General features: G+C 68.5%; 54 protein-coding genes (1 of these 54 cut by a window edge). 18 read left to right on the top strand and 36 right to left on the bottom strand.

Features of this window, described 5'->3' with window-relative positions; genetic code table 11:
• Positions 1-17 precede the first annotated feature (17 nt).
• Positions 18-938 carry a serine hydrolase gene (locus ACJH6I_RS17995; protein ID WP_318985980.1) on the top strand — a complete coding sequence of 307 codons (921 nt, stop codon included), beginning with the start codon at positions 18-20 and terminating at the stop codon, positions 936-938.
• A 6-nt stretch (positions 939-944) separates the two neighbouring features.
• On the opposite strand, the gene trmD is transcribed toward ACJH6I_RS17995, so the two are convergent.
• From trmD to ACJH6I_RS17970, 5 genes are all read right to left on the bottom strand, one after another.
• The gene (trmD, locus tag ACJH6I_RS17990) at positions 945-1,634 is read right to left on the bottom strand and encodes a tRNA (guanosine(37)-N1)-methyltransferase TrmD (RefSeq protein WP_212811891.1); all 690 of its coding nucleotides are present in this window, start codon (positions 1,632-1,634) and stop codon (positions 945-947) included.
• A 5-nt stretch (positions 1,635-1,639) separates the two neighbouring features.
• Positions 1,640-2,170, bottom strand: coding sequence for a ribosome maturation factor RimM (rimM, locus tag ACJH6I_RS17985; RefSeq protein ID WP_318985979.1), 531 nt, complete (start codon positions 2,168-2,170; stop codon positions 1,640-1,642).
• A 2-nt stretch (positions 2,171-2,172) separates the two neighbouring features.
• A complete protein-coding gene (locus tag ACJH6I_RS17980; protein ID WP_003881089.1) occupies positions 2,173-2,415 on the bottom strand; it encodes an RNA-binding protein in 243 nt (80 codons plus the stop codon).
• Entirely contained in the window at positions 2,412-2,882 is a 471-nt protein-coding gene (gene rpsP, locus ACJH6I_RS17975) for a 30S ribosomal protein S16 (protein WP_029105754.1), read from the bottom strand. Before rpsP ends, ACJH6I_RS17980 begins: the two co-directional genes overlap by 4 nt.
• 176 nt (positions 2,883-3,058) lie before the next feature.
• Positions 3,059-3,490 (bottom strand): nuclear transport factor 2 family protein, encoded by a 432-nt coding sequence (locus ACJH6I_RS17970; RefSeq protein WP_064979066.1) that lies wholly within the window; start codon positions 3,488-3,490, stop codon positions 3,059-3,061.
• Between the two features lie 36 nt (positions 3,491-3,526).
• On the opposite strand from ACJH6I_RS17970, the gene ACJH6I_RS17965 reads away from it, so the two are divergent.
• Together ACJH6I_RS17965 and ACJH6I_RS17960 are read left to right on the top strand one after the other, a co-directional pair.
• A complete protein-coding gene (locus ACJH6I_RS17965) occupies positions 3,527-4,405 on the top strand; it encodes a D-alanyl-D-alanine carboxypeptidase family protein (RefSeq protein WP_406784353.1) in 879 nt (292 codons plus the stop codon).
• A 74-nt stretch (positions 4,406-4,479) separates the two neighbouring features.
• Positions 4,480-5,313, top strand: a complete 834-nt coding sequence (locus tag ACJH6I_RS17960; RefSeq protein ID WP_406784352.1) for a D-alanyl-D-alanine carboxypeptidase family protein — start codon at positions 4,480-4,482, stop codon at positions 5,311-5,313.
• A 1-nt stretch (position 5,314) separates the two neighbouring features.
• On the opposite strand, the gene ACJH6I_RS17955 is transcribed toward ACJH6I_RS17960, so the two are convergent.
• Both ACJH6I_RS17955 and ffh read right to left on the bottom strand, forming a co-directional pair.
• The gene (locus tag ACJH6I_RS17955; RefSeq protein ID WP_318985978.1) at positions 5,315-6,382 is read right to left on the bottom strand and encodes an amidohydrolase family protein; all 1,068 of its coding nucleotides are present in this window, start codon (positions 6,380-6,382) and stop codon (positions 5,315-5,317) included.
• Between the two features lie 5 nt (positions 6,383-6,387).
• Positions 6,388-7,965: a signal recognition particle protein gene (gene ffh / locus ACJH6I_RS17950; RefSeq protein ID WP_318985977.1), complete on the bottom strand. Its 1,578-nt coding sequence runs from the start codon at positions 7,963-7,965 to the stop codon at positions 6,388-6,390.
• Between the two features lie 133 nt (positions 7,966-8,098).
• On the opposite strand from ffh, the gene ACJH6I_RS17945 reads away from it, so the two are divergent.
• Positions 8,099-9,544, top strand: a complete 1,446-nt coding sequence (locus ACJH6I_RS17945; protein ID WP_318985976.1) for an FAD-dependent monooxygenase — start codon at positions 8,099-8,101, stop codon at positions 9,542-9,544.
• Here ACJH6I_RS17945 and ACJH6I_RS17940 read toward each other — a convergent pair.
• The 8 genes from ACJH6I_RS17940 to ACJH6I_RS17905 form a co-directional block, all read right to left on the bottom strand.
• Positions 9,525-12,017, bottom strand: a complete 2,493-nt coding sequence (locus tag ACJH6I_RS17940; RefSeq protein WP_406784351.1) for a [protein-PII] uridylyltransferase — start codon at positions 12,015-12,017, stop codon at positions 9,525-9,527. The genes ACJH6I_RS17945 and ACJH6I_RS17940 overlap by 20 nt on opposite strands.
• 23 nt (positions 12,018-12,040) lie before the next feature.
• Positions 12,041-12,379, bottom strand: coding sequence for a P-II family nitrogen regulator (locus ACJH6I_RS17935; protein WP_020103781.1), 339 nt, complete (start codon positions 12,377-12,379; stop codon positions 12,041-12,043).
• Positions 12,380-12,439: 60 nt separating this feature from the next.
• A complete protein-coding gene (locus ACJH6I_RS17930) occupies positions 12,440-13,759 on the bottom strand; it encodes an ammonium transporter (RefSeq protein ID WP_318985974.1) in 1,320 nt (439 codons plus the stop codon).
• Between the two features lie 254 nt (positions 13,760-14,013).
• Positions 14,014-15,423 (bottom strand): signal recognition particle-docking protein FtsY, encoded by a 1,410-nt coding sequence (gene ftsY, locus ACJH6I_RS17925; protein ID WP_318985973.1) that lies wholly within the window; start codon positions 15,421-15,423, stop codon positions 14,014-14,016.
• Between the two features lie 113 nt (positions 15,424-15,536).
• Positions 15,537-17,438, bottom strand: a complete 1,902-nt coding sequence (locus ACJH6I_RS17920; RefSeq protein ID WP_318985972.1) for a DUF222 domain-containing protein — start codon at positions 17,436-17,438, stop codon at positions 15,537-15,539.
• Between the two features lie 61 nt (positions 17,439-17,499).
• Complete coding sequence (gene smc, locus ACJH6I_RS17915; RefSeq protein WP_318985971.1) at positions 17,500-21,087, bottom strand: chromosome segregation protein SMC; 3,588 nt, start codon at positions 21,085-21,087, stop codon at positions 17,500-17,502.
• Positions 21,088-21,138: 51 nt separating this feature from the next.
• Positions 21,139-21,417, bottom strand: coding sequence for an acylphosphatase (locus ACJH6I_RS17910; protein WP_318985970.1), 279 nt, complete (start codon positions 21,415-21,417; stop codon positions 21,139-21,141).
• The gene (locus ACJH6I_RS17905; protein ID WP_318985969.1) at positions 21,414-21,821 is read right to left on the bottom strand and encodes an OsmC family protein; all 408 of its coding nucleotides are present in this window, start codon (positions 21,819-21,821) and stop codon (positions 21,414-21,416) included. The genes ACJH6I_RS17910 and ACJH6I_RS17905 overlap by 4 nt, the downstream gene beginning before the upstream one ends.
• 100 nt (positions 21,822-21,921) lie before the next feature.
• On the opposite strand from ACJH6I_RS17905, the gene ACJH6I_RS17900 reads away from it, so the two are divergent.
• From ACJH6I_RS17900 to ACJH6I_RS17885, 4 genes are all read left to right on the top strand, one after another.
• Positions 21,922-22,617: a hypothetical protein gene (locus ACJH6I_RS17900; RefSeq protein ID WP_406784350.1), complete on the top strand. Its 696-nt coding sequence runs from the start codon at positions 21,922-21,924 to the stop codon at positions 22,615-22,617.
• Between the two features lie 84 nt (positions 22,618-22,701).
• Positions 22,702-23,376 carry a hypothetical protein gene (locus tag ACJH6I_RS17895; RefSeq protein ID WP_318985967.1) on the top strand — a complete coding sequence of 225 codons (675 nt, stop codon included), beginning with the start codon at positions 22,702-22,704 and terminating at the stop codon, positions 23,374-23,376.
• Positions 23,377-23,464: 88 nt separating this feature from the next.
• Positions 23,465-24,157 carry a hypothetical protein gene (locus ACJH6I_RS17890; protein ID WP_318985966.1) on the top strand — a complete coding sequence of 231 codons (693 nt, stop codon included), beginning with the start codon at positions 23,465-23,467 and terminating at the stop codon, positions 24,155-24,157.
• Positions 24,158-24,252: 95 nt separating this feature from the next.
• Positions 24,253-25,017: a hypothetical protein gene (locus tag ACJH6I_RS17885; RefSeq protein ID WP_318985965.1), complete on the top strand. Its 765-nt coding sequence runs from the start codon at positions 24,253-24,255 to the stop codon at positions 25,015-25,017.
• A gap of 9 nt (positions 25,018-25,026) precedes the next feature.
• Here ACJH6I_RS17885 and mutM read toward each other — a convergent pair whose 3' ends face one another.
• The 10 genes from mutM to ACJH6I_RS17835 all read right to left on the bottom strand — a co-directional run bounded on the left by mutM (position 25,027) and on the right by ACJH6I_RS17835 (position 35,189).
• Entirely contained in the window at positions 25,027-25,887 is an 861-nt protein-coding gene (gene mutM, locus ACJH6I_RS17880) for a bifunctional DNA-formamidopyrimidine glycosylase/DNA-(apurinic or apyrimidinic site) lyase (protein ID WP_318985964.1), read from the bottom strand.
• A complete protein-coding gene (gene rnc / locus ACJH6I_RS17875) occupies positions 25,880-26,611 on the bottom strand; it encodes a ribonuclease III (protein ID WP_212811911.1) in 732 nt (243 codons plus the stop codon). The genes mutM and rnc overlap by 8 nt, the downstream gene beginning before the upstream one ends.
• Entirely contained in the window at positions 26,608-27,180 is a 573-nt protein-coding gene (locus ACJH6I_RS17870; RefSeq protein WP_318985963.1) for a DUF177 domain-containing protein, read from the bottom strand. The genes rnc and ACJH6I_RS17870 overlap by 4 nt, the downstream gene beginning before the upstream one ends.
• 56 nt (positions 27,181-27,236) lie before the next feature.
• Positions 27,237-27,974: a cell division protein SepIVA gene (sepIVA, locus tag ACJH6I_RS17865; protein ID WP_020103794.1), complete on the bottom strand. Its 738-nt coding sequence runs from the start codon at positions 27,972-27,974 to the stop codon at positions 27,237-27,239.
• A gap of 87 nt (positions 27,975-28,061) precedes the next feature.
• The gene (gene coaD / locus ACJH6I_RS17860) at positions 28,062-28,538 is read right to left on the bottom strand and encodes a pantetheine-phosphate adenylyltransferase (RefSeq protein ID WP_212811913.1); all 477 of its coding nucleotides are present in this window, start codon (positions 28,536-28,538) and stop codon (positions 28,062-28,064) included.
• A gap of 43 nt (positions 28,539-28,581) precedes the next feature.
• Positions 28,582-29,139, bottom strand: a complete 558-nt coding sequence (gene rsmD, locus ACJH6I_RS17855) for a 16S rRNA (guanine(966)-N(2))-methyltransferase RsmD (protein ID WP_212814854.1) — start codon at positions 29,137-29,139, stop codon at positions 28,582-28,584.
• Positions 29,136-32,519 (bottom strand): pyruvate carboxylase, encoded by a 3,384-nt coding sequence (locus tag ACJH6I_RS17850; RefSeq protein WP_318985962.1) that lies wholly within the window; start codon positions 32,517-32,519, stop codon positions 29,136-29,138. The genes rsmD and ACJH6I_RS17850 overlap by 4 nt, the downstream gene beginning before the upstream one ends.
• Positions 32,520-32,553: 34 nt before the next feature.
• Entirely contained in the window at positions 32,554-33,162 is a 609-nt protein-coding gene (locus ACJH6I_RS17845) for a vitamin K epoxide reductase family protein (RefSeq protein ID WP_318985961.1), read from the bottom strand.
• Complete coding sequence (locus ACJH6I_RS17840; protein WP_212811916.1) at positions 33,159-33,992, bottom strand: thioredoxin domain-containing protein; 834 nt, start codon at positions 33,990-33,992, stop codon at positions 33,159-33,161. The genes ACJH6I_RS17845 and ACJH6I_RS17840 overlap by 4 nt, the downstream gene beginning before the upstream one ends.
• 48 nt (positions 33,993-34,040) lie before the next feature.
• Entirely contained in the window at positions 34,041-35,189 is a 1,149-nt protein-coding gene (locus ACJH6I_RS17835; RefSeq protein ID WP_318985960.1) for an alpha/beta hydrolase, read from the bottom strand.
• Between ACJH6I_RS17835 and ACJH6I_RS17830 the strand changes: the two genes are divergently transcribed.
• The 3 genes from ACJH6I_RS17830 (at position 35,188) to ACJH6I_RS17820 (ending at position 37,640) form a co-directional block, all read left to right on the top strand.
• Positions 35,188-36,036 (top strand): aldo/keto reductase, encoded by an 849-nt coding sequence (locus tag ACJH6I_RS17830; RefSeq protein ID WP_318985959.1) that lies wholly within the window; start codon positions 35,188-35,190, stop codon positions 36,034-36,036. The genes ACJH6I_RS17835 and ACJH6I_RS17830 overlap by 2 nt on opposite strands.
• A gap of 5 nt (positions 36,037-36,041) precedes the next feature.
• Entirely contained in the window at positions 36,042-36,878 is an 837-nt protein-coding gene (locus ACJH6I_RS17825; RefSeq protein WP_318985958.1) for an aldo/keto reductase, read from the top strand.
• 381 nt (positions 36,879-37,259) lie between these two features.
• Positions 37,260-37,640: a hypothetical protein gene (locus ACJH6I_RS17820; protein WP_318985957.1), complete on the top strand. Its 381-nt coding sequence runs from the start codon at positions 37,260-37,262 to the stop codon at positions 37,638-37,640.
• A 323-nt stretch (positions 37,641-37,963) separates the two neighbouring features.
• On the opposite strand, the gene ACJH6I_RS17815 is transcribed toward ACJH6I_RS17820, so the two are convergent.
• The 3 genes from ACJH6I_RS17815 to ACJH6I_RS17805 are packed head-to-tail and all read right to left on the bottom strand — an operon-like array spanning position 37,964 to position 42,584.
• A complete protein-coding gene (locus tag ACJH6I_RS17815; RefSeq protein WP_318985956.1) occupies positions 37,964-38,671 on the bottom strand; it encodes an HNH endonuclease family protein in 708 nt (235 codons plus the stop codon).
• Complete coding sequence (gene recG / locus ACJH6I_RS17810; RefSeq protein WP_318985955.1) at positions 38,668-40,890, bottom strand: ATP-dependent DNA helicase RecG; 2,223 nt, start codon at positions 40,888-40,890, stop codon at positions 38,668-38,670. The genes ACJH6I_RS17815 and recG overlap by 4 nt, the downstream gene beginning before the upstream one ends.
• A gap of 2 nt (positions 40,891-40,892) precedes the next feature.
• On the bottom strand, positions 40,893-42,584 hold the full coding sequence (locus tag ACJH6I_RS17805; RefSeq protein WP_318985954.1) for a DAK2 domain-containing protein: 1,692 nt from the start codon (positions 42,582-42,584) through the stop codon (positions 40,893-40,895).
• 251 nt (positions 42,585-42,835) lie between these two features.
• Between ACJH6I_RS17805 and rpmB the strand changes: the two genes are divergently transcribed.
• Positions 42,836-43,030 carry a 50S ribosomal protein L28 gene (rpmB, locus tag ACJH6I_RS17800; RefSeq protein ID WP_029105766.1) on the top strand — a complete coding sequence of 65 codons (195 nt, stop codon included), beginning with the start codon at positions 42,836-42,838 and terminating at the stop codon, positions 43,028-43,030.
• A 193-nt stretch (positions 43,031-43,223) separates the two neighbouring features.
• Here rpmB and ACJH6I_RS17795 read toward each other — a convergent pair whose 3' ends face one another.
• Positions 43,224-43,907, bottom strand: coding sequence for a uracil-DNA glycosylase (locus tag ACJH6I_RS17795; protein WP_212811924.1), 684 nt, complete (start codon positions 43,905-43,907; stop codon positions 43,224-43,226).
• A 9-nt stretch (positions 43,908-43,916) separates the two neighbouring features.
• Positions 43,917-44,879: a thiamine-phosphate kinase gene (locus tag ACJH6I_RS17790; RefSeq protein WP_318985953.1), complete on the bottom strand. Its 963-nt coding sequence runs from the start codon at positions 44,877-44,879 to the stop codon at positions 43,917-43,919.
• 69 nt (positions 44,880-44,948) lie between these two features.
• Here ACJH6I_RS17790 and ACJH6I_RS17785 point away from each other — a divergent pair, with 69 nt between their 5' ends.
• Positions 44,949-45,503, top strand: coding sequence for a DUF3515 domain-containing protein (locus tag ACJH6I_RS17785; RefSeq protein ID WP_212811926.1), 555 nt, complete (start codon positions 44,949-44,951; stop codon positions 45,501-45,503).
• Here the strand turns inward: ACJH6I_RS17785 and ACJH6I_RS17780 are convergent.
• The 3 genes from ACJH6I_RS17780 to ACJH6I_RS17770 are packed head-to-tail and all read right to left on the bottom strand — an operon-like array spanning position 45,500 to position 48,735.
• Positions 45,500-46,609, bottom strand: coding sequence for a D-alanine--D-alanine ligase family protein (locus ACJH6I_RS17780; protein ID WP_318985952.1), 1,110 nt, complete (start codon positions 46,607-46,609; stop codon positions 45,500-45,502). The two genes, ACJH6I_RS17785 and ACJH6I_RS17780, sit on opposite strands and share 4 nt — an antisense overlap.
• A gap of 19 nt (positions 46,610-46,628) precedes the next feature.
• On the bottom strand, positions 46,629-47,732 hold the full coding sequence (locus tag ACJH6I_RS17775) for a cystathionine gamma-lyase (protein ID WP_318985951.1): 1,104 nt from the start codon (positions 47,730-47,732) through the stop codon (positions 46,629-46,631).
• Positions 47,733-47,736: 4 nt separating this feature from the next.
• A complete protein-coding gene (locus ACJH6I_RS17770; RefSeq protein ID WP_406784349.1) occupies positions 47,737-48,735 on the bottom strand; it encodes an NAD(P)H-dependent glycerol-3-phosphate dehydrogenase in 999 nt (332 codons plus the stop codon).
• Positions 48,736-48,778: 43 nt separating this feature from the next.
• Between ACJH6I_RS17770 and cofC the strand changes: the two genes are divergently transcribed.
• The 3 genes from cofC to ACJH6I_RS17755 all read left to right on the top strand — a co-directional run bounded on the left by cofC (position 48,779) and on the right by ACJH6I_RS17755 (position 52,650).
• Positions 48,779-49,435 carry a 2-phospho-L-lactate guanylyltransferase gene (cofC, locus tag ACJH6I_RS17765; protein ID WP_374704297.1) on the top strand — a complete coding sequence of 219 codons (657 nt, stop codon included), beginning with the start codon at positions 48,779-48,781 and terminating at the stop codon, positions 49,433-49,435.
• Between the two features lie 58 nt (positions 49,436-49,493).
• Positions 49,494-51,659, top strand: a complete 2,166-nt coding sequence (locus tag ACJH6I_RS17760) for an RNA degradosome polyphosphate kinase (RefSeq protein ID WP_406784348.1) — start codon at positions 49,494-49,496, stop codon at positions 51,657-51,659.
• Positions 51,660-51,720: 61 nt separating this feature from the next.
• A complete protein-coding gene (locus tag ACJH6I_RS17755) occupies positions 51,721-52,650 on the top strand; it encodes an NUDIX hydrolase (protein WP_318985948.1) in 930 nt (309 codons plus the stop codon).
• Between the two features lie 71 nt (positions 52,651-52,721).
• Here ACJH6I_RS17755 and ACJH6I_RS17750 read toward each other — a convergent pair whose 3' ends face one another.
• The 3 genes from ACJH6I_RS17750 to leuC form a co-directional block, all read right to left on the bottom strand.
• Positions 52,722-53,375 (bottom strand): HU family DNA-binding protein, encoded by a 654-nt coding sequence (locus ACJH6I_RS17750; protein WP_267325664.1) that lies wholly within the window; start codon positions 53,373-53,375, stop codon positions 52,722-52,724.
• A 248-nt stretch (positions 53,376-53,623) separates the two neighbouring features.
• Positions 53,624-54,217 (bottom strand): 3-isopropylmalate dehydratase small subunit, encoded by a 594-nt coding sequence (gene leuD, locus ACJH6I_RS17745; protein ID WP_212811933.1) that lies wholly within the window; start codon positions 54,215-54,217, stop codon positions 53,624-53,626.
• Positions 54,218-54,229: 12 nt separating this feature from the next.
• Positions 54,230-55,654: a 3-isopropylmalate dehydratase large subunit gene (gene leuC, locus ACJH6I_RS17740; RefSeq protein WP_212811934.1), complete on the bottom strand. Its 1,425-nt coding sequence runs from the start codon at positions 55,652-55,654 to the stop codon at positions 54,230-54,232.
• 75 nt (positions 55,655-55,729) lie between these two features.
• Between leuC and ACJH6I_RS17735 the strand changes: the two genes are divergently transcribed.
• Both ACJH6I_RS17735 and ACJH6I_RS17730 read left to right on the top strand, forming a co-directional pair.
• Positions 55,730-56,431, top strand: a complete 702-nt coding sequence (locus ACJH6I_RS17735) for an IclR family transcriptional regulator (RefSeq protein WP_029105769.1) — start codon at positions 55,730-55,732, stop codon at positions 56,429-56,431.
• A 123-nt stretch (positions 56,432-56,554) separates the two neighbouring features.
• Positions 56,555-57,368, top strand: the 5' portion of a protein-coding gene (locus ACJH6I_RS17730; protein ID WP_318985947.1) for a DUF1800 domain-containing protein. 500 nt of this gene lie beyond the right edge of the window; only the first 814 of its 1,314 coding nucleotides appear in the window; its start codon is at positions 56,555-56,557; its stop codon lies beyond the right edge, outside the window.

Here is a 57,368-nt window from a genome sequence, read left to right as displayed (position 1 = left end):
GTGATCTGAGGAGACCCATGCGCCCGCAGCACGCGAAGCTGCTGACCATCACCGCTGCCGCGGCAACGGTGATGCTCACAGCTGGTTGCGAGGCCAAGGTCTACGGGGCGCCGCCGCCGAACCGGATCGCGCTGACCGTCGTCCCGGTCGTCACCGCCCTGGAGATGCCGGAGGCCCCGGCCACCGAGCCCGCCGCTGCCCTGGCGGGCCTCGATGCCCGCGAACGGACCGCCACCAGTGATGCGGCGGCGGCCGGCGCGTCGATGAGCGCCGCGGTTCTCGATCGCAACACCGGCCAGCTGATCGCCGCCGGCAACAAGTCCGCCATGCCCATCGCGTCGGTGGCCAAGTTGTTCATCGCCGACGATCTGCTGCTGCAGGAGGCGAAGGGCCAGATCGAGCTCACCGCGGCCGACCGTCAGTCGCTGGACACCATGCTGCGCTCGTCGGACGACTCCGCGGCGGAGGTGTTCTGGAATCGCAGCGGCGGCAACAGCGTCGTCAGCCGCGTCGCGGCCCGCTACGGGCTGACCGGGACCTCGGTGCCCTACGACGGCAAGTGGTGGAACACCATGAGCACCACCACCGACCTGGTGCACTACTACGACCAGTTGCTGAACGGCTCCGGCGGGCTCCCGCCCGAGCGGGCCAGCATCATCCTGGCCAACCTGGCCGCATCCACGCCCACCGGCGCCGACGGCTACCCGCAGCGCTTCGGCATCCCGGACGGTCTGTACGGCGAACCGGTCGCGGTGAAGCAGGGCTGGATGCCGGATTGGGGCGGCAACAACTGGATGCACATGTCCACCGGCGTGATCGGCGCCGACCGGCGCTACGTCATGGCGATCGGCTCACTGCAGCCCACCGACGACGCCACGGCACGCGCGACCATCACCAACGCCGTGAAGACGATGTTCCCGGGCGGGCGGATCAACTAGCCGGGGCTAGTCGGGCAACAGGTCCGGCCGGCGCTCGCGCGTCCGCTGCAGACCCTGCTCGCGGCGCCAGGCCGCGACCTTGGCGTGGTCGCCCGACAACAGCACCGGGGGCACCTCGAGGTCACGCCAGACCGGCGGCCGCGTGTAACTCGGCCCCTCCAGCACTCCCCCGACGTGCGCCGAATGCGAATCATCCTGGTGTGACGCCGGATTGCCCAGGACGTCGGGCAGCAATCGCACCACGGCCTCGATCATGACCAGCGCCGCGGACTCACCACCGGGCAGCACGTAGTCACCGATCGACACCTCTTCGACCCGCATACGCCGGGCAGCGTCGTCGGCGACCCGCTGGTCGATGCCCTCGTAGCGGCCGCACGCGAACACCAGGTGCTTCTCGCCGGTCCAGCGGTGCGCGTGTTCCTGCGTGAACAGCCGGCCCGCCGGCGTCGGGACCACCAAAACCGTTTCCGGCGTGCAGATTTCGTCGAGGGCGGCACCCCACACCGGCGCCTTCATCACCATGCCGGGCCCGCCGCCGTACGGCGAATCGTCGACCGACTTGTGGACGTCATGCGTCCAGTTCCGCAGGTCGTGCACACCGAGTTGGACAGTGCCGTTGGCGATCGCCTTGCCCGGCAGGGACTGCTGCAGCGCGTCGAGATACGCCGGGAAAATGGTGACGACGTCAATCCGCATGGGTATCAATCCAACTCGAGCAGGCCGTCGGGCGGATCGATCTCCACCAGACCGTCGGCCAGCGACACCGTCGGCACCATCGCGGTGACGAACGGCACCAGCACCTCGGCACCAGATTCCGTTCGGATGGACAGCAATTCGCCGCCCGGGGTGTGCAGCACCTCGGTCACCACACCCACGTCGACACCGTCGACGGTGCGGACCTTGAGGCCCTCGAGCTGGTGATCGTAGAACTCGTCGGGCTCATCGATGGGCGGCAGGCTGGCGGAGTCCACCAGGAACAGCGTGCCGCGCAACGCATCTGCCGCATTGCGATCGTTCACACCGGCCAGCCGCACCAGCAGCCGCCCGCCGTGCTCACGAACGGCGTCGATCACATAGGTACGTTCGGCGCGCTCGGTGCTGCGCGCACCGGGCTTGCCACGCAGTGATGATCCCGGCGAGAAACGCTCGCCGGGATCATCGGTACGTACTTCGACGACAACCTCGCCGCTGATGCCGTGCGCCTTGACGACGCGGCCGACCACGAGGTCCATATTTACTGGTCGGTGTCCACCACGTCGACGCGGATGCCCCGGCCGCCGATGCCGGCGACCAGTGTCCGCAGCGCAGTGGCCGTGCGGCCGCCGCGCCCGATGACCTTGCCCAGGTCATCGGGGTGCACGTGCACCTCGACGGTACGACCGCGGCGGCTGGTCACCATGTCGACCCGGACATCGTCGGGGTTGTCGACGATCCCGCGGACCAGGTGCTCTACGGCGTCGACGACGACGCTGCTCATTCGGCGGGCGCTTCGGCCTCGGCCTCAGTGGCCTCGGCAGCCTCGGTCTCGGCGGCAGCCTCAGCCGCTTCTTCCTTCTTGTCCTTGCGCTTCTTCAGCGTGACGGCCTCGCCACCGGGAGCGGCGTCGGCGTTCGCCAGCGCGGCGTTGAACAGGTCCAGCTTGGACGGCTTGGGCTCCTTGACCTTCAGGGTGCCCTCGGCGCCCGGCAGGCCCTTGAACTTCTGCCAGTCACCCGTGATCTTCAGCAGGGCGGCGACCGGCTCGGTCGGCTGTGCGCCGACGCCCAGCCAGTACTGCGCGCGCTCCGAATCGATCTCGATCAGGCTCGGCTCTTCCTTCGGGTGGTACCGGCCGATGACCTCGATGGCGCGGCCGTCGCGGCGGGTGCGCGCGTCGGCGACGATGATGCGGTACTGGGGGTTGCGGATCTTGCCAAGCCGGGTGAGCTTGATCTTGACAGCCATGTTCTGCACTTCTCCTGATGATTGCCACGCTGCAATTCAGCGACTCGGGCGGATTGCCCGGTCCGGTCTTGCCTCACGTGTGTGACCGCCGCGCGGCGCATTGAACGGGTCGCGGACAGACAGCCGACCATTCTGCCAGAGCAGCCGCGACCGGCCCAAATCCCGTGAACGGCGACTCAGACCACCCGGTCGAAACACTTCGTCTCGACGCGGCGCGTCATACGCCAGCCCTCGGCGGTACGGACGAACTCGTCCTCGTACCAGAGGCCGCAGAACAGCACCTGGGGCTGTGCGTCGGCGTCCGCCGCGGGCAGCACCATCGGGTTGAAACAGATGGTGCGTGACTTCGCGGTGTCGCCGGTGATGGTGACGTCGAAGTTGCCGAGCATGTGCGCATAGGCCGGGAAATTCGGCAGCACCTGCGCCAGCCATTCCTTGACCTCGGGGAAATGCCCGTCGATGCCGCCCATCGCGCGGTAGTCGATGTAGGCATCCGGCGTGAAAACCTTTGCCAGATCATCGAATTGGCGGGTATCGATGGCCGTCGAGTACGCGATCAACAGCTGTTGGATTTCCAGACGGTCCGAGATCTCTTCCAGACTCAGCATGAACCGATTGAACACCACCAGTAGGCTGCTGGCTCCATGGGAAGGTTCGCAACCGCCGTCATGGCGACCCTGACGCTCGTGTTCCTCGCCGCGCCGCCGGTTGCGGCCGCTGACCCCGACATCCAGCCGGTCGGCACCGTACAGATCCCGGCAGGGCCGGCCCCGGCGTGGATCGTCGCCGACATGGACTCGGGCCAGATCCTCGCCGGACAGGACATCGACCTGCGGCATCCGCCCGCCAGCACCATCAAGACGCTGCTGGCACTGACCGCGCTCGGTGAACTGCCGAACCTGGACGCGACCGTGGCCGGCACCGTCGCCGACACCCAGGTGGAGTGCAACTGCGCCGGCATCGTCCCCGGCCACGTGTACACCGCGCGCCAACTGCTGGACGCGGTGCTCCTCGCCTCGGGCAACGACGCCGCCAACGCCCTGGCCGACATGATCGGCGGCTACGACGTCGCCGTCGCGAAGATGAACGCCAAGGCCGCCGCCATCGGCGCCGTCGACACCCACGCCGCCACCCCGTCGGGCCTCGACGGCGCGGGCGGTTCGGGCTGGACCACTCCCCGCGACCTGGCCATCATCTTCCGGGCCGCGATGGCCAATCCGTACTTCGCGCAGATCACCGCGCAGCCCGCCGCGACGTTCCCCGGCAAGAACGGCAACGAGCAGATCGTCAACGAGAACCAGCTGCTGCAGCGGTATCCGGGCGCCATCGGCGGCAAGACCGGGTTCACCAACGCCGCCAAGAAGACCTACGTGGGCGCCGCCGACCGCGGCGGCCGCCGCCTGGTCATCGCGATGATGTACGGCATGGTGCGCGAAGGCGGGCCGACCTACTGGGATCAGGCCTCGCAGTTGCTCGATTGGGGTTTCGCGCAGGACCGCTCGGTCAGCGTCGGCTCGCTGTAGACCGAACCAACCGAGACCCGACCGGAATCTCCGCGCGAGCTGATCGCAGCCTGGGTTCCGTAGCGTCGGCGCTCGTGCGCAAACTGTTCACGGCGACCGCGCTGGCCCTCGGCGCACTACTGGTGACGCCGATCGCCACACCGTCCGCGACGGCCGAACCCGCCGGGCAACCCACGGGCGCACAGGCATTCGCCAACGGCCCGGCCAAAGCCTGGCTGGTCGCCGACCTCGATACCGGCCAGGTGCTGGCGTCGCAGGATCCGGGCGGCTCATACGCGCCGGCCAGCACCATCAAACCGCTGTTGGCCATGGTCGTCCTGGACAACCTGCGTCCGGACGCGCTGGGACGGGCCAACGAGTCGCACACCAAAGTCGAGTGCTCGTGCGTCGGGCTCAAACCCGGCCAGGTGTACTCGGTCCGCCAGCTCCTCGATGCCCTGCTCATGGTGTCGGGCAACGACGCCGCGAACATGCTGGCCGACATGCTCGGCGGCCAGCGCGTCACGGTGGCGGCCATGAATCGCAAGGCCGCGGCGCTCGGCGCCCGCAGCACCCGCGCCGGCTCACCGTCCGGACTCGACGGTCCCGGCTGGGAATCGCTGACCACGCCGCGCGACCTCGGGGTGATCTACCGGGCGGCGCTGACCTACCCGGTGATCGCCGAGATTTTCCGGCAGACGTCGGCGCAGTTTCCCGGCAAGACCCTGACCAGTCAGAACGAGCTGTTGACGGGGTACCCCGGCGATTTCGCCGGCAAGACGGGCTACACGGACCGGGCCCGCAAGACGTACGTCGGCGCCGCGCAGCGCGGGAACCACCGGCTGGTCGTGGTGCAGATGTACGGCACCGGCGATCTCTACCCGCAGGCGAGACAGTTGTTCGACTGGGGCTTCAGCCAGTACACGTGAGTCAGTAGACCCGGCCGCGCAGGATCACCAGGTCGGGATGGTCGAGGACGCCCGGGAGTCGCGGATCGTCGGCGTAGCAGACGAGATCGGCCGAGGCGCCGTGCTCCAAGCCCGGACGCCGCAACCACTTTCGTGCGTTCCAGCTTGCCGCGCCCAACGCGTCCGTCGGGCTCAGGCCCACCCGGCCGAGGGCGGCGACCTCGTCGGCGATGCGGCCATGGGCGATCATGCCGCCGGCGTCGGTGCCCGCGTAGATGGGCACGCCGGCCTCGTGCGCGGCGCCGACGCGCTGCGGGCACGTCGCGTAGAGATCGCGCATGTGCTTGGCGTATGCCGGGAACTTGGTCGCCTTCTCCGCGATCCCGGGGAAGTTCTCGATGTTGATCAGGGTCGGCACCAGCGCCGTGCCGTGGGCCAGCATCAGCTCGATGATGTCGTCGGTGATCCCGGTGCCGTGCTCGATGCAGTCGATCCCGGCGTTGATCAGCCCCGGCAACGCATCCTCGCCGAACACATGCGCCGTGACGCGCGCACCGTTGGCGTGGGCGGCGTCGATGGCTTCTTTGAGGACGTCGTCGGACCACAGCGGCGCCAGGTCACCCACTCCCCGGTCGATCCAGTCGCCGACCAGCTTCACCCAGCCGTCACCGCGCCGGGCCTGCTCGGCGACGTACTGCGGCAGCTGCGATTCGTCCTCGATGTCGATCGGCAACCCGGGCATGTAACGCTTGGGCCGGGCCAGGTGCCGTCCCGCGCGGATGATCCGCGGCAGGTCGTCACGGTCGTCGAAGTCACGGGTGTCGACGGGCGATCCGGCATCGCGCAGCAGCAGCGCACCGGCCTGCCGCTCGGTCTCGGCCTGGCGCTCGGCCTCGTCGAGTTCGACGGGGCCACCCGGACCGATGCCGACGTGGCAGTGCGCGTCGACCAGACCGGGGATGACCCAGCCACCGTCGAAGATCGTCTCGGCGTTCGCGATCGGCTCGGCCGAGAGCACACCCTGATGTATCCACCACTGCACCTCGTCGCCGTCGGGCAGTCCCCGACCGCGAATGTGCAGCGCCCGCACAGCGGCTACTTCTTCGGGAACTTCAGCTGTGACAGATCGAAGTCGGCGAGGCCCGGCGGCAACTCGTTGAGCCCCTGCGGCATGTTCGACAGGTCCGGGAAACCGCCCGGCAGCGCGCTCGGGTCCAGACCGAACGGGTTGGCGGCCGCCTTCGGCGCCGTCGGGCCCCGGCCGCCCTTGCGGCCCTTGCCGGCCTGCTTGTTCTTGCCCTTGGCGGCCTTGCGAGAGCTCTTGCGGCCGAACGGCATTCCCATCTGGCCAGCCATCTGCGACATCATCTTGCGGGCCTCGAAGAAGCGGTCGACCAGCTGGTTGACCTCGGCCACCGTGACACCGGATCCATTGGCGATGCGCAGGCGCCGGGAGGCGTTGATGATCTTCGGGTCGGACCGCTCGGCGGGGGTCATGCCGCGGATGATGGCCTGGATGCGGTCCAGGTGGCTGTCGTCGACGGCCGCCAGGGCGTCTTTCATCTGACCGGCACCGGGCAGCATGCCCAGCAGGTTCCCGATGGGACCCATCTTGCGGATCATCAGCATCTGCTCGAGGAAGTCCTCGAGCGTCAGTTCACCGGAGCCGATCTTGGCGGCGGCCTCTTCGGCCTTCTTCTGGTCGAAGACCTGCTCGGCCTGCTCGATCAGGGTGAGGACGTCGCCCATGCCCAGGATGCGGGACGCCATGCGGTCCGGGTGGAAGACGTCGAAGTCCTCGAGCTTCTCGCCGGCCGACGCGAACAGGATCGGCGCGCCGGTGACCTCGCGCACGGACAGCGCGGCACCACCACGGGCGTCGCCGTCGAGCTTGGTCAGCACGACACCGGTGAAGCCGACGCCCTCGCGGAAGGCGTTGGCGGTGGTGACGGCGTCCTGACCGATCATGGCGTCGAGGACGAACAGTGTCTCGTCAGGCTTGACGGCGTCGCGGATCGCGGCGGCCTGGGCCATCAGTTCCTCGTCGATACCGAGGCGGCCGGCGGTGTCGACGATCACGACGTCGAAGTGCTTGGCCCTGGCCTCGGCCAGACCCGCGGCGGCGACCGACACCGGGTCGCCGGTGGTCATCTGGTCGATGGTCACGCCGTCGGGCGAGACTCCCGGGTGCGGTGCGAAGACGCTGACGCCAGCCCGCTCACCGACGATCTGCAGCTGGTTGACGGCGCCGGGGCGCTGCAGGTCACACGCGACCAGCAGCGGCGTATGTCCTTGATCCTTGAGCCATTTCGACAGCTTGCCGGCGAGGGTCGTCTTACCGGAACCCTGCAGACCGGCCAGCATGATGACCGTCGGCGGGGTCTTGGCGAACGCCAGCTGGCGCGTCTCACCACCGAGGATGCCGATGAGCTCCTCGTTGACGATCTTGACGACCTGCTGCGCCGGGTTCAGCGCACCGGAGACCTCGGCGCCCTTGGCGCGTTCCTTGATCCGGCCGATGAACTCGCGCGTGACCGGCAACGACACGTCGGCCTCGAGCAGGGCCAGGCGGATTTCGCGGGCGGTGGCGTCGATATCGGCGTCGGTCAGCCGGCCCTTGCCGCGCAGACCCGACAGCGCACCGGTCAACCGGTCGGACAGGGATTCAAACACGGGGTTAAGCCTAACTGCAGCGCCCGTCGCCGGTACTTCGGCACCACCGTCCCCTTGACACGGCGATACCCGGGCGCGCAGTATTTCATCACATGATGAATTCATTGCTTGATGAATTAACGAGGAGCCTGAAATGACCACCATGAACAGCGCGGACGTCGTCGTTGTCGGTGCCGGCCCGACGGGTCTGGCGTTGGCGTGCGAACTGGCGATGCGCGGCGTCGCGGTTCAGTTGCTCGAACGACGCCGTGACATCCCGAACATCACCCGGGCCTTCGGCGTGCATGCGCGGACGCTGGAACTGCTGGACGCCCGCGGCCTGGCCGACGAACTCGTGCAGCGCGGGCTCCCCGTCCAGAGCGTGAGCCCCGTCCCGGGCGCCGCAATCAACCTGCGGGAATTGCCCACCCGCTACCCCATGGTGCTGATGGCACCGCAGAGCCTGACCGAACGGGTGCTGACCGCACGCGCCATCGAACTCGGCGTCGAAATCCGTTACGGCGCCGAAGTCGCCGGTCTGACGCAGGACAAGGACGGCGTCACCGTGCACCTCGCCGACCACAGCACGGTGCGTGCCGGCTACCTCGTGGGCTGCGACGGTGCCCACAGCGCGGTGCGCACGATGCTGGGCATCGGGTTCGCCGGCAAGCAGTACCAGACCCACATCCTGCTGGCAGACGTCCAGCTGACGAGCCCGCCGGCCGGCGGGCTGGCCGCCGCGAACAGCCCCGACGGCGTCGTGCTGCTGGTCCCGTTCGGCGACGGCTGGTTCCGCGCCATCGCCTGGGACCGCACCCGGGAAGACGTGCCGCTCGGCGAACCTGTACCGCTTTCCGAGATCACGGGCTCACTGCGCCGCATCGCGAAAACGGACTTCGGCGTCAGCGAGATGCGCTGGAGCACCCGGTTCCTGTCCGAGCGACGCCAGGCCGACCGCTACCGCGTCGGCCGCTGCTTCATCGCCGGCGATGCGGCGCACGTCCACTCGCCCCTCGGCGCACAGGGCATGAACACCGGCATCCAGGATGCGATGAACCTGGGCTGGAAGCTGGCGTCGGCCGTCAAGGGCACCGCACCGGCCTGGCTCCTGGACAGCTACCAGAGTGAACGCCATGCCGTCGGCGCCAACGTGCTCAAACTGACCGATGCGTTCAATCAGCTGGTCCTGGGCCGCAGCCTGCCGCGGCGACTCCTGCGGCGCATCGCCATCACCGCGCTCCTGAGCACCGGGCCCACCAGGCGTGCCATGGGCGGCCGCCTCAGCGGAATCGCCATCAGCTATCCCCGCAAGCGCGACGATCACCGTTTGGTCGGGCGCCGCATGCCCGACATCGCGTGCGCGGGCACCCGGGTCTACGAACTGCTACGTGACGGCCGATTCCTACTGCTGACCAAGCGCGGTCTGACGCTCGACCGCACCGACGTCACCTGTGCGGTCACCGGCGATGACCAATTGCCGCCCGCCGTGCTGATCCGGCCCGATGGCTACGTCGCGTGGGCCGGCGAGGCCACCGACGCCCCGGCCGCCGTCCGGAAGTGGTGCGGCAGCGCCGAACTCGCTAACTCACCTCGGCCGTGATCACGGCAGGCTTGACCGGCGCGGGCGCGGGCAACACCGCATACAGATCCTGTTCGAACGCCGCCCGGGCCTCGGTGGCCGTGAAGTCCTCCGGCACCACCAGACCGAACGCGTCGACGACGGTGGCGCCCAGCGTCGTCACCTTGGCCCAGGCCACATCTGCGCCCTTGCGCTCGACGACAGCGGCCAGGCGGGCGAGCAGGCCGGGCCGGTCGGCGCTGCGGATCTGCACGACCAACTCGTCGTCCGACGACCCCTCGAACCACCGCACGCGGGGCGGCGCGACCGTGTGGTAGCCGGGCACCGCCGCCGGGACCTCGCCCGCGCGCCGGGTCGGGGCCGGAGTTTCCTCGTCCCGCTGCTCGAGCGCGGCGATCACGTCGAGATCGCCGTCGAGCGCCAGGATGAACTGCTGACGCAGCAGTTCCGCGGCCGGCGGGGAGCCGAAGTGTGGCGACACCACGAAGGTGTTGATCGCCAGTCCCTCATGGCTGTTGACCGACGCTGAATGCACCCGCAGCGAGTGCAGGGCCAGCACCCCGGCGGCTTTCGACAGCAGACCGCGCCGATCGGGGGCGAGCATCGTGACGTTGAACAGGTGCGCGCTGTCCGCCGCGGTGAGTTCGACGTGGACACCGCTCTGACTGGCGCGCGAAAGCAGTTGCGGGTCAATGGGATCGGGGTGCGGCAGGTCCTCCCCCGCCATCATCAGCCGGCACCGCCGGACCAGATCGCCGATCAGGGAGGCCTTCCAGTCACCCCACACGCCGGGACCTGTGGCGAGCGAATCCGCCTCGGCCAGCGCGTGCAGCAGCTCCAGCAGCAGTCCATCGCCACCGAGCGCGTCGACCACCGATGCAATGGTGTTGGGGTCCTGCAGATCTCGACGCGTCGCGGTCTCCGGCAGCAGCAGGTGGTAGCGCACCATCTTGACCAGCACCTCGATATCGGCCGGCCACAAGCCCAGCCGGATGCCGATCTGATTGGCCAGTTCGGCTCCGATCACACTGTGGTCGCCGCCCCGGCCCTTGCCGATGTCATGCAGCAGCGCACCCAGCACCAGCAGATCGGGCCGGTCCACGCGGGTGGTGAAAGCGCTTGCCCGGGAGACGGTTTCGATCAGATGCCGGTCGACGGTCCAGATGTGCACGACATCACGTGGCGGCAGGTCGCGGATCGCGCCCCACTCCGGGAACAACCGGCCCCACAGCCCGGTCCGGTCCAGGGCCTCCACGGTGGCCACCGCACCCGGCCCGGCGGCCAGCATCACGAGCAGGTCGTTGAGCGCTTCTTTCGGCCACGGCGCCCGCAATTCGGGCGCCGATTCGGCCAGCCGCGCCAAGGTCGATCCCGCGATGGGCAGTCCGTTGGTGGCTGCCGCGGCGGCCACGCGCAGGATCAGGCCCGGGTCGCGCTGCGGTTTGGCGTCGCGGGCCAGGATGACCTCGCCGCCGAATTCCAGTACACCCTCGTCCAGCGGTCGCCGGACGGGTCGTTTGAGTGCCGCAAAGCCTCTGCGCGGCAAGGCATTCCCCGCGGTCCGCACGCCGGCGTCCACGTAGAAGCTGATGGTGCGGGCGGCATCGCTGATCATGCGGGCCAGATCGAAGCGGTCACCGATGCCCAGTGCGGCGCCGACCTCGTCGGCGTACTGGGCCAGCACCATCTCACGGCCCTTGTGCGAGACGCGATGGAGCTCGGTGCGCACGTTGAGCAGTGCGAGATGCGCGTCGCCCAGCGTGCCGATCGGCGACGCCACGGACCGACTCGGGTAGACGTCCGCCAATTGCGCCATGGCCAGTGCGTTGAGCAGCTGCACATCGCGCAGCCCACCGCGGCCGTTCTTCAGATCCGGTTCCGCGCGGTGCGCGATCTGACCGGAACGTTCCCACCGCGCCGCGGCGTGTTCGATCAATTCGGTGAAACGGGAGGTGATCCCGGTCCGCCACTGCCGCCGGGCGCCGCCGACCAACAGGGACGACAGATCCGAATCGCCCGCGATGTGCCGGGCGTCGAGCATGGCCAGCCCGGCGGAGACGTCGCCGGCCGCGGTCTTGAGTGCCTGCGGCACCGTCCGGACGCTGTGGTCGAGGTGAATGTTGGCGTCCCACAACGGGTACCAGAGCGCCTCGGCAACCTCGGTGACGGCGGCCTGCGGCAGGTCGTCGTGCAGCAGCATCAAATCCAGGTCCGAGTACGGCAGCATCTCCCGGCGTCCGAGACCACCGGTCGCCACGATGGAGAAGCCACTGGTCTCGGTGATACCGATCTCGGTTGCCTTTGCGGCAAGCCAGAATTCGTACAGATCAACCAGCGCCTCGCGCAACGCCACCGAATCGAGGCGGCGCGCGCCGCCGCCCAGCAACTGCTCGACAGCAGCACTCAGGTCGCTGGCCGGACGGGTTGATCCCGCTGCCGAAGCAGACGAAACCGAAGTATCGTCGGCTCCGGCAGCGGAATCTGGTGTCTGCATTGTCATCTGGTGGTCAGCCGACGTCAGATGGCGTCGCTGCCCCGCTCACCCGTACGGACGCGCACCACGGTCTCGACAGAGGTGACCCACACCTTGCCGTCACCGATCTTGCCCGTCCGCGCGGCCTGCACGATGACATCCACGACCTTGTCGACCGACGCGTCGTCGACGATGACCTCGACCCGCACCTTGGGCACGAAGTCCACCGAGTACTCAGCACCGCGGTAGACCTCGGTGTGGCCCTTCTGGCGGCCGTAGCCCTGCACCTCGCTGACGGTCATCCCGAGGATTCCCATTTGCTCCAGACCGGTCTTGACGTCTTCGAGCGTGAACGGCTTGACGATCGCCGTGATCAACTTCATTTGATCAATTCCTTCCAAATAACCGCGGTACTCGTGGATGTCACCGTAAATCCTTCCCGATCACGCGAATTCATAAGCGGTTTCCGCGTGTTCGGCCTCGTCGATACCGGTGGCCTCATCTTCCTTGTCGAGGCGAAGGCCGATGGTGTACTTGACGATCAAGGCCAAGATAGCGGTAACGATCGCGGAGTAGGCAAGCACCGCGAACGCGCCGACGGCCTGACGCCACAGCTGGTCGAACCCGCCACCGTAGAACAGACCCGCCACAGCGGCCGGAGCCTCCTTGGTGGCCACCAGGCCGACCATCAGGGTGCCGAACAGACCACCGACCAGGTGAACGCCCACGACGTCGAGCGCGTCGTCGAAGCCCAGCTTGAACTTCAGGCCCACCGCGAGAGCACAGACCACACCGGCGCCCGCGCCGATCGCCAGCGCGCCGATGACATTGACCGACGAGCAGGACGGGGTGATGGCCACCAGGCCGGCCACGATGCCCGACGCCGCGCCGAGGGAGGTGGCGTGGCCGTCACGAATCTTTTCCGTCAGCAGCCAGAACAGCATCGCGGCGGCGGTCGCCACGGTGGTGGTGATGAACGTCGAGGCGGCGACACCGTCAGAGGTCAGTGCCGAGCCGGCGTTGAAGCCGTACCAACCGAACCACAGCAGGCCCGCGCCCAGCATGACGAACGGCAGGTTGTGCGGACGCATCGGAGTGGTGGGCCAGCCCGAGCGCTTGCCCAGGATGATGGCCAGCACCAGGCCCGCGGTACCGGAGTTGATGTGCACCGCGGTTCCACCGGCGAAGTCGATTGCCTTGAGCTGGTTCGCGATCCAGCCACCGTGCGTGGCCGTGATGCCGTCGAAGGCGAAGACCCAGTGGGCGACCGGGAAGTAGACGAAGGTGGCCCACAGCCCGGCGAACAGCAGCCAGCCACCGAACTTGAGGCGGTCGGCGACCGCGCCCGAGATCAGGGCGACGGTGATGATGGCGAACATCAGCTGGAACGCCACGAACACCAATTGCGGGATGGTTCCGGCGAGCGGAATCTGCACCGCCGCAGTGGTTCCCGCGGGCAGGTGCGCAACGAGCGAGTTGCCGCCGATGAGTCCCTTGAGTCCCCAGTACTGGGTGGGATCCCCGACGAAGCTCCACTTGTCATTGCCGAACGCCATCGAGTAGCCGTACAGCACCCACAACACCGTGACGACACCCATGGCGCTGATGCTCATCATGATCATGTTGAGCACGCCCTTACGGCGCACCATGCCGCCGTAGAAGAACGCCAGACCCGGTGTCATCAACAGCACGAGCGCTGAACTCACCAGCATCCATGCGGTATCACCGGTGTCCGGCGTGCCCAAGATAGGGAATCCATCCACTGGCCGCTTCCTCCTTAACCCATGTCACAGGCAGACGCCGATGACCTAGGCCAGAACTTTGCGCATCGGTTGTTTCGCCGACGGCGCGCGGGCGTTTCACGTATGTGAACGGATCGACCAGTTACGTTTCAGCGCGGTTAATGCCCTCTTCGCAGGCCCTGGCCTGCTCTGTGAGTTCCTGGCCGGCGGACACAAAACTGCCCTATTCCGGGTGGAATAGGGCAGTTTCGGGTTCTGAAGGCGAATGGCAGCGACTACCCCAGGAGCGCGTCGACGAAGGCGGCGGGCTCGAACGGCGCCAGGTCGTCCGGACCCTCACCGAGGCCGACAAGCTTGACCGGTACACCGAGCTCCTGCTGTACCCGGAACACGATGCCGCCCTTGGCGGTGCCGTCGAGCTTGGTCAGCACCACGCCGGTGATGTCGACCACCTCGGCGAAGACCCGGGCCTGCGGCAGGCTGTTCTGGCCGATGGTCGCGTCCAGCACGAGCAGCACCTCGTCGACCTTGGCGCGCTTCTCGACGACGCGCTTGACCTTGCCCAGCTCGTCCATCAGACCGGTCTTGGTGTGCAGCCGGCCCGCCGTGTCCACCACGACGACGTCAGCGCCCGCTGCGATGCCCTTGTCGACGGCGTCGAAGGCAACCGAGGCCGGATCCGCGCCCTCGGGGCCACGCACGATGTCGGCGCCGACGCGGGCACCCCAGCTCTGCAGCTGGTCGGCCGCCGCGGCACGGAAGGTGTCCGCCGCGCCGAGCACGACGCGACGCCCGTCGGCGACCAGCACGCGGGCCAGCTTGCCGACCGTGGTGGTCTTGCCGGCGCCGTTGACACCGACGACGAGCAACACCGACGGCTTGTCGGCGTGCGGCAGCGCCTTGATGGACCGGTCCAGATCGGTCCGCAGTTCCTTGATCAGCACCTCGCGCAGCACTGCGCGGGCGTCGGCCTCGGTGCGCACGTTGGCCTCGGCCATGCGGCTGCGCAGCGCGGTGACGACCGATTCGGTGGCGACCGGGCCCAGATCGGCGATGAGGAGGGTGTCTTCGATGGTCTCCCACGAGTCCTCGTCGAGGTCGCCACCGCCCAGCAGGCCCAGCATGCTGCGCCCCAGCGTGGTCTGCGACTTGGCCAGGCGGCCACGCAGGCGCTCCAGCCGGCCGGCGGTCGGTGCGATCTCGTCGCGCGGCGCAACCTCGGGTTCGGGCTCGGGTTCGGGCTCAGGAGCTGCCTCGGGTTCCGGCGCTGCCTCGGGTGCCGGCGCTGCCTCGGGTGCCGGCGCTGCCTCGGGTTCGGGCGCGACGGTCGGCTCGGGCTCGGCCACCACTTCCGGCTCGGCGACGGCTTCCGGTACCTCGGCGACCGCTTCCGGCTCGGTCACGACCTCCGGCTCGGGCAGCTGGACGTCGGCGATGGTGCGCTTTCGCGAGTCTCGCGGAATCTCGGCGTCGTCGCCGACGGTCGGCAGCTTCTCCGCGGTGTCCGAACTACTGAACGTGATGCCTGATGACGCCGTGTAGCCGCCGGACCGGTCGAGCTTCGGCGTCTCCTCCGGCGCGGACAGCGAAATCCTGCTGCGCCGGTAGCGGACGAATCCGACCACCAGAGCGGTGACAACGAGAACAGCAACGATCGCTATCGCGATCCAGAGACCTTCCGACACCGTGCCATTCTGTCAGCCGCACCAATTTCTGCCGCGGGTGGCAGACGTCCTCCCGGCCGGTGCAGATCGCCACAACGATCGTCTCGGGCGGCGACGCCAATCGATCTGAGTGCTCACCGTGGTGGTGGGATGTCGTTTTCGGCGGGTTGGCGTTGCTCGGTGGGTACCGGTGCCGCCGCGGCTTGGGCGGCTTCTGCGGCTTCGCGTTCTTGGCGTTCTTTACGCCGGCGGGCGAAGGCTTCTTGGGCGGCTTCGCGCTCGTCGATATCGGCTTGGTTGAGCGCGCGTTCGTAAGCGATCTGCTGAGCCTGGTTCTGGGCGCGGGTGCGGCGCCGGATCGGCATCATGACACCCCGGCCGGTAGCCGCGGTGGTGTCCAGATCGGCGATGTCTGGTGGTGGGTTCGGCAGCGGGGTGTCGGTGACCGTGCGGGGAAACAGGATTCGGCTTTCCGGCACGCTGATGTAGGTGTGGCCGGTGGGTGCGGTCCACACAATCGTCCCGTCAGGCTGTTGACGGTCCTGCCACCCATCCGGCCCGCCGTAGAACGTTTTCAGCAGGTGGTGTTTGCGGCACTTCGGGCTCAGGTTGCCCGGATGCGTCGGCCCGACCGGCCACGGAATCGTATGGTCGATATCGCAGGCGGTGGCAGGCTGATCACAGCCCGGGAACATGCACGTCATGGCCCGCACCCGCACGAACTCATCCATCGCTGCCGTGGGCCGGTACCGCGGCACCGCGTCCAGATCGGTAGCTGAGGCGACGGTGCGCACTTTCGCACCGCGGGCGACCAAGTCCGCGAGCACCGCCGGGGGCACCACGCCACCGCCGAGGACATAACCGACCGGTGTGCGCACCGGCGCCGGGGGCTTGGTGGAAGTCGGAGCGGAAGTCGGGACCGGCGGGTGCGCCGCATGAGCGTCAGGGGTGGGCGCCGCGGCGCCGGCCGGTTCGGCATCATCAGGAGTCAGGGTTTCGGCAGACCGCGAAACGGCCACCGGTGCAGGCGCGGGCATCGGCGCCAGGTCATCCGCCGGCTCGGGCTCGGGTTGGGCGGTGAAGACCGATTCCGGTGCGGGCTCAGGCAGGGGCTCAGGCCCGGGCCCGGGTGTGAACACCGGCTCAGACGCCGGCTGGGTCGGTGCCGGGGTCAGCGGCGCGGCCGGATCGCTGTGCAGCAGCGGATCCGCCACCGGCGTCGGCAGCTGATCGGTGAGCACATGAATCACCACCGCCGCCGCTCGGGCATCAGGCCCCGCGGCCGGGCATTCGGGATTGCCGCACTGGCACACCAACCGATCCCCACGAGCCGCCAACACCCCCAACGCGTCAGCCCGCCGCTGCCCGAACGTCCGCGGATCGTCATCACACACCTGCCGGGCCATCTCGTCCAGCACCCGATCCAACAACTCCGCATCGGTGGCCAACAGCGCACCCCAGATCGACGCCACCCCGGTCTCATCATCGGGCTTGCCCACCCCGACCCCACGCCGGCGGGCAGCCGAGCGCACCTTGATCACCGCGGCCGGGTCGAACTTCTGCACCCAACCGTCGATCTTGCGTTCAATCTTCTTGCGCGACAACCCCGCCCACTCCGACAGCGCCCCCGCCAACGCCGCATCGATCACCGCCAGCGTGTTGGGATCCTCCACCAGCCGGGTGCGCCAGCAGATCGCGCCGACCGTCCGTGCCGACACCCCACCATCGGCGAACACCGCCGCCACCCGAGGTAACCGGAACCGCAACGCGACCGCGATCGACAACTGCCCCGACGCTTCACGCTTCCCGATCCCCAGCGCCGCCCCCACCTCGGCGACCGCAGCATCCCACCCATCACAGGCCCACCACTGCCGGCCATCCTCGTCCTCGACACGCAACGCCACCAGATCAGCGATCGCCCGAAACTTCCCGCACTCCGCCACATTCGACACCCGCGCGAAATGCACCACCGCATCGACCACAGAGGCATCGTGAACCAGCACACCGCCGGCCCCGACACCCACATGTTCGAACATGTGTTCGATTATGCCACCAAGGACTGACACGTGCCACAAAAAGTGCCACGCCGAACCCCGCCTATGACTGGCTGGAAACCAGCTCCTGGCCGCGCATGCGCTGCGAGATCACCTGGGTGATGCCGTCGCCCTGCATGGTGACGCCGTAGAGCGCGTCGGCGACCTCCATGGTCGGCTTCTGGTGGGTGATGACGATCAGCTGCGACTTCTCCCGCAGCTGCTCGAACAGACTGATCAGACGACGCAGGTTCACGTCGTCCAGCGCGGCCTCGACCTCGTCCATGACGTAGAAGGGTGACGGCCGCGCCCGGAAGATCGCCACCAGCATCGCCACCGCGGTCAGTGACTTCTCACCGCCCGACAGCAGCGACAACCGCTTGACCTTCTTGCCCGGTGGCCGGGCCTCGACCTCGATGCCGGTGGTGAGCATGTCGCTTGGGTTGGTCAGCAGCAGCCGGCCCTCGCCGCCGGGGAACAGCGTCGAGAAGACCTGCGTGAATTCCTGCTCCACATCGGCGTAGGCCTCGGTGAACACCCGCAGGATGCGCTCATCGACGTCGGCGATGACGTCCATCAAGTCCTTGCGGGCGCCCTTGACGTCCTCCAGCTGGGTGGACAGGAAGTTGTAGCGCTCCTCGAGCGCGGCGAACTCCTCCAGCGCCAGCGGATTGACCCGACCGAGCTCGGCCAGTTCCTTCTCGGCCTTCTTGGCGCGGCGCTCCTGGGTGGGCCGGTCGAACGCCATCGGCGTGGGCGCGCTGACCTGTTCACCACGTTCCTTGGCCTGCTCGTACTCGGCCATCTCGAGTTCGGTCGGCGGCAGCGGCACGTCCGGTCCGTATTCGGCGACCAGGTCGGCGACGGCCATACCGAACTGCTCCAGCACCTGCTGTTCGAGTTGCTCGATACGAAGGGCCGCTTGCGCTTTGGCGACCTCGTCGCGGTGCAGCGCCTCGGTCAGCGCGCCGGCGCGCGCGCTGAGTTCGGACACCTCTGCCCTGACCCGCGTCAGACCTTCGGAACGCTGAGCCCGCTCGGCGGCCAGTGCATCACGCTTGCGTGCCGCCAGACTCACTGTGGCAGCGAGCCTTTCGGCCACCAGCCGGCCGGAATCGGCGACAGCGGCCGCGACCTTCGCCGCGTTCTCCCGGGCTTCGCGGGCCCGCGCGGCCCGCACTCGGGCCTCACGCTCGGCGGCCGCGGCCCGGCGCAGCGAATCTGCCCGTCCGCGAACGGCATTCGCGCGTTCCTCCGCCGTCCGCACTGCCAGCCGGGCCTCCACCTCGACTGCGCGCGCCTCTTCGGCGGCTGCCGTCGTCTCGGACCGGTCGACGAACTCGACGTCGAACATCGGCTCCTGCTGCGCGTTGTGGAACCGGTCTTCCAGCTCCGCCAGCTCGGCCAGCGTGCGGCTCCGCCCCGCGTCCAGTTCGTCGCGCTGCCGGACCAGCTGTTGCCATTCAGCCTCGGCGGTGCGGGCCTCGTGCCCGAGCCGGGCCAGCTGCTCGTAGATCGCCGAGATCGCGGCGTCGGATTCGTGCAGTGCGGCCAGCGCATGTTCGACGGCGTCGCGCCGCGCCTTCTGTTCGGCGAGGGCACCGGACAGCGCGGCGCCGTATTCACTGGTCTGGCGTTCGGCCTCGACCAACGCGGCGCGCGCCTTGTCGATCTCCGCGGTGATCTCGAGCGCGCTCGGCTTGCGGTCGGAGCCGCCATTGACCCACCCGGCACCGACCAGGTCGCCGTCGGCCGTGACGGCCTGCAGGTCAGGTCGCGCCGCGACCAACTCCAGCGCCGCAGGTAGATCCACGACGACCGCGACCCGCGCCAGCATGGCGTGCATCGCACCCGAGAGCCGAGCCGGTACTTCGACCAGATCCAGTGCCCACTGGGCGCCGGACCGCAAATCCCCACGCGGCGAAGCGTTTTCGACGGGCCAGTCACCGAGCACGATGGCCGCACGGCCACCGTCACCCTTCTTGAGCGCGTCGACCGCGGCGCGCGCGGCATCGAAACTTTCGGCCGCGAGCGCGTCGGCGGCGGCACCCAGCACCGCGGCGATGGCTGCCTCGTGCCCCGACTGCACCCGCACCAATTCGGCCACCGAGCCGAAAAGTCCTGCGCCGTCATGGTTTTCCTGCAACCACGCCGATCCGTCTTTGAGGTCGAGGGTCACCGACAGGGCGTCGATACGCGCGCGCAGCGAGGCCACCTGCTTCTCCGCGGCGCGCTCGGCGGCCTGCAATTCGTCGACGCGTTCGTCGGCCTGCAGCATGGCGTTGATGGTGCGATCGTGATGCTCATCGAGCCCGTACTCGCCGGCATCGAGCTCACCGACCTTGCTCTGCACGAGTTCGAACTCGGCTTTCGCCTGCTCGACCCGGGCGGCCGCCTCCTCGATGCTGCCGGTCAGCCGCACCGCGGCCTCGTCGATCGATTCGATACGGGTACGCATGGTGTCGACCTGCCCGGACAACCGGGCGAGCCCTTCGCGCCGGTCCGCCTCGGCCCGGGCCGCCGCCATCTGGGCACGTTCGGCATCGGCCGCGGCGCGTTCGCATTCGGCCAGCGCACCGCGCGCCGCCTCCAGCCGGGTCCGGGATTCGGCGAGCTCGGCGAGCAGTTGTTCCTCGTGCTCGGCGACGGCGTCGGCCTCGGCGTCCAGCGCGTCCGGGTCCGGCCCGGTCGACACCTCCGGATCAGAGTCCAGCAGGTTCGTGCGTTCGGTGGCGATACGCACCGTGGCACTGACCCGCTCGGCGAGCGCGGACAGCCGGAACCAGGTCTGCTGCGCCGCCTCGGCGCGGCCGGACAGGCCCGCTACCGCCGCTTCGTGTCCCGCGAGTTCGGCCGACGCGGCTTCGAGACGCTCGGTCACCTCGCCGTGCTCACGCCGCAGCGCGGTCTCGGTCTGGTTGGTGTCGTCGAACTCGGCCTGGCGGGTCACCAGATCGTCGGCGGCCAGGCGCAGCCGGGCGTCACGCAGATCGGCCTGGATGGTCTGCGCGCGCCGCGCCATCTCGGCCTGCCGGCCCAGCGGTTTGAGCTGACGGCGCAGTTCGGTGGTCAGGTCGGTCAGGCGCGCCAGGTTGGCCTGCATGGCGTCGAGCTTGCGGACCGCCTTCTCCTTGCGCCGACGGTGCTTGAGCACACCGGCGGCCTCCTCGATGAAGGCACGACGGTCCTCGGGGCGCGATTCCAGGATTTCCGAGAGCTTTCCCTGACCGACGATGACGTGCATCTCGCGGCCGATACCGGAGTCGGAAAGCAGTTCCTGCACATCCATTAGCCGGCAGCTGCTGCCGTTGATCTCGTACTCGCTCGCGCCGTCGCGGAATACACGCCGCGTGATCGAAACCTCGGAGTACTCGATCGGCAGGGCGTTGTCCGAGTTGTCGATGGTCAGGGTCACCTCGGCCCGGCCCAGCGGGGCCCGCGACGACGTGCCGGCAAAGATGACGTCTTCCATCTTGCCGCCGCGCAGGGTCTTTGCGCCCTGCTCACCCATCACCCAGGTCAGGGCGTCGACGACGTTCGATTTGCCCGAACCGTTCGGCCCCACCACGCAGGTGATGCCGGGTTCGAAGCGAAGAGTCGTCGGCGACGCGAAGGACTTGAAGCCCTTCAGCGTCAGACTCTTCAGATGCATGGGGTGAAACCCTACCGTCGCGCCGGTTAAATGCCGGGGACCCCTGGGCTTCTAACGCTCAGAAAATCCCTCGATCGGGTCGCCCGCAGCGGCCCAGTCGTCGACCACCGTGGTCACCGTGCCAGGGGTGGTACCGCTGCGCAGGAGTGCCAGCAGCCGCTCGCAATCGGCACGCGGCCCCTGCGCGACGACGTGCACCCGGCCGCCCGGCTTGTTGCTGGCGTAGCCCGTGAGGCCCAACTCCAGCGCGCGGGCTCGGGTCCACCACCGGAACCCGACGCCCTGCACCTGGCCGTGCACCCAGGCCGACAGCCGAACTGCCTCGCTCACTTGTCGGCGAACCCGAAGGTGACCTCGGTGCCCGCCTTGAGCGTGCGGCCCACCGTGCAGACCTTGTCGATGGCTCGTTCGACGACGATCTTGAGCCGCTTGATCTCGTCCTCGGACAGGCTCGAGAGGTCCAACTCCATGGACTCCTGCAGCAGCGGGTAGACCTCGTTCTCGCGGTCCGGCGGGCCCGACACCCGGATGGTGGTCTGGTAGTCGTCGCCGAGCCGGGCGCGCAACGGCGCGTCACTGCTCATACCGCTGCACGCCGCCAACGCGATCTTGAGCAATTCCCCCGGGGTGAAGACGCCCTCGACGTCCTCGGACCCGACGAGGACCTCGGCTCCTCGCGAGCTGTGCCCGGTATAGCGGCGCACCCCGGTCCGTTCGACCCACAGTTCCGTCATGGCTCATTTGTACCGTGCCGACGCCATTGTTCCTGCGGGGAACCTCGTTGAGGCCCAGGTAATGTCAGGGTCCACACAACTCTCGGGGGGGAGAGATCACATGACGTACCCACCGCAAGGCCCATATCCAGGCCCGTCCGGGTACCCGCAGCAGGGTCCGTACGGTGTCGGCCAGCCGGTTGTTCCTGGCTATCCCGCCTATGGCCCGCCTGGATACGGTCCGATGCCCGGCCAGCCGATGCCCTACGGCCATCCCGGTGCCACACCGCCGAACTCCGGCGGTCCGGGCAAGTGGCTTCTGATCGTCGGCGCGGTGGTGCTGGTTCTGGTCCTCGGCGGCGTGGGCGTCTACGCGCTGACCAGTTCCTCCGACGACGACCAGTCCACGTCCGCGAGCAGTCAGTCCGGCAAGCGCAAGGGTGCGGCGGGCAGCACAGGTTCGACGGACGAGGCCACAGCGCCGGGATCGTCCGCTGGTGGCGGTTCCGACGAAGACGAGATTCGCCAGTTCCTGGCCTCGTTCGGTGGCGGCGACATGGCGTCGATCTCGTGCGCCGGCGACCGCAAGTTCTTCGGCCAGGCGGGCGGCGGCGCCTTCGGGAGCATGCCGATGCCGAAGGTCTCGGGCGACCCGGAGAGCATGAAGACCCTCGACATCACCGTCACCGGCGACCGTGCCACGGTCCAGGCGCCGGGCTCCTCTCAGGTAGCCATCTACCTGCGCAAAGAAGGCGGCGAGTGGAAGTTCTGCTCCACCGACAATCCCGTGTTCAAGAATCTGCCCGGCACCCGCTGATCGGGCGACGCGGCTTGTCGCCGCTCCCGTCCGATATCGACGGGCCTCTCTGCCGTATCCGGCGTTCACAAGGAGCGACCAGACATGACCTATCCGCCGTTCGGGCCGCAGTCGGGCGGCCAGCCGTGGCAGCCACCGCAGCAGCCGGCACCCGGGTACCCGCCGCCCGGCTACGGGCAGGCGCCCGGGTATGGGCAGGCCCCCGGCTACGGACAACCGGCCGGGTACGGACCGGCACCCGGCTATCCGATGGGGCCCGGATACGGCCAGGCGCCGGGCTTTCCGCCGGGACCCGGCCATCCCGGCGCGCCCACCCCGAACAACAAGAAGCTGCTGTTCGGCGGGCTGGCCCTGCTGGCGGTCATCGGCATCGTGATCGGCGTGGTGCTGTGGACCTCGGGCTCCGGAGGTGGGCTCAGCGCGCTGGGCGGTAACTCCGACGAGGACCGGATTCGCAGCCTGCTGAGCGATCCGACGGCGTTGAAGGACCATCGGTGCGACGCCGACAACAAATTCTTCAGCAAGTTCCCCGGCCTCTCCGACGGCAAGAAGGCGCCCGTCGGACCGAAGGTGAAGGTCACCGTCAACAGTGTCGACGTGACGGGCGAGCGTGCCACCGTGAACGTCACCACGCGCGCGGAAAGCGGACGTGAGGCAACCACCACGATCTATTTCCGCAAGGAAAGCGGCGAGTGGAAGTACTGCCTGACCGACTCCCCGGAGATGAAGAAACTTCAGCAGCTGCCCGGGATGAGGTAACGCCCGAGGCTGACCGGCGTTTCCGGTGGTAGACGGCCCAGCGGTGTTAACTTGGACGGCAAGCACAGTTCACAGGGAGCGACCAGACATGACCTATCCCCCGCTCGGGCCGCAGCCAGGCGGTCAGCCGTGGCAGCAGCCGCAGCAGCCGGCACCCGGGTTCCCGCCGAGCGGCTACGGCCAGCCGGGATACGGCCCGTCCCAGCCCGCCTATGGACAACCCGCATATGGTCAGCCGGCGTACGGCCAACCGGCCTACGGCCAGCCTGGATACGGACAGCCGCCGGGATATCCGATGGGCCCGGGTTTCCCTGGGGCGCCGCAACCCAAATCGAACGGTCCCAAGTGGGCGCTGATCGGTGGCCTCGCGGCCATCATCGTCGTCGGCATCGTGCTCGCCGTGGTTCTGGTCTCGAATTCCAGGGGTGGGCTGAGCGCGCTGGGCGGCAACTCCGACGAGGACCAGATCCGCAGCCTCATGAGCTCGGGTCCGTCGTCAATCAAGGAACGCTCGTGCGAGAACGACCAGAAGTTCTTCAGCAAGTTCCCCGGCATCGCCGACAGCACGGGCACCAATCCGACGGGCGCCAAGGGCAAGGCGACCGTCGACAGCGTCAACGTGACCGGGGATACCGCCACCGCGGAGGTCACCGCGACGTCGAGCACCGGCCTGGAGCGTTCCGGCACGCTCTACTTCCGCAAGGAAAGCGGCGAGTGGAAAATCTGCTTCACCGATTCACCGCAGTTGAAGCAGCTCCAGAACCTGCCCGGCATGAAGTAACCGACCTGTGACTTACCCGGCCGCTGTTGGCATTTCGGGTAGTGGCGCTGGTGTTACGTTGGACACCAAGCACAGTCCACAGGGAGCGCGTAGACATGACCTATCCCCCGTCCGGCTCTGATCCGGGCGCCCAGCCCTGGCAGCCGCCACAGCAGCCGACCGAGGGATACGGCCAGCCCGCGTACGGTCCACCGGCCTACGGGCAGCCGGCCTACGGCCAACCCACGTACGGCCAACCCGCGTACGGACAGCCGGCGTATGGACAGCCGCAGTACGGGCAGCCCGCCTACGGTCAACCGGTCTACGGACCGCCGCCCGGCTACCCGATGGGGCCGGGATTCCCGGGGCAACCGGGGTTCCCGCCGCCCACCCCGCCCAACAACACCCGCAAATGGGCGCTCATCGGCGCCGGGATCTTCGCCGTCGTCCTCGTGATCGGCGTCGTCTTCGCGGCGGTGGCCACGCGCTCCGACTCCGGCTCGGATTCGGCGTCCGGCAGTAGCGAGGTGACGATCGGCGGCGGGTCGTCGTCGGACGAGGAGAAGATCCGCGACCTGATGACGTCGCAGATCGAGACCTTCGACGACTTCAAGGCGCACTCCTGCGCGAACGACGTGAAGCTGTACGACAAGGTGCCCTCGATCGCGGGCAAGTTCGGCAAGGGCAGCGACGGCGACGCCGGCCCCGGTTCGACCAAACGCGCCGAGATCACCGACATCAACGTCAACGGAGATCGGGCGACGGTGAACGTCAGCTCGTCCACCGGGGTCACGAACGTTCCACTGCGCAAAGAAGGCGGCGAGTGGAAGTTCTGCATGACCGATTCGCCGAAGTTCAAGGGCATTCCCGGGCTGAAGTAGCCCGGGCCGTCAGATCGGGCGCGGGATGCGTGGCCGCGGTTGGCATTTCGGGCAGTAGTACGACGAGCGGTTCATGAATTTCTCCCGCCGGATCGCCGTGCCACAGCGGCGGCACGGCTCTCCTTCCTGGCCGTAGGCGTCCAGTGAGCGGTCGAAGTACCCGGACTCGCCATTGACGTTGACGTACAGCGAGTCGAATGACGTACCGCCCTGTGCCAGAGCCGAATTCATCACATCCGCCGCGTGGACGAGGAGCTCCCCGAGCCGGCGGCGCGCCAACGCCGAGGCCGGGCGGAAGCCGTTGACCTGCGCCCGCCACAGCGATTCGTCGGCATAGATGTTGCCGACACCGGACACCACGGTTTGGTCCAGCAGCTGGCGCTTGATCTCGGAGTCCTTGCGGCGCAACACATTCACCACGGCGTCCGGATCGAATGCGGGATCCAGCGGATCCCGGGCGATGTGCGCCACCGGCACGGGCACGACGCTGCCGTCGACCTCGACCAGATCGCACACCTGCCAGCCACCGAACGTCCGTTGGTCGACGAAACTCAGCTCGGTACCGTCGTCGAGCACGGCCGCGATGCGCAGGTGCGACGGCCGCGCCGGCGGCCCGATCAGCATCTGGCCGCTCATGCCCAGGTGCACCACCAGCGCCTCGTCACCGTCGAGGGTCAGCCACAGGTACTTTCCGCGGCGGCCCGTCCCGGTGATCCGGCGCCCGGCCAGCCGACCGGCCAGATCCGCCGGACCGTTGTCGTGCCGTCGCACCGCGCGCGGGTGCAGCACCCGTACCGTGGTGAAACCCTTTGCCACGACATGTGTTTCGAGGCCGCGGCGGACGACCTCGACCTCGGGCAGCTCAGGCATTGCTGACGGCGTCAGCGTCGGGATCGACCGCGGGACTGGCCTCAAGCGCCTGGTACGCCGCCGCGGCGGCGTGCTGTTCGGCTTCCTTCTTGGTGCGCCCCGTACCTTCGCCGTAGTCGACGCCGCCCACCACCGCGCGCGCGGTGAACTCCTTGTCGTGCTCCGGACCGGTGGACGTCACGACGTAGGACGGGACGCCGATCCGGCGGGCCGCGGACAACTCCTGCAGGCTGGTCTTCCAGTCCAGACCCGCACCGAGGCTCGCCGCGGTGTCGAGCGCGGCGCTGAACAGCCCCATCACCACGGTCTGGGCCACCTCATGGCCGTGCTCGACATACGTGGCACCGAGCAGTGACTCGAGTCCGTCGGCCAGCAGGTTCGCCTTCTGGGCGCCGCCGCTGGCCATCTCGCCGCGGCCCAGCAGCAGGTAGCTGCCCAGCCCGTCGGGAGTGAGGCTGCGCGCGATCTCGGCCAGCGCCTGGGTGTTGACCACCGCGGACTTGAGCTTGGCCAGCTCGCCTTCACTGCGGTCCGGGTAGCGGCGGAAAATCTCGGCCGTGATCACCAATCCGAGCACGGCGTCGCCCAGGAACTCCAGCCGCTCGTTGGTCGGCAGACCGCCGTTCTCATACGCGTAGCTGCGGTGGGTCAGCGCCACGGTCAGCAGATCGTCGGGCAACTGCACGCCCAGCGCTGCCAGCAGCGGCGCACGATCTACCGTCACGAACCGTCCTCCGACGAGGCCCCGTCGGAGTCGGAGGTTTCCGGCAGCAGCGCCGACAACTTCGCCCACCGCGGGTCGATCTTGTCGTGGTGATGGCCCGGTTCGGCGTCGAGCAGGCGCACACCGCAATCCGGGCACAGTCCCGGGCAGTCCGGTGTGCACAACGGCGAGAACGGCAGCGTCAGCCCGACCTCGTCGATGATCGACTGTTCGAGATCCACGGCGTCGTCGACGACGTGGCCGACCTCGTCTTCCTCGGTGGTGGCCTCGGTCGTGCTGTCGGGATATGCGAACAGCTCGGTGAGGTCGACGGTGACGTGCCCGGACAGCGGGTTGAGGCACCGCGAGCACTCGCCGGTGGTCGGCGCGGACACCGATCCCGTCACCAGCACGCCCTCGGACACCGACTGCAGTTGCAGATCGAGTTCGATGGGCGCCCCGGGCGCGATCGCCATCAGATCCAGACCGATCCGCTCGGGACTGGGCACGGTTTCGACGTGCGTGATCATCGACCCGGGCCGGCGGCCCAATCGGGCGATGTCAATGGTCAGCGGACTCGGGCCAGGCATTGCTCAATCCTACGTCGGCGCCGATCGTCGACCGGACGCCATTCCCGCAAAGCGGTTCAGCGCTGGGCGTAGTCGTGCGTGCCGGCGGCGGTGCGCAGCTGGTGCCGGCCCCGGCTGACCGAGCGCAGGGTGCCCTGGAGGTGCTCCTCGAACTCGGCGAGCTTGGTGTCGACGTAGATGTCGCACTCGCCCCGCAGGCGGTCGGCCTCGGCGTGCGCGGAATCGATCATGCGGGTGGCCTCGGCGTGGGCGGTCTGAACCACCTCGGTCTCGGACACCAGGCGCTGCTGCTCCTTGATGCCCTCCTGCACGGCCTTCTCGTAGGACAGGTTGCCGCTCTCGAGCAGCCGGTCGACCTCGGCCTTGGCCCGGTTGGTGCTGGCCTCGTACTCGCGCTTGGCGGTGCTGGCGATCCGGTTGGCCTCTTCGCGGGCCTCGACGACCATGCGCTCGCTGTGCGCACGCGCCTCGGAGACCATCCGGTCGGCCTGCGCCTTCGCGTCGGCCAGCAGCCGGTCCGCCTCGGCGCGGGCGTGGTTGACCAGCGAATCCGCCTCGGCCGTGGCCGACGACACCATCGAGTCGGCATGCTGCTTGGCCTCGCGCAGCATCCCGTCGCGCGCGTCGAGGACGTCCTGGGCGTCGTCCAGTTCGCCCGGGATCGCGTCCTTGATGTCGTCGAGCAGTTCCAGAACATCGCCCCGCGGCACCATGCAGCCCGCGGTCATCGGCACTCCGCGTGCCTCTTCCACGATCGCGCCGAGCTCGTCCAGCGCCTCAAATACTCGGTACACGGCAACATCCTCCAGGCGTAGTTGGTTGTTACCAGTGTGCCTGTTGTTACTCGTGTGACTCGGCTTTGCCGACCGGTGTGTCGCGACCTATCCGGCCAGCTTGGCCTGCAGGCGCTTGTTCACCACCGCGGGCAGCAGGTCCGTGACATCGCCGCCGAGGGCCGCCACCTCCTTGGCCAACGACGACGACACGAACGAGAACTGCGGCTTGGTCGCGACGAAGAAGGTATCGACGCCGGCGACGTGCCGGTTCATCTGCGCCATCTGCAGCTCGTACTCGAAGTCGGTCCCGGTGCGCAGGCCCTTGACGATGGCCGTCAGCCCGCGCGCCCGGGCGAAGTCGACGACGAGCCCCGACCCGGCCTCGGCGCGCAGGTTCGGCAGGTGCGACGTCGCCTCGGTGATCATCGCGATGCGTTCCTCGGCGGTGAACATGCCCTTCTTGTTGGGGTTCACCAGCACCGCCACCACCACCTCGTCGAACTGGGCCGCCGCCCGCTCGAAGACATCGAGGTGACCAAGGGTTATCGGATCGAAGGATCCCGGGCAGACCGCACCACTCATAGCCCATGACGGTACAAGGCGCAGCCGGCTCAGGCCCGACTGGTCAGCCGGCCCACTCCGCCATTTCCAGTCGGGTGTCGCCGTAGCGCCGCTCCTTCAGCACGGTCCAGCCGGCCGGCCAGACGAGCGCTGGGCCGGACGCCGGGCGCTCGATCACCGCGACGGCACCCTCGGCCAGCCAGCCGCCCGAAACGAGTTGCCCGACAACGGCTTCCACGTCGGCGGCCGGCACGTCGTAGGGCGGGTCCGCGAACACCAGGTCCACCGGCCGCGGCGCCGTCGTCGCCGTCACGCTGGACGCCGTCCCGCACCGCACGACGGCGCCGTCGACCCCGAGTTCGGCGATGTTGCGCGAGATCACCGCCGCGGCGCGCCGGTCGGCCTCCACGAACAGGGCCGACGCCGCACCGCGCGACAGCGCCTCCAATCCGAGCGCCCCCGATCCGGCGTACAGGTCGAGCACCCGGGCCCCGTCGAAGTCCACCCGGGCCGCCAGCACGTTGAACAGCGACTCGCGGACCCGATCCGTCGTCGGCCGAGTCCCTTTGGCGGGCACCGAGATCCGGCGGCCGCCGTGGCGGCCGCCGATGATCCGGGTCAGCTGATCACCACGAGCAGATCGCCACCTTCCACGCCCGCGGTGGGGGTGACGGCGATCCGCGCGACGGTACCGGCCTTGGGTGCGGTGATGGCCGCCTCCATCTTCATGGCCTCGATGGTGGCGATGGTCTGGCCCGCATCGACCTGGTCACCGACCGCGACGCCGACCGTGACGACACCCGCGAACGGGGCAGCGACATGGTCCGGGTTGGTGCGATCGGCCTTCTCGGCAGCCGGCACGTCCGCGGCAATGGCGCGGTCACGCACCAGTACGGGCCGCAGCTGCCCGTTGATCAGGCACAACACGGTACGCATGCCGCGCTCGTCGGGCTCGGACACCGCTTCCAGGCCGATGAGCAGCTCGACGCCCTTCTCCAGCTGCACGCGGTGCTCTTCGCCGCGGCGCAGGCCGTAGAAGAACTGGTTGGCACTCAGCCTCGAGGTGTCGCCGTACTCCTCGCGGTGCGCCAGGAACTCCTTCGTCGGGCCGGGGAACAGCAGCCGGTTCAGGGCACCCTGGCGCACGGGACCGGGGGTCGCCAGCTGGGCCTCGTCCTCCGCGGTCAGCTGCTGCTCGGGCCGGGCCGGGCCGCGGCCCTCCAATGCCTTGCTGCGCAAGGGCTCCGGCCAGCCGCCGGGCGGGTCACCCAGCTCGCCGCGCAGGAATCCGATGACGCTGTCCGGGATGTCGTAGCGCGACGGGTCGGCCGCGAAGTCATCGGCGGTGACGTGCGCACCGACCAGCGACAGGGCCAGGTCACCGACCACCTTGCTCGACGGTGTCACCTTCACCAGGCGGCCGAGGATGCGGTCGGCACCGGCGTAGGCGTTCTCGATCTCCTCGAACTGGTCCCCCAGGCCCAGCGCGATGGCCTGCTGGCGCAGGTTGCTCAGCTGGCCACCGGGGATTTCGTGGGTGTAGACGCGGCCGGTCGGCGCCGGCAGGCCGGACTCGAACGGCGCGTAGACCCGGCGCAGCGCCTCCCAGTACGGCTCGAGGTCGCAGACCGCCTCCAGCGACAGGCCGGTGTCGTACTGCGTGTGCGCGGCCGCCGCGACGATGGACGACAGCGCGGGCTGGCTGGTGGTCCCGGCCAGCGGCGCCGAGGCACCGTCGACCGCGTCGGCGCCGGCCTGCCAGGCGGCCATGTACGTCGCCAGCTGCCCGCCCGGGGTGTCGTGGGTGTGCACGTGCACCGGCAGGTCGAAGCGAGACTTCAACGCCGACACCAGTTTTGCCGCGGCCGGCGGTCGCAGCAGACCGGCCATGTCCTTGATGGCCAGCACGTGCGCACCGGCTTCGACGATCTCGTCGGCAAGCTTGAGCCAGTAGTCCAGCGTGTAGATCGTCTCGCCGGGATTCATCAGGTCGCCGGTGTAGGACATCGCGACTTCGGCCACCGCGGAACCGGTTTCGCGCACCGCCTCGATGGCGGGACGCATCGACGAGACGTTGTTGAGCGCGTCGAAGATCCGGAAGATGTCGATGCCGGTCGCCGTGGCCTCTTCGACGAACGCCGATGTCACCAGCTCCGGGTACGGCGTGTAGCCGACGGTGTTGCGGCCGCGCAGCAGCATCTGCAGACAGATGTTGGGCATCGCCTCACGCAGTGCGGCCAGGCGCTCCCACGGATCCTCCTTCAGGAAGCGAAGGCCCACATCATATGTGGCGCCACCCCAGCACTCGACCGACAGCAGCTGCGGCGTCGACCGGGCGATGTAGGGCGCGATCTCCAGCAGGCCCGTGGACCGCACGCGGGTGGCGAGCAGCGACTGGTGCGCGTCGCGGAAGGTGGTGTCGGTGACGCCCACGGCCGGGGTGTCACGCAGCCAGCGCGCGAAGCCTTCCGGCCCCAGCTCGTCCAGCCGCTGCTTCGACCCCGCGGGCGGCGCCGCCTTCAGGTCGACGGCGGGCAGCTTGTCGCGCGGGTACACCGCCGCCGGCCGCGGCCCGTGCGGCTGGTTGACCGTCACATCGGCCAGGTAGTTGAGGATCTTGGTGCCACGGTCGGCGCTGCTGCGCGCGGTCAGCAGCTGCGGGCGCTCGTCGATGAACGACGTCGTCACCTTGCCGGCGACGAAGTCGGGGTCGTCGAGCACCGCCTGCAGGAACGGGATGTTCGTCGAGACGCCGCGGATGCGGAACTCGGCCAGCGCCCGCTTGGCGCGCGCCACGGCCGTCGTCAAATCCCTTCCGCGACAGGTCAATTTGACCAGCATGGAATCGAAGTGCGCCGACACCTCGGCACCGAGGTTGGTGCCGCCGTCGAGCCGGATGCCGGCGCCACCCGGGGTGCGGTAGGCGGTGATGCGGCCGGTGTCGGGCCGGAAGCCGTTGGCGGGATCCTCGGTGGTGATGCGGCACTGCAGCGCGGCGCCGCGGGCCTGCATGGTCTCCTGGCTCAGACCCAGCTCCTCGAGCGACGAGCCGGAGGCGATACACAACTGCGACGCGACGAGGTCGACCGCGGTGATCTCCTCGGTGACGGTGTGCTCGACCTGGATGCGCGGGTTCATCTCGATGAACACGTGCTGGCCGCGCTGGTCGACGAGGAACTCGACGGTGCCGGCGCACGTGTAGCCGATCTGCCGTGCGAAGGCCACGGCGTCGTTGCACATGCGCTCCCGCAGTTCGGGATCCAGGTTCGGCGCGGGCGCCAGTTCGATGACCTTCTGGTGCCGGCGCTGGACGCTGCAGTCGCGCTCGAACAGGTGCATGACGTTGCCGTGGGTGTCGGCGAGGATCTGCACCTCGATGTGCCGCGGGTTGACGACGGCCTGCTCCAGGAACACCGTCGGGTCACCGAAGGCCGAATCGGCTTCGCGGGACGCCGCTTCGATGGCTTCGCGCAGGTCGGCCGGGTCGGCCACGCGGCGCATACCGCGGCCACCACCACCGGCGACGGCCTTGACGAACAACGGGAACTGCATCTGCTCGGCGGCGGCGAGGAGGTCGTCGACCGACGACGACGGCTCCGACGAGGCCAGCACGGGCAGCCCCGCGGCGCGGGCCGATTCGATGGCGCGCGCCTTGTTGCCGGTCAGTTCGAGAATGTCGGAGCTGGGCCCGACGAAAGTGATGCCCGCGGCGGCGCAGGCGGCCGCCAGTTCGGGGTTCTCCGACAGGAAGCCGTAGCCCGGGTAGATCGCGTCGGCGCCGCATGCCAACGCGGTGGCGACGATGTCGTCGACGTTCAGGTACGCCCGGACCGGATGGCCTTTCTCCCCGATCTGATACGACTCGTCAGCCTTGAGCCGATGCAGCGAGTTGCGGTCTTCGAACGGGTACACCGCGACGGTGGCGATACCCAGTTCGTTGGCTGCGCGAAAGGCCCGGATCGCGATCTCACCGCGGTTGGCCACCAGGAGTTTGGAAATCACCCAGTGACCCTAGCGGTTACGGCCAGCTGAAGCACTAGATCAGCGTGGACCAATAACTCCAGAATCGATCAAGGATCAGCAGGGCGATCGCGGTGATCCACACGGCATACAGCGGCCACCGCCACTGGTACAGGGTGTCCACCACTTTGTTGCCAGCAGCCAAGGGCCGCAACGCAATTGACGCCACCACGATCAGCAGCGCCATGGTGACGACCCAGACCACCATGCAGTACGGGCACAGGGCGCCGATCTCGTACAGGCTCTGGTAGATCAGCCAGTGCACGAACACCGCACCCAGCAGCGTGCCACCGGCCAGACCCGCCCAGTACCACCGCGGCAGCCGCACGCCCGCGACGGCGAGCACGCCGGTCACGATCACCACGCTGAAGGCGGCGATGCCCAGGAGCGGGTTCGGGAATCCGAACAGCGAGGCCTGTTTGGTCAGCATCACCGACCCGCAGGACAGCACCGGGTTGATGCTGCACGACGGGACGTACGACGGGTTCTGCAGCTGCCGGACCTTCTCGACGGTCAGCACGAACGCGGCGACCTCGCCGATGATGCCGGCGAGGAGAATCCAGACGGCGGCGGGGCGGCTGACCGCCACCCCCACCTGCCGCTGCGACGTGTCGACGTCGGTCACTGGTGCGGTGCCGGAGCGGGCTGCGGTGCCGGGGCACCCGGGGCCGGAGCGGCGGGGGCTGCCGGTGCGGCGGGCAGGTTCGGCAGATCCGGCGCGACGGCCTTGATCTTCTCGATCAGGCTGTTCGGGTCGCCGTTCGGGACCAGGCTGGTCTCGGTGCCGTTGATCTTGATGGTCGGGGTGCCCTGAATCTCGGCGTTGCGGGCCATGTTGTTGACCATCTCGGTGTAGACGCCGTTCTCGACGCACTTGCTGACCGGATCGTTCGGGCCGACGGCGACACCGGACTGGCGTGCGTACTCGAGCAGCTTGGCGTTGTCGGGGAACGTCGCCGCGGTCTCCTCGGGCTGGTTCTTGTACAGCGCTTCGTGGAATCGCCGGAACGCGGCCTTGTCCTCGTCGGCGACGCAGTAAGCCATGGCGCCGGCGCGCGTCGAGTACGACTTCGGGTCACCACGGCCGATGATCGAGACGATGTTGTAGTCGACGGCGATGTCGCCGTTGTCGATCAGCTTGGCGATGGTCGGGCCGTACGTCTTCTCGAAGACACCGCAGACCGGGCAGAGGAAATCCTCGTAGATCGCGAGGGTGACCTTCGGGTCCTTGGTGCCGGGGTTGGTGACGACGTTGCTCGCCGCGATCTGGACCGCCTGCACCTTGTGCGGGTCGGCCTTGGGCTTGCCGTTCATGACGATGTACGCCACCAGTACCACCGCGAAGATGATGACAAGCGCGGTCAGCCCGCCCTTGACCACCCAGTCCCGCTTGCGGTCCGCAGCCTTCAGGTCATAGCTGGCGTTCTTCGATGACTTCGACGATTTCGACGGCACGGCGTCAAGGGTACCGACGCCGTCCCCGAACTCGGCCGGAGCCGTACCTCAGCGGGTGAGGTGTGCCCGGAACGCGGAGATGAAGTCCGCCGTCGCGACCGCGCTGTCGCCGCCGAGCGGGAAGAAGTTCGCGAAGGCGTGGACCAGGGATCCGTACCTGCGGTGGTCCACCGGCACGCCGGCGGCGGCCAGTGCCGCGGCGTAGGCGTCGCCTTCGTCGCGCAGCGGATCGAACCCACCGGTGAGCACGAGCGCGGGCGGCAGACCCGACAGATCGTCGGCCAGCAGCGGCGACACCCGCGGATCCGCCGGATCGAGCGCCGATTCGGCGAGGTAGTTGGCCCGGAACCAGTCCATGTCGACCTTGCTCAGGAAGTAGCCGTCGGCGAACAGCACCTTCGACCGGGTGTCGCCCGCGAAATTCGTGACCGGATAGATCAGCAACTGCAGGGCCGGCAGCGGCGCGCGGTTGTTCCGGGCCAGCTGAGAGACGACGGCCGCCAGGTTGCCGCCGGCGCTGTCGCCACCCACGGCGATCCTTGCCGGGTCGGCGCCCAGCCGCGCCGCATTCTCCACACACCAGAGATAGGTGGCGTAGCAGTCGTCGGAGGCGGCCGGAGCCGGGTGCTCGGGGGCCAGCCGGTACTCGACGGAGACGACGTGCACGCCGGCGTCCCGGCTGATGAGCCGGCACAGCCCGTCATGCGACTCGATGCCGCCGACGACGAATCCGCCGCCGTGGAAGAAGACCAGCAGCGGCGCGGGCCCGGTGGTGTCGGCCCGGTAGTGCCGGGCGCGCAGGGGTTCGACCGGACCGGGAACCGTGAAGTCGCTCGTCGTCACGGCGATGGCCGGGTCGAGGTACTGCGACAACGCCAGCAGCTGAGTGCGCGAGACGTTGATGTCGCTGCTCACGACCAGGCCCCCGGCGCCGGTGGCGTTCTGCGCCGCCAGCATCAGCTGCAGGGTGGTGTCCAGGGTGTTGCCGTCGATCGTGACGCGACGCCCGCCGAGCAGCACGCGCTTCAGCCGGTCGGGAATCTTGGGGAGGACGCGCAGGGCGATGCCGCCGGCCCGGGTCAGGACCGCCAGGCGCAGGCGGTTGGGCCGTCCGACCGGATGCTCGGGCCGGACGACCAGTTCGGCGTCGGTTGTCGCTGCCGACAGCTCAGCGTCGCCTGGCATGCTCATTGTCATGGCTGATCCTTCAGGTGCTCCGAGTCCAACACTGACGCTCAACGACGGTACGTCCATTCCCGTGGTGGGTCTCGGGGTGTGGCAGACACCGGCCGAGGACACCGAACGCGCCGTCAGTGCAGCATTGCACGCCGGATATCGCCATATCGACACCGCCGCGGCCTACGGCAACGAGGACGGCGTCGGCCGGGCCGTCGCCGCCTCCGGCATTCCGCGCGAGGACGTCTTCATCGTCACCAAGCTGTGGAACTCCGACCAGGGTTATGAGAAGACCCTCGCCGCGTTCGACGCCAGCATGGCGCGGTTGGGGCTCGATTACCTCGACCTGTACCTGATCCACTGGCCGACGCCCGCCCAGAACCTGTTCATCGACACGTTCAAGGCTTTCGCCCACCTGCGCGACCAGGGCCGGATCCGCGCGATCGGCGTCAGCAACTTCGAGCCCGAGCACCTCAAACTGCTCATCGACGCCACCGGGATCGTGCCCGCGGTGAACCAGATCGAGCTGCATCCGCGGCTACCGCAGGCCGAACTGCGGGAAACGCACGCCCGCTACGGCATCGCCACCGAGGCCTGGAGCCCGCTGGGCCAGGGTTCCCTGCTCGCGGACCCGATCGTCACCACCATCGCGGAGCGACACGGAAAAACGCCAGCACAGGTGCTGATTAGGTGGCATATACAGCTGGGTAATATCGTCATCCCGAAATCGGTGAACCCAGACCGGATTGCGAGCAATTTCGACGTGTTTGATTTCGAGCTGAGCGAAGCGGACATCGCGTCCATCGCGACCCTCGACAACGGCACCCGCCTGGGCCCGGATCCACGAACATTCAACTTCACAGGGTAGGTGACATGGCCTCCGCAGAGATTCCCAATGTGGCGCTCCACGACGACAACACGATCCCGGCGCTCGGCCTCGGTGTCGCCGAGCTGTCGGACGCCGACACCGAGCGCGCCGTCTCGGCTGCGCTCGAGATGGGCATCCGCCTGATCGACACCGCCGCCGTCTACGGCAACGAGGAAGCCGTCGGGCGGGCCATCGCGTCGTCGGGTATCCCGCGCGCCGAGATCTTCGTGACGACCAAGCTGGCCAACGCCGACCAGGGTTTCCAGGCCGGTCAGGACGCCTTCAAGGTCAGCCTGGAGAAGCTGGGCATGGAGTACGTGGACCTGTACATGATCCACTGGCCGGCCGGCGACATCAGCAAGTACGTGGACAGCTGGGGCGCCCTGATCAAGCTGCACAACGACGGCACCGCGAAGTCCATCGGCGTCTGCAACTTCTCGGACGAGGACCTGTCGACCATCATCGACCTGAGCTACGTCAGCCCGGTGGTCAACCAGATCGAGCTGCACCCCCTGCTCAACCAGTCGGCGCTGCGCGCGGTGCACGCCGAGCGCGGCATCGTCACGCAGGCCTACAGCCCGCTGGGCGTCGGGAACCTGCTGACCCACCCGACCGTGCAGTCCGTCGCCGCCGAGTACGGCAAGACCCCGGCCCAGGTGCTGATCCGGTGGAGCCTGCAGCTCGGCAACTCGGTCATCCCCCGCTCGTCGTCGCCGGAGCGCATCGCCGAGAACCTCGACGTGTTCGGCTTCGAGCTGGCCGCCGAGCACATGGACGCCCTGAACGGGTTGGACGACGGCACGCGCTACCGCCCGGACCCGGCCACCTACACCGGCATCTGAGGCACCGGCGGTTCATCAACCGATACCGACACAAGTGGTCGTTCTCCCATCGGGGAGGACGACCATTTGTGTTTGGCGCGAACGAATTTGGGTAGTCGCGACGGGCGCCTGGGCTGCCTTGTCACAGATGTGCCCAGTGGGTCACGTGGGTCGATTGTGGAAAAACTCGCAGCAATTGATTCGTGTTAACTATCCCACTATTACCCCCGGTGCGTTAATTTGATATTGCGTCCATTTATTCCGGCGCAACCAGACATCATCGAGCAGGGGGTTCGAGAAATGGTTCATTCATTCAAGAGCACTTCGCAATTAACGGCTCCGACAATTGGTCGCTTCTCCCAGCGCTTGCTATTGGGTGCGGCAACAATTGGCATGGGCGCATTGCTATTCACATTCGGAGCGGGCACAGCACAGGCCGACACCTCCACCACCGGTGTGGCGGGCCACAGCAACGCACCCACCTCGAGCGCGAGGGCGGCAGCCGCGGGCAGCCCGGTGGGCGGCATCGCGGGCGCACTCGACGGCACGGTGAAGACAGTGGCCGGTGCGCTCCACGGCACCACCAAGACGCTGGCCGCTGACCTCAACGGCACCACCCACACCGTCGCCGCCGACCTCGACGGCACCACCAAGACCGTCGCGGGCGGACTGCACAACACCACCAAAACGGCCGCGGGCGCACTCGATGGCACCACCAAGACCGTCGCCGGCGCACTCAACGGCACCCTGAAGACGATCGGCGGCATTTTCGGACGCCGCTAACGGATACCGCAACAGACAGGAGCGAATTTGGCATCAGGCTGCGGCGAATTGTTGACCGATTGCTGAATTGACGGCATTTCGACCCGAAATTCAGTCGCCCCGTCATCGGTCATTTCGCCGTGGTCGTATGAGCAGATATTGGTTGCCGAGACGTGGTAGCTCGGCAACCAATATCTGCGCAATTCCCACCGCCTCGGCTCGAAATTAGCGGTTCCACTGATCTCAGGAATGCCAGCAAACGATTCCCTGCTCTTTTTTGTGCGGAATCGCTCATACCGGCAACGAAATCGCGGAATCTCGGCGATGTACTGGAACCAGCTGACCTAGTTCACCGGGCAGGTGGCCGCGGCATCGCGCAGGACGGGCACCGACGGCGCGTCCACGGGCAGCCCATAGCCACGCAGCACCGCGATGTACTGCACGGCGTACTGGCACCAGAAGCCGTGGTTCGGCGGCATCCAGTCCGAGGGCTGCTTGTCGCCCTTGTCCTGGTTCGCTTTTCCCGACACCGCGAGCAGATTCGCCGGATCGTTGGCGAACCGCAGCCGGAGTTCGTCATTCCAGTCCCTGGCGCCGAGGTCCCAGGCCAGCGCGAGCGGCACGATGTGGTCGATCTGCACCGCGGCACCGATCTGGTTGCCGCGGGTGAATGCGATGGTGTCGTTGGTGTAGGGGTCGCGGAGGACGCCGGTCTTCACCGCCTGCGGGCAGCGCTTGATCGACACGATGGTCTTGTCGGTGAGATCCCGGTTCAGGATGTCGTTGCGGGTGTCGCAGCCATTGTGGCCCTCGGGCGCCGAAGTGTCGTCGGTCCAGGGCTCGCCGAACGCCGCGCGCCGGTAGTTCGGGTCACGCACCCGCCGCGGGATGACGGCCAGGCCCGCCAGGATGTCGGTGCCGGGAGCGATGGTCGGGACGACGGCGCCGTCGACACCATCGGCGACCGCCGCCGGTTCGTCGGCCGTGCCGACCTGGATGGCCACCACCACCGCCAGCACCACAGCCGCCACCAACCACAGCAGGCGCTTCACGCCTTGTCCAGGTACTCGACGCGATCGGTGTCGACGAATTGGGCGGCGAGTGCGGACATGCCCGGATCATCCGGATTCTGCGCGTAGGCCGCCTGACAGAAGGCGCGGGCCGACTCGATGACTTCCTGGTGATCGGCCAGCGACAGGAACCGCAGATGCCCGGCCCGTCCGGATTGGTTGAGACCGAGGACGTCGCCTTCGCGGCGCTCCTGCAGGTCGAGATCGGCCAGTTCGAAGCCATCGAGGGTGCCGGCCACCGCCTCCAGCCGGGCACCGGCTTTCGATCCCGGCGGCAGCTTCGTCGCGAGCAGGCACAAGCTGGCGTGCGAGCCGCGGCCGATGCGGCCGCGCAGCTGGTGCAGCTGGCTGATGCCGAAGCGGTCCGCGTCCATCACGACCATGACCGTCGAGTTGGGCACGTCGACGCCGACCTCGATGACGGTGGTGCACACCAGCACGTCGATCTGTCCGGCGCGGAAGGCCGACATGATGGCGTCCTTCTCGTCACCGGGCAGCCGGCCGTGCATGAGCCCCAGCTTGAGGTCCTTCAGTGGCCCGGCCCGCAGCTTGTTGTACAGCTCGACGACCGTCACCGGCGGCGGTCCGGCCTGATTCTTCTCGTCGCCCGTCTTGTCGTTCTCGTCGATCCGGGAGGCCACCACGTAGGCCTGCCGTCCCGCCGCGACCTCTTCACGGATGCGGGCCCACGCCCGGTCGAGCCACGCCGGTTTCTGGGTGACGAAGATGGTCTTGGTGTCGATCGGCTGCCGGCCGCGCGGCAGCTCCCGCATGGTGGAGGTCTCCAGGTCCCCGTACACCGTCAGCGCCACGGTGCGCGGGATCGGGGTGGCGGTCATGACCAGCAGGTGTGGCGTCAGACCGTCGGGGGCCTTGGCACGCAACCGATCTCGCTGCTCCACCCCGAACCGGTGCTGCTCGTCGACCACCACCATGCCGAGCCGGTCGAATTCCACGGCGTCCTGCAGCAGGGCGTGGGTGCCGATCACGATGCCGGCCCGCCCGCTCGACACTTCCTCGCGCACCTGGCGCTTCTGCTGCGCGGTCATGGACCCGGTCAGCAGCGCCACCGAGGTTGCATCATCGGGGGCACCGAGCTGGCCCGCCATGGCGAGCGGTCCCAGCACGTCGCGAACCGACCGCGCGTGTTGCACGGCAAGCACTTCCGTCGGCGCGAGCAGCGCGCACTGGTATCCGGCGTCGACCATCTGCAGCATGGCGATCAGAGAGACGATGGTCTTGCCCGAGCCGACCTCACCCTGCAGCATCCGATTCATCGGCCTCGACTCGGACAACTCTGCCGACAGCACCTCGAGCACGTCACGTTGACCCGCGGTCAGTTCGAACGGCAGCCGGTCACGCAGGGCGGCCGCGAGACCGGTGTCGATCGGCGGTGCCGGCGGACCGGACTGTGATTGGGTGCCGTGCCGGCGGGCGGCCAGCGCCCACTGCAGCCCGGCGGCCTCGTCGAAAGTCAGCCGCTCCCTGGCCTGTTCGCGATCGGCTTCGCGCTCGCCGAGGTGAATGTCGCGCAGCGCCTGGTCCTCCGAGATCAGGCCCCGCTGCGCCCGGATGGATTCCGGCAGCGGATCGGCTATCGGGTCCAGCACGGCGAGGACCTGCAGGATGCACGCGTAGATGTCCCAGCTCTGCACCTTCGCGCACGCCGAGTAGATCGGGAAGAACTCCCGCTCGAACGCCGACATCTGGAGTTCGCCGTGCATCTTCTCGGAGGCGTCGGCGATCTTCTTCAGCGCCGGCGAACCGAACGTGCGGCCGGCCCCGGAACCCAGCACGAGGTGCGCGGGATGCGTCAATTGCATTGTGCGCCCGTAGAATCCGACCACGCCCGACAGCATCACGCGGGTGCCCTCGACGAGTGACTTCTTGAGGAACTTGGCGTTGAAGAAGGTTGCGGTGACCTTCGGGTTGCGGTTGCCCAAGGTCACCACCAGGTATTCGCGCTTGGGCGCCCGGTTGGTCCAGCGCGTCTCCGCTTTGGTGATGACGTCGACGAACGTGACGTGGTCGCCTTCTTCCGGCAGCTCGGTGTCCTCGCCGAGCACCGTCATGCCCTGGCTGTACTTGCGCGGGTAGTGCCGCAACAGATCGTTGACGGTGCGGATACCGAGGAATTCTTCCAGCGGCGCAGCCGATTTCGCGCCCAGTACGTGCACCAGTGAGTCGGTCAGCGCGACCACCGCTACTCCACCCCTATCAGAAGCGCATCGCCGCGGTGACCGGTGTGATAGGTCACCAACTCGGCCGCCAGGTGTTCCTGGCGCACATGCTCGGCCAGCGCGACGCCCACCTCGGCGTCGACGCCGGCGCCGGTCAGCACCGTGACCAGTTCTCCGCCCGACGACAGCAGCAGGTCGATGAGCCCGCTGGCGGCACTGACCAGGTCGTGCCCGACGATCAGCACCTCGTCACCGGCGATGCCCAGTCCGTCGCCCGGGCGGCACCGGCCGGCCCAGGTCAGCGCCGCCTCGGTGGCGATCCGTACCGAGCCGTGCCGGGCGCCCGCCGCGGCGCGCGCCATGTTGTAACCGTCGTCGACGGCCTGCCGGGTGGGGTCGTGCACGGCCAGCGCGGCCAGTCCCTGCACCATGGATCCGGCCGGTACCGGCACGACGTCCATGCCCCAGCTGATCGCCGTGGCGCAACCGGCCACCAATTCCTCGGCGGCCAGAAAACCGTTGGGCAACACCATGATCTGCGCGGCACCCGTGCCGACCAGCCCGGCGAGGAACTGCTGCGCGCTGACCGGTCCGCCGTCGGGCCGCAGCACGTGCGCACCCTCGCCGCCGAACAACTCCCCCGCGCCGTCGCCGTCGACGATCGCCAGCACGGCACGGTCGCGGCTCCAGCCGCCCGACGGCCGGGCCCCGGCGGCCCCGAGCAGCGCGGTGACCTGAATCCTGCTGACAGCGCCCAGATCGAGAGCGGCCTCGATCGCGGCGCCGGCGTCGTCGGCGTGTACGTGCACGCTGTATTGGCCGCCGGCGACGGCGGTGGCGATGGCAACGGATTCACCGAGCCGCACCAGCCGGGCCCGCAACACCTCGACGTTGTCCGGGTCGCAGTCACCCAGCAGGTACATCACCTCGAATTGTGGTGGCGCGCCGTTGATTTCGTGGTGGTCATGATGGTCGTGATCGTGGTGGCCGTCGCCGTGCGCTGTCCGCGAGTGGCCCGGCTGGTACTGCGGCCGGGGCGTCGAGCTGCCGGACAGCGTCGCAGTCAGGGCATCGAGCAGGACCAGCAGACCGCGCCCGCCGGCGTCGACGACGCCCGCTTCCGCGAGCACGTCGAGCTGATCGGGGGTGCGCTCGAGCGCCACCGCGGCGGCGTCCGAGACGGCGGCCGCCATGGTCGCGAGGTCGGTCACGCCGTCCAGGCTCTCGGCTTCCAGCGCGGCCGCCTGCAGCACCGACACGATGGTGCCCGGCACGGTCTGCCCGACCGAGGCGACGGCCAATACCTGGGCGTGGTGCAGGGCCGCGGTGAATTCCGGCGCCGTGATCTCGCCGCACTCCCGGTCCTCACCACGTTGCAATGCGGCCTCGGCCACCACGTCCGCCACGCCGCGGAGGATCTGGGACAGGATGACGCCCGAGTTGCCGCGGGCGCCGTGCAGCGCCCCGGCCGACAACGCGGCCGAGACGGCCACCACGTCGTTGCCCGCCGCGTTCACGGCCTCGTCGGCCTGCGCGGCGGCGGCACGCATGGTGAACAACATGTTGGTGCCGGTGTCGGAATCCGCGACGGGATAGACGTTCAGCCGGTTGATCTCGTCGGTGTGGGCGATGAGATGCAGGACCGCGGTATGAGCCCAGTCACGTAAGGCGATCCCATCCAGCGGACGGGGTGTGCGACCCACGCCAGCTGACATGTGACCTCCATCGCGTCCGCCCGGGTTCACCCCGATTCTCCAGTCGCCCCGCCGGGTGCCCCTCGGCGCCCCGCCAGCCTAGCCACTGGCCCCGACAAATCTCCTGACCAGCTCCCGTGGAACACCGGCCACCAGACCCATTTTGGTGATCGTCGGGCCGCCCGGTATCCTGGTCAGGTTGTCTGTTCGCGCCGCACAACCCTGTGGCCGTCGGACTCAGACCCCAAGTACTGATTTTCGAGGAGTTCTTCATGGCCGCCGTGTGCGACATCTGCGGAAAGGGACCGGGCTTCGGCATGTCCGTCTCGCACTCCCACCGTCGGACCAACCGCCGCTGGGATCCGAACATCCAGACCGTGCGTGCCGTGGATCGTCCGGGCGGCAACCGCAAGCGCGTCAACGCCTGCACCTCCTGCCTCAAGGCCGGCAAGGTCACCCGCGGCTAGTTTCGGCTACCGCCGGGCGGCTTGATCCCGCCTGACAACTGAAAGCTTCACACCAGGGCGCTGCACGAAACCCGTGCAGCGCTTTCGTGTGTCTTCAGACGGTTCGCGGCCGCTCACCAGCCACGAGCGGCCGCATCGTGCACACCAAAATCGGCGTGTCGCCGTGCAGACACGGCCGCTCGCGGGGAATTGGTTAAGGCAGGCGCCAGTCGATGGGTTCCGCGCCGAGGCGCGTCAGCAGCTCGTTGGCCCGGCTGAACGGCCGGGACCCGAAGAACCCGCGCGACGCCGACAGCGGCGACGGGTGCACCGATTCGATGCTCGCGCAGCGTTCGCCGGTGAGCATGGGCTTGAGAGTCTGCGCGTCCCGGCCCCACAACACCGCCACGAGCGGCTGCGGCCGCGCGATCAGGGCGTTGATCGCGCACTCGGTGACGGCCTCCCAGCCTTTCCCGCGGTGCGACGCGGGATTGCCCGGCCGGACCGTCAGCACCCTGTTCAGCATCATGACGCCCTGCTTCGACCACGGGCTCAGGTCACCGCAACTGGGCGGCTCGTAACCCAGGTCGGCGGTGTACTCGGTGAAGATGTTGGACAGGCTGCGCGGCAGCGGCCGCACGTCGGGCGCCACCGAGAAACTCAGCCCGACGGCATGCCCGGGGGTCGGATAGGGGTCCTGGCCGACGATCAGCACCCGCACCTCGTCGAAGGGGAAGGTGAAGGCGCGCAACACATTCTCCCCCGCCGGCAGATAGCCGTGGCCCGCCGCGTTCTCGGCGCGCAGGAATTCACCCATCGCGGCGATTTGCGGCGCGACGGGTTCCAGGGCCGCGGCCCAGCCGGGGTCGATCAGTTCGCGCAGGGGTCGGGCAGTCACGCCAGTACCTTACTGACCGAACGATTCCCAGCCGGCGGCTCCATGCCAAGACGCGCCGTCGACCGTCACGCGCGGCTCCCCGGGCCCGACCGTCCCGATCGCCCGCCAGCCCGCGGGCAGCGCGCCCCCGAAGGTGCCGACCAGCACGTGGTCCTCGCCGCCGCCGAGCACCCAATCGCGGGCATCGCCACCCACCATCGCGGCCGCCGGCGTCAACGTCGCCACGTCGGCCGCGAGCGCTGCCATCGACAGGTCGATCGCCACACCGGAAGCCGCCGCGATGTGGCCGAGGTCGGCGACCAGGCCGTCAGACACGTCCGTCAGCGCCGTCGCGCCGGCCGCTGCGGCGGCCGCGCCCGCTCCGTAATGCACCTGCGGCACCAGATGCCGTCGGCGCAGCTCGTCGAACTCGTGAATACCGGCCTGCCACAAGGTGTATCCGGCACCCGACCAGCCGAGCTCACCGATCACCGCGACGGTGTCGCCCGGTTGCGCACCGGACAGCAGGACGGGCGAGCGGCCGCCCAGATCGCCCAGAACCGTCACCGAGATCACCCACTGCGGCGCGGCCACCAGGTCGCCGCCGACGATGCCGGCACCGAATTTCGTTGCCTCCGACCATAATCCGTCGGACAGGCGTTGGGCGTCCGCAACCTCGGTATCGACCGGCGCCCCGAAACCGACGACGAACGCGTACGCCCGGCCGCCCATGGCTTCGATGTCGGCGGCATTCTGCGCAATTGCCTTGCGCCCCACGTCATGCGGCGTGGACCAGTCCAGCCGGAAATGCCGGCCCTCGACCAGCATGTCGGTGGACACCACGATCCGGCCGTCGGGGACCGTCAGCAGCGCGGCATCGTCACCCGGGCCGACGACGACCTCGGCGGGCTGGGTGCGGCGGGCGGTTATCCGTCCGATCACCGCGAACTCGCCGAGCCCCGCCAGGGTCTCCCCGGATTCCGCGCTGGTCATGGTGGTGGAGTCTATGCAGGCTCACCGCCGTCGGCCGCCCCGGGCGACGGGCGCTCTAGAGTGGCCGTCATGACCGAACCCGACGATCCGGATGGCCCGCCGCGCGGCGCCCTCATCGCGGCCGTCGTCGTGGCGGTCGCCGCGATCGTCGGTCTGCTCGCGTATGCCGCGCTGCGGCAGGCCCCTGCCGACGAGCCCGTCGCGCTCCCGCTCGCCGGTGCCCCGGCACCGCAGGCCGACAGCGACCAGTGCCGGGCGCTCCTCGCGACACTGCCGGACACCATGGGCGACTTCCGGCGGGCGACGCTCGCCGACCCCGCCCCGCCCGGGGCCGCCGCCTGGCTGGGCCCGACCGGCATCGACACCGTGGTGCTGCGCTGCGGTGTCGAGCGGCCCGACGATTTCGTGGTCGGCGCGCCGCTGCAGATGGTGAATGCGGTGTCGTGGTTCGAAGCCAGCGGTCCGAGCGCCAGCACCTGGTACGCCGTCGATCACGGCACGCCGGCCACCTACGTCGCGCTGACGCTGCCGCAGGGCTCCGGTCCGACGCCGATCCAGACCGTCTCCGAGCTCATCGAAAAGGTGATGCCGGCCCGGCCACTGGACCCGGCACCGGCCCGTTAGCGCAGGCCGGTCCCCCGCCGGATCGCGGTGTCCACCATGACGCTGAGCAGCGTGGCGTAGTCGACTCCGCTGGCCGCCCACATCTGCGGGTACATCGAGATGGTGGTGAAGCCGGGCATGGTGTTGATCTCGTTGATCACCGGCCCGTTCTCGGTGAGGAAGAAATCGACGCGGGCCAGGCCCTGGCAGTCCAGCGCCTTGAACGCGCGGATGGCCAATTGCCTGATCTGGTCGGCGGTTTCGTCGTCGACCTTGGCGGGCACGTCGAGTTCGGCGGCGTCCTCGAGGTACTTGGTGGCGAAGTCGTAGAACCCGCCACCCACGCGAATCTCGCCGAGCTCACTGGCCGCGACGCGGCCGTCCGGGTACTCCAGTACGCCGCATTCCACTTCGCGGCCCGGCATCGCGGCTTCGACGATCACCTTCGGATCATGTTGGCGCGCATAGGCGATGGCCTGATCCAGCTCGTCCCACGAGGCAACCCGGCTGACACCGATGGACGATCCGCCGCGAGCCGGCTTCACGAACACCGGCAGTCCCAGACGTTCCCGGTCGTCGAGGCTCAGCGTCACGTCGCGCGGCCGCAGCACCACCTGGTCGCCGATCGGCAGGCCGTCGGCGGCCAGCAGCTTCTTGGTGAATTCCTTGTCCATCCCGGCCGCGCTGGCCAGCACACCCGCGCCGACGTACGGCACCCCGGCCAGTTCCAGCAGACCCTGGATGGTGCCGTCCTCGCCGTACGGGCCGTGCAGTACCGGGAAGACGACGTCGACGGCCGTCAGCACCTGTGCGACGCCGTCCTGCAGTGACAGCAGTTCACCGCGGCGGTTCGGATCGGCGGCGAGCGTCAGCGCGGTTCCGGAAGCCTCGGTGACACCCGGCAGCTGCCCGTCGGTGATGGCGAGGGTCTCCGGACGACCGTCGCCCAGCACCCACGAACCCTCCGGGGTGATGCCGACGGCGACGACCTCGTAGCGGTCCGGGTCCAGGTTGCGCAGGATGCTCCCGGCCGAAACACAGGAGATGGCGTGCTCCGAACTGCGTCCGCCGTAAACGACGGCGACCCGGGTACGGCCGGTGGCTCCTGAGGATTGAGGGGCAGTCACAACCCGAGAGGCTACCTGGCTAACCCAGCGCACCCGTGATGTCGGCCAGTAGGTCGTCGGTGTCCTCGATGCCGAGCGATATCCGCGCAAAACCCGGCTCGACCGCATCGCCCCAGCGTGCGCGCCTGTCGACCGAGGTGTGGATACCGCCGAAACTGGTCGCCGCGACCAGCAGCCGGCTGCGGTTCACCAGCTCCCGGACGGCGGCGGCGTCGGCCAGCTCGATCGCGATCAGGCCGCCGAAACGTCGCATCTGATCGCGGGCGACGGGGTGCGCCGGGTCGGTCGGCAGGCCCGGATAACGCACGGTCCGCACGGCGGGGTGGGCGTCGAGCGTCATCGCCAGCGCGAGCGCGTTGCCGCACTGCCGCTCGAACCGCAGACCGGCGGTGCCGAGGCTGCGCAGCGCCAGCCAGGCCTCGAAGTGGCCGAGGATCGCGCCGGCCAGCAGTCGGTCCCGTTCGATGGCGGCCATCAGTTCGCGGTGGCACCCGGCGACGTAGCCCGCCAGCAGGTCACTGTGCCCGGACAGCCCTTTCGTCGCGCTGGCCACCACCAGATCCGCGCCGAGCGACAGCGGCCGCTGCCCCAGCGGGGTCGCGGCGGTGTTGTCCACCATGAGGGTCGCGCCGCGGGAGCGGCAGATCGTGGACAACCGGTGCAGGTCGACGACATCCAGCGTCGGGTTGACGGGCGATTCGGCGAGGACGACGTCGGCGCCCGCGGCGGCGTCGTACATCTGCGCGGCGGTCGCCTCGATCACGGTGACGCCGCGGGCCGCCAGATGCTCGGCCGCGTAACGGCGCACCTGGTAGTAGCCGTCGGCGGGGACCACCAGCGTGGTGCCGGGGGTTGCCAGCACCCGCAGCGCGGACGATATGGCGGCCATCCCCGAGGAGAAGGTCAGCGCCGAGGTGGCGCCCTCCAGCTCGGCCAGGGCCGATTCCAGTTGGCGCCAGGCCGGATTGGAGTTGCGGCCGTAGAAGTCCAGACCGTCCGATTCATCGTCGGACAGGTGGTACGCCGCCACCGGAACCGGCGGCGGCGCCACCGGTAGCCCTGGAACTCGTTGTGATGCAGTCGCTTTGACGCTTCGGGTGGAGTCACCGAGCTGGCCGTCCACGGCTTTACTCCGGCTTGGTGCTGCGGCCGAGCAACAACGCGAACGCCTGGTCCACCGACAAACCCTTGTGGCACACCCGGTTCACCGCGTCGGTCAGCGGCATCTCGACGTCGTAACTCTCGGCCAGCGCGAGCACCGACTGGCAGGACGTGACGCCCTCGGCGACCTTGCCGCTGGCCGCGGCCGTCGCCGACTCCATGGTGCCGCCGCCCGCCAGGCGCTCACCGAAGCTGCGGTTGCGGGACTGCGGCGAGGTGCAGGTGGCGACCAGATCACCGACGCCGGCCAGCCCGGCCAGCGTTACGCCCTTGGCGCCGAGCGCGATTCCCAATCGCATGATCTCGGCCAGCCCGCGGGTGATGATCGCGGCGGCGGTGTTCTCGCCGAACCCGGCGCCCGCCGCCATCCCGCAGGCCAGCGCGATGACGTTCTTGCAGGCCCCGCCCACTTCGGCGCCGATCACGTCGGCGCTGGTGTACGGCCGGAAGTAGCCGGTGGCGAAGGCACGCTGCAACGCGACCGCGCGTCCCGAATCGGTGCACGCGATGAGCGTGGCGGCCGGCTGCTCGTCGACGACTTCACTGGCCAGATTGGGTCCGCTGAGGACGGCGACCCGGCTCGGATCGGCACCTGTGACCTGGACGATGACCTGGCTCATACGCAACAGGTTGTCGAGTTCGATGCCCTTGGCCACGCTGACGAGCGTGGTGTCGTCACCGAGGTATCCGGTCCAGGCGGTCAGATTGGTGCGCAGCGTCTGGGACGGCACCGCAAGCAGCACGGTGCAGGCGCCCGTCAGCGCCTCGGCGGGATCCGCCGTCGCCTTGATGGACGCCGGCAGCGTCCGGTCACCGAGATACTTCGAGTTCCGGTGGGTCTCGTTGATCTCGCGCGCCACCTCCGCGCTGCGCGCCCACAACGTCACATTGTTGCCCGCGTCCGCCAGGACTTTAGCCAGTGCCGTCCCCCACGCGCCGGCACCCATCACCGCTGCCTCCACCACGCGTCAACAGTAGCCCCGCCGGCCCTTTGGCAGTATGGCGGTCATGAGCGGCGACCCGAGGGTGCAGACGGCCGGCGATGGCGCCGGTGTCGGGTTGATCATCGCGGTGAAACGGCTGGCCGCGGCCAAGACCCGACTGGCCCCGGTTTTCGCCGGCGATCTGCGCGAGCAGGTGGTGCTCGCGATGCTGCTCGACACCATCACCGCGGCCCTGGCCGTGCCGGCCGTCGGCTCGGTGACCGTCGTCACGCCCGACCCGGACGCCGCCGCCGCGGTGCGCGAACTCGGTGCCGGCGTGCTGCTGGACCCCACGCCGGCCGGACACCCCGATCCGTTGAATCACGCACTCGCCGCCACCGAGCGCGTGCTGCGGGACCGGGTGACGAACGTCGCGGTGTTGCAAGGTGACCTGCCCGCGCTGCGCACCGCGGAATTGGCCGACGCGATCGCCGGCGCCAGTCGGCATGCCCGCAGTTTCATCGCCGACCGGCACCGGACCGGCACCGCGGCACTGTTCGCCTTCGGTGCCCCACTCGTTCCCGAGTTCGGCGCCGATTCCGCACGGCGCCATGCCGATTCGGGCGCGGTGGAACTGCCGGGTGACTGGCCGGGCCTGCGCTGTGACATCGACACCCCGGACGACCTCGAGACGGCGCGCCGGCTCGGTGTCGGCCCGGCCACGACGCGGATCGTCGGCTGACCACCGGCGTTCACCAACCATGTGGCCTGCACCCAGCAGATAGGGAATGATCGTCGGGGTGACCGAAGCCGACACCCGTTCAGCACACACCGACCGCACACCCGTCGACTCGGACCCGGAGACACTGCCCGCTGCCACCGCGGATCCGACGGACGGCGCGCTACCCGATGACCGGTACCTCAACCGCGAGCTGAGCTGGCTGGACTTCAACGCCCGGGTGTTGGCGCTCGCCGCCGACCGGTCGCTGCCGTTGTTGGAGCAGGCCAAGTTCCTGGCGATCTTCGCCTCGAATCTCGATGAGTTCTACATGGTCCGGGTGGCCGGGCTGAAGCGCCGTGACGAGACCGGGCTCTCGGTCCGGTCGGCGGACGGGCTGTCGCCGCGCGAGCAACTGCGCCGGATCGGTGAACGCACCCAGCAGATCTCGACCCGACACGCCACGGTGTTCGGAGAGGTGGTGCGCCCGGCACTGGCCGAGCAGGGCATCACGATCGTCAACTGGAGCGAGCTGGACGAGCACGAGCAGTCCAAGCTCTCCACGTATTTCCACGATCAGGTGTTCCCGGTGCTGACGCCGCTGGCCGTCGACCCCGCGCACCCCTTCCCCTTCGTGAGCGGCCTGAGCATCAACCTCGCCATCACCGTGCGCAATCCCGACGACGGCACCCAGCACTTCGCCCGAATCAAGGTGCCGGACAACGTCGATCGGTTCGTGGAGCTGCCCGAGCCGGGCACGACGGGCGACGGCGTGAAGTCGCGCGTGCGGTTCCTGCCGATGGAAGAACTCATCGCGGCGTTCCTGCCGGTGCTGTTCCCCGGGCTGGACATCGTCGAGCACCACGCGTTCCGGATCACCCGCAACGCCGACTTCGAAGTCGAAGAAGATCGCGACGAGGATCTGCTGCAGGCGCTGGAACGCGAGCTGGCGCGCAGGCGGTTCGGCTCACCGGTTCGGCTCGAAGTCGCCACCGACATGACCGAGAACATGCTCGACCTGCTGCTGCGCGAGCTCGACGTGCACCCCGGCGACGTGATCGAAGTTCCTGGACTGCTGGACCTTTCGTCACTGTGGCAGATCTACGGCGTCGACCGGCCCGACCTGAAGGACCGGCCGTTCGTGCCGGCCACGCCCCCGGCGTTCGGCGAGCGGGAGACACCGAAGAGTATCTTCTCGACGCTCCGCGACGGCGACGTCCTGGTGCACCACCCGTACGACTCGTTCTCCACCACGGTGCAGCGTTTCATCGAGCAGGCCGCCGCCGACCCGAATGTGTTGGCCATCAAGCAGACGCTGTACCGCACCTCGGGTGACTCCCCCATCGTCAACGCCCTGATCGACGCCGCCGAGGCCGGCAAGCAGGTGGTGGCGCTGGTGGAGATCAAGGCCCGGTTCGACGAGCAGGCCAACATCAAGTGGGCCCGCGCGCTGGAGCAGGCGGGCGTGCACGTGGTGTACGGGCTCATCGGGCTCAAGACCCATTGCAAGACGGCGTTGGTGGTGCGTCGCGAAGGTTCGACCATCCGCCGCTATTGCCATGTGGGCACGGGCAACTACAACCCGAAAACCGCACGCCTGTACGAAGACGTCGGCCTGCTGACGGCCTCGCCGGAGATCGGCGCCGACCTCACCGACCTGTTCAACTCGCTGACCGGCTACTCACGCAAGGTGTCGTACCGCAACCTGCTGGTCGCTCCGCACAGCGTGCGGCGCGGCATCATCGAGCGCATCGAGCGCGAGATCGAGGCCAAGCGGGCCGGCGGCGACGGCCGCATCCGGATGAAGATGAACGCTCTGGTCGACGAGCAGGTCATCGACGCGCTGTACCGGGCGTCGCAGGCCGGGGTGCGGGTCGAGGTCGTCGTCCGGGGTATCTGCGCGCTGCGTCCGGGCGCCGAGGGCTTCTCCGAGAACATCGTGGTGCGCTCGATTCTCGGCCGCTTCCTTGAGCATTCACGAATTATTCACTTCAACGCCATCAATGAATTCTGGATCGGCAGCGCCGACATGATGCATCGTAATCTCGACCGCCGCGTCGAGGTGATGGCGCAGGTGAAGGACCCGAGACTGACTGAGGAGCTGAGCGGGGTGTTCGATTCCGCGATGGATCCGGCCACCCGATGCTGGGAGCTGGGTCCGGACGGACACTGGACTGCGCTGCCTCGGGAAGGCGAGAAGGTCCGGGATCACCAGGTTTCGATCATGGAGCGGCACCGCACACCGTAGTTTTCGCCCGTAGCCACACACCGCGAAAACCTGATCCCGACAACCACATCCAGGAGCACAGGTGCCGAACAAGACGGCGCACGACACCCGCGCGACGCCGGTGCTGGCAGCCGGGGCGGTGTTGTGGCGCCCCGGCGAGTCCGGAGCGCCGCTGATCGCCGTCGTCCACCGACCGCGCTACGACGACTGGTCGCTGCCCAAGGGCAAGGTGGATCCCGGTGAGACCGAACCGGTTACCGCCGTGCGCGAAATCCTGGAAGAGACCGGGTACGCGTCGGTGCTGGGCCGCCGGCTGGCCTCCGTCAGCTATCCGCTGGAGTACGGCACCAAGAAGGTCCGCTACTGGGCGGCCCGTACGACCGGTGGCGGGTTCACCCCCAATTCAGAGGTGGACAAGCTCGACTGGCTACCGGTGGCCGAGGCCATGCTCCGGCTGCAATACCCGCATGATCGAAAGGTTCTGCGGCGCTTCACCCGTCGGCCCGCCGATACCCGCACCGTGCTGATCGTCCGGCACGCCACCGCCGGCCGCAAGGCCCGGTACAAGGGTGACGACCGGCTGCGGCCGCTCGACAAGAAGGGCCGGGCACAGGCGGAATCGCTTGTCGGCCAACTGCTCGCTTTCGGTGCCAGCGACGTCCACGCGGCGTCGCGGACCCGGTGCCATCAGACCGTCGAGCCGCTGGCGCAGGAACTCGGTGTCCGGGTTCGCGATGAGCCGACGCTGACCGAAGAGGCCTTCGCGGCCGACGCCGATGCGGCACGGAAGCGGGTGCTGAAGATCGCCGCGAAGAGCGACGACGACACGGTCCCCGTCATCTGCACGCAGGGCAAGGTGATCCCGGACCTGATTTCGTGGTGGTGCGAGCGCAGCGGTATCCGGCCCGACAAATCGCGTAATCGCAAGGGCAGCATGTGGGTGATGTCACTGCACGGTGACACGCTCGTCGCCGCGGATCACATCGGCAGCCCGCTGCCGACCAAACGCTAGCGCTCCACACACAGACACGCCGTGGATCGGTTGATCCACGGCGTGTCCGAGTCGGACCTATCGGATAGGGCTTAGCGGCGGCCCTTCTTGGCGGGAGCGGCCTTCTTCGCCGGTGCGGCCTTCTTGGCGGGAGCGGCCTTCTTGGCCGGAGCAGCCTTCTTCGCCGGAGCGGCCTTCTTGGCGGGAGCAGCCTTCTTGGCCGGAGCCGCAGCCTTCTTCGCCGGAGCGGCCTTCTTGGCGGGAGCAGCCTTCTTCGCCGGAGCCGCAGCCTTCTTCGCCGGTGCCGCCTTCTTGGCGGGAGCAGCCTTCTTGGCCGGAGCCTTGGTGGCGGCGGCCTTCTTGGCGGGAGCGGCCTTCTTGGCCGGGGCGGCCTTCTTGGCAGCGCCGCGCTTGGCCGGAGCTGCGGTGGCGCCGCGCTTCACGGCGGGGCCGTCAGCCGAAAGACGCTGCTGGCCAGCAACAACGGCCTTGAACTGAGCGCCCGGGCGGAAAGCCGGAACCGACGTCGGCTTCACCTTGACGGTCTCACCGGTGCGCGGGTTGCGCGCGACGCGGGCGGCGCGGCGACGCTGCTCGAAGACGCCGAAGCCGGTGATGGTGACGCTCTCACCCTTGTGCACGGCGCGCACGATGGTGTCCACGATGTGCTCGACGGCCGCGGTGGCCTGACGACGATCGGTGCCCAACTTTTCTGTCAGGGCATCGATGAGTTCTGCTTTGTTCATCCAAAACCTCCGATTTCAGTGGCCCTGGGTGGACCGACTAATGCACACGGTAAACCCAGTACCCGCCGATTTCCAAGAGCCACGCCCAGTTTCGGGCATAGCTATCGCGGAATTCGGCAATCCGGTTGGCCCACTTGGGAGGTGGTTAACAGGTTTCGAAACGTGGTTGCGGGGGCAGGGATTCGAGCTGCGCCCGAGCGCCGAAATTGCTCCACAGACCCGCTGACGGGGCCTGTGGAGCACCCCGATCAGGCCGGCAGCGTGCGGGGTTTATAGCTCGGCCGAGCCGCTTCGAATGCTTCGATTTCCGGGAGTTTCCGCAGCGTAAGGCCTATATCGTCGAGACCTTCGAGCAGCCGCCACGCGGTGTAATCGTCAATCTTGAAGGGCAGCACGACCGTTCCCGCGGTCAAATTCCGATCTTGAAGATTCACAGTGATTTCCAGCCCCGGATTCTGCTCGAGGAGCTTCCAGAGCAGTTCCACATCGTCCTGCGCGACCTCCGCGGCGAGCAATCCGGCCTTGCCAGAATTTCCCCGAAAAATATCTGCGAACCGTGACGAGATGACGACCCGGAATCCGTAATCCATCAACGCCCACACCGCGTGTTCGCGCGACGAGCCGGTGCCGAAATCGGGTCCGGCGACCAGAACCGAGCCGCGATCGAACGGCGGGAGGTTGAGGATGAAGGACGGATCGGTGCGCCAGCCGGCGAACAGCCCGTCCTCGAAACCCGTTCGGGTGACCCGCTTCAGGTACACCGCGGGGATGATCTGGTCGGTGTCGACATTCGACCGGCGCAGCGGAACGCCGATTCCGGTGTGGGTGTGGAAAGCCTCCATTACAGTGCGCTCCTAGCTCAGATCAGCGGGTGAGGACAGGGTTCCGCGCACCGCGGTGGCGGCGGCGACGGCGGGAGACACCAGGTGGGTGCGGCCGCCCTTGCCTTGGCGGCCTTCGAAATTCCGGTTGGATGTCGAGGCGCTGCGCTCCCCCGGAGCCAGCTGATCGGGGTTCATACCCAGGCACATCGAGCATCCGGCCTGCCGCCATTCGGCGCCGGCGGCGGTGAAAACCTCGCCCAGACCCTCGGATTCGGCCTGCGCGCGGACGGCCATCGATCCTGGCACAACCAGCATCCGCACACCGTCGGCGACCTTGCGGCCACGCAGGATGTCGGCCACCACGCGCAGATCCTCGATCCGGCCGTTGGTGCAGGAACCGACGAACACGGTATCCACCGCGATGTCCCGCATGGGCATATTGGCCCGAAGGTCCATATAGGCCAACGCTTTTTCGGCGGCCAGCCGGTCGCCCTCATCGAACATCTGTTCTGGGTCAGGGACATTCGCGGACAGCGGCACGCCCTGTCCGGGGTTGGTGCCCCAGGTGACGAACGGGCTCAGAGTGGCCGCGTCGATGTGCACCTCGGTGTCGAATTCGGCACCCTCGTCAGTACGTAACGCCGTCCAGGCCGCCACGGCCGCGTCCCAATCCGCCCCCTGCGGCGCGTGCGGGCGGCCCTTGAGGAACTCGAACGTCGTCTCGTCGGGCGCCACCATGCCGGCCCGGGCACCCGCTTCGATGCTCATGTTGCAGATCGTCATGCGGCCTTCCATCGACAGCGATTCGATGGCGCTGCCGCGGTATTCGATGACGTGGCCCTGTCCGCCGCCGGTACCGATCTTGGCGATCACCGCGAGAATGATGTCCTTGGCACTGACGCCGGGCGGCAGTTCGCCGTCGACATTGACCGCCATGGTCTTGAACGGCTTGAGCGGCAACGTCTGGGTCGCCAGCACATGCTCGACCTCGGAGGTGCCGATGCCCATCGCGATGGCGCCGAAGGCACCGTGCGTGGAGGTGTGGCTGTCGCCGCACACCACCGTCATGCCGGGCTGGGTCAGACCCAGCTGCGGTCCGATGATGTGCACGATGCCCTGCTGCGCGTCACCCATCGGGTGCAGGCGGATGCCGAATTCCGCACAGTTGCGCCGCAGCGTCTCAACCTGAGTGCGTGACACGGGATCCGCGATCGGCTTGTCGATGTCGATGGTCGGGACGTTGTGGTCCTCGGTCGCGATGGTGAGATCCGGGCGATGCACGGGACGGCCGGCCAGGCGCAGGCCGTCGAATGCCTGCGGGCTGGTGACCTCGTGCACCAGATGAAGATCTATATAGATGAGATCGGGTTCGCGGGCGGCACCTTCACCGGCACCCTCGACCACCACATGGTCCGCCCAGACCTTCTCCGCCATGGTGCGTGGCTTGTTCGTCATGACTGTGCAGTTCCTTCCGCGATACCCGGGAGGGCTGACCTACCATCCCACAATGCGAGACGTTAGTATCTCCCTGTGAGACAGGATAGCGGCATCGGCGTCCTCGACAAAGCGGTGGGTGTGCTGCATTCAGTGGCCGAGTCACCGTGTGGACTGGCCGAACTGTGCACCCGCACCGGGCTGCCCCGGGCGACCGCCCACCGACTGGCGGCAGGCCTCGAGGTCCACCGACTTCTGGCCCGCGACAACGAGGGACGGTGGCGGCTCGGCCCGGCACTGACCGAACTGGCCGGGCAGGTCAACGATCCGCTGCTGAGCGCGGCGGGCGCGGTGCTCCCCCGGCTGCGCGAGATCACCGGCGAGAGCGTGCAGCTCTACCGCCGGGAAGGCATGGCCCGGGTGTGCGTCATGGCCCTCGAACCACCGTCGGGCCTGCGCGACACCGTGCCGGTCGGCAGCCGGCTGCCCATGACCGCCGGCTCCGGTGCCAAAGTCCTGCTGGCGTACAGCGATCCCGCGACGCAGCAGGCGGTGCTGCCGACGGCGAAGTTCACCGACCGGGTACTGGCGGAGGTCCGCCGGCGCGGTTGGGCACAGAGCGCCGCCGAGCGCGAGCCCGGCGTGGCCAGCGTCTCGGCACCGGTGCGGGACAACCGCGGTGCGGTGATCGCAGCGGTGTCGGTGTCGGGGCCGATCGACCGGATGGGCCGCCGCCCCGGCGTGCGCTGGGCGAGCGATCTGCTGGCCGCGGCCGAAGCGCTCACCCGTCGTCTGTGACACCGATCAGCAAACCTTTGAATCCGCCGCATCCGGTGACGACGGCGGCGCTGATCACCTAAGTTCCTAAGAGGCCCCGGCAGCGCCGGCGGGGAGTACCGCCGTAGGAAAGTAGGTTTCATCGTGTCGCAGCCACCACAGTGGCTGGCAACCGCACGGATGCTGCGCCGCACGGGCTTCGGAACCACCGGAGCCCAGGTGGACGCTGTCGTCAAGCAGGACTGGTCGGGGTATCTCGATTGGGCGCTGAGCCTCGATCCGAACGCCGACCCGGGTGCCATCGCGACCCCGATGCCGAAATCCCCCATCCCGCAGTACCCGCCGTCGGGTGCCTCGGCCACCGAGATCGCCGCATTCGGCCAGGAACTCGTGGCGCGCATGCAGGAACTGTCGGGCTGGTGGTTGCGCCGCATGGCCGCCGTGCAGCAGCCCATCCACGAGAAGCTGACGCTGTTGTGGCACAACCACTTTGCCACCTCGGCAGAGAAGGTCAACGCGGCCCAGTTGATGGGCGAGCAGAACGAGAAGCTGCGCACCCTCAAGCTCGGTGACTTCGGCAGCCTCGCGTGGGCCATGCTCACCGACGGTGCGATGCTGCACTGGCTCGACGGTGACGTGAACACCGCCGCGGCACCCAACGAGAACCTGTCCCGGGAGTTCATGGAGCTCTTCACCATGGGACATGCCAACGGCTACACCGAGATCGACGTCAAAGAGGGCGCCAAGACCCTCACCGGGCGGCACCTGAAGCCCGACGGCGGTACCGTCATCTACGCCGAGCACCACGACGAGTCCGTCAAAACCGTGCTCGGTGTCACCGGCAACCTCACCGACACCGACTTCTGCAACATCGTCCTGCGTCAGCCCGCCTCCGCCACGTTCGTCGCCGGAACGCTCTGGCGCCTGTTGGCTTCGGACCAGCCGGCCTCCCCCGACA

The sequence above is a fragment of the Mycobacterium sp. SMC-13 genome, from assembly GCF_045311035.1.
Taxonomy (GTDB): Bacteria; Actinomycetota; Actinomycetes; order Mycobacteriales; family Mycobacteriaceae; genus Mycobacterium.
Note: the sequence above shows the minus strand (reverse complement) of the source record. Positions and strands in the feature narration are given on the sequence as shown.

Bases quoted from the DNA above. Each gene is read 5' to 3' on its own strand.
- ACJH6I_RS17995 (WP_318985980.1), top strand. From the start codon at position 18: ATGCGCCCGCAGCACGCGAAGCTGCTGACCATCACCGCTGCCGCGGCA.
- trmD (WP_212811891.1), bottom strand. From the start codon at position 1,634: ATGCGGATTGACGTCGTCACCATTTTCCCGGCGTATCTCGACGCGCTG.
- rimM (WP_318985979.1), bottom strand. From the start codon at position 2,170: ATGGACCTCGTGGTCGGCCGCGTCGTCAAGGCGCACGGCATCAGCGGC.
- ACJH6I_RS17980 (WP_003881089.1), bottom strand. From the start codon at position 2,415: ATGAGCAGCGTCGTCGTCGACGCCGTAGAGCACCTGGTCCGCGGGATC.
- rpsP (WP_029105754.1), bottom strand. From the start codon at position 2,882: ATGGCTGTCAAGATCAAGCTCACCCGGCTTGGCAAGATCCGCAACCCC.
- ACJH6I_RS17970 (WP_064979066.1), bottom strand. From the start codon at position 3,490: ATGCTGAGTCTGGAAGAGATCTCGGACCGTCTGGAAATCCAACAGCTG.
- ACJH6I_RS17965 (WP_406784353.1), top strand. From the start codon at position 3,527: ATGGGAAGGTTCGCAACCGCCGTCATGGCGACCCTGACGCTCGTGTTC.
- ACJH6I_RS17945 (WP_318985976.1), top strand. From the start codon at position 8,099: ATGACCACCATGAACAGCGCGGACGTCGTCGTTGTCGGTGCCGGCCCG.
- ACJH6I_RS17940 (WP_406784351.1), bottom strand. From the start codon at position 12,017: ATGCAGACACCAGATTCCGCTGCCGGAGCCGACGATACTTCGGTTTCG.
- ACJH6I_RS17935 (WP_020103781.1), bottom strand. From the start codon at position 12,379: ATGAAGTTGATCACGGCGATCGTCAAGCCGTTCACGCTCGAAGACGTC.
- ACJH6I_RS17920 (WP_318985972.1), bottom strand. From the start codon at position 17,438: ATGTTCGAACATGTGGGTGTCGGGGCCGGCGGTGTGCTGGTTCACGAT.
- smc (WP_318985971.1), bottom strand. From the start codon at position 21,087: ATGCATCTGAAGAGTCTGACGCTGAAGGGCTTCAAGTCCTTCGCGTCG.
- ACJH6I_RS17905 (WP_318985969.1), bottom strand. From the start codon at position 21,821: ATGACGGAACTGTGGGTCGAACGGACCGGGGTGCGCCGCTATACCGGG.
- ACJH6I_RS17900 (WP_406784350.1), top strand. From the start codon at position 21,922: ATGACGTACCCACCGCAAGGCCCATATCCAGGCCCGTCCGGGTACCCG.
- ACJH6I_RS17895 (WP_318985967.1), top strand. From the start codon at position 22,702: ATGACCTATCCGCCGTTCGGGCCGCAGTCGGGCGGCCAGCCGTGGCAG.
- ACJH6I_RS17890 (WP_318985966.1), top strand. From the start codon at position 23,465: ATGACCTATCCCCCGCTCGGGCCGCAGCCAGGCGGTCAGCCGTGGCAG.
- ACJH6I_RS17885 (WP_318985965.1), top strand. From the start codon at position 24,253: ATGACCTATCCCCCGTCCGGCTCTGATCCGGGCGCCCAGCCCTGGCAG.
- mutM (WP_318985964.1), bottom strand. From the start codon at position 25,887: ATGCCTGAGCTGCCCGAGGTCGAGGTCGTCCGCCGCGGCCTCGAAACA.
- ACJH6I_RS17870 (WP_318985963.1), bottom strand. From the start codon at position 27,180: ATGCCTGGCCCGAGTCCGCTGACCATTGACATCGCCCGATTGGGCCGC.
- coaD (WP_212811913.1), bottom strand. From the start codon at position 28,538: ATGAGTGGTGCGGTCTGCCCGGGATCCTTCGATCCGATAACCCTTGGT.
- ACJH6I_RS17830 (WP_318985959.1), top strand. From the start codon at position 35,188: ATGGCTGATCCTTCAGGTGCTCCGAGTCCAACACTGACGCTCAACGAC.
- ACJH6I_RS17835 (WP_318985960.1), bottom strand. From the start codon at position 35,189: ATGACAATGAGCATGCCAGGCGACGCTGAGCTGTCGGCAGCGACAACC.
- ACJH6I_RS17825 (WP_318985958.1), top strand. From the start codon at position 36,042: ATGGCCTCCGCAGAGATTCCCAATGTGGCGCTCCACGACGACAACACG.
- ACJH6I_RS17805 (WP_318985954.1), bottom strand. From the start codon at position 42,584: ATGTCAGCTGGCGTGGGTCGCACACCCCGTCCGCTGGATGGGATCGCC.
- rpmB (WP_029105766.1), top strand. From the start codon at position 42,836: ATGGCCGCCGTGTGCGACATCTGCGGAAAGGGACCGGGCTTCGGCATG.
- ACJH6I_RS17790 (WP_318985953.1), bottom strand. From the start codon at position 44,879: ATGACCAGCGCGGAATCCGGGGAGACCCTGGCGGGGCTCGGCGAGTTC.
- ACJH6I_RS17785 (WP_212811926.1), top strand. From the start codon at position 44,949: ATGACCGAACCCGACGATCCGGATGGCCCGCCGCGCGGCGCCCTCATC.
- cofC (WP_374704297.1), top strand. From the start codon at position 48,779: ATGAGCGGCGACCCGAGGGTGCAGACGGCCGGCGATGGCGCCGGTGTC.
- ACJH6I_RS17750 (WP_267325664.1), bottom strand. From the start codon at position 53,375: ATGAACAAAGCAGAACTCATCGATGCCCTGACAGAAAAGTTGGGCACC.
- leuD (WP_212811933.1), bottom strand. From the start codon at position 54,217: ATGGAGGCTTTCCACACCCACACCGGAATCGGCGTTCCGCTGCGCCGG.
- leuC (WP_212811934.1), bottom strand. From the start codon at position 55,654: ATGACGAACAAGCCACGCACCATGGCGGAGAAGGTCTGGGCGGACCAT.